This is a genomic window from Enterobacter sp. 04-C-12-SI-ECC, assembly GCF_047530715.1.
Taxonomy (GTDB): domain Bacteria; phylum Pseudomonadota; class Gammaproteobacteria; order Enterobacterales; family Enterobacteriaceae; genus Enterobacter; species Enterobacter bugandensis.
In genome coordinates this window covers 36,324-81,568 of record NZ_JBLKDI010000021.1, presented here as the reverse complement: position 1 = coordinate 81,568, position 45,245 = coordinate 36,324, and the positions used below count along the sequence as shown (strand labels likewise).

Sequence of the window (45,245 nt, the reverse complement as noted above, 5' to 3'; positions counted from 1 at the left end):
TGGGGGTGATCGACCTGAAGAAAAAGTCGATCACCATGGGTAAAGGATGTTAAAAAGTGTTCACCATGTCCCCGAACACCTGTCTACCATGTCCCCGGACTGTACACCCACGGGGAGAGGGCTGGGATAGTGAGCATTTACATTACAGCAGCAAACGCCTGCGCCACGCGCTGGACGTTGCCGGCATTCAGGCCCGCCACGCACATACGGCCGCTGGCGATCAGGTAGACGCCGAACTCGTCACGCAGGCGATCGACCTGTGCCGCGCTCAGTCCGGTATAGCTGAACATCCCGCGCTGCTTGAGCAGATAGTCGAAGTTATGCCCCGGCACCGCCTCTTTCAGCACGTTAACAAGTTCCTGACGCATCGACAGAATGCGCTTGCGCATCGCTTCCACTTCCGCAAGCCAGGTGGCTTTCAGCTGTTCGTCTCCCAGAACGGTCGCCACCACCTGCGCACCAAAGTTCGGCGGGCTGGAGTAAATACGGCGGACCGTCGCTTTCAGTTGGCCGAGAACGCGCCCCGCGGCTTCGGCGTCTTCACACACCACGGACAGACCGCCAACGCGCTCGCCGTAGAGAGAGAAGATTTTTGAGAAGGAGTTGCTGACCAGCGCTGGCAGCCCGGCGCTGGCAACGGCGCGGATGGCGTAAGCATCTTCTTCCATGCCCGCGCCAAAGCCCTGATAGGCGATGTCGAGGAACGGGATCAGGTTACGTGCCTTCAGCACCTCGATCACCGCATCCCACTGGGCATTGGTGAGGTCCGCACCCGTTGGGTTATGGCAGCATGGGTGCAGCAGCACGATGCTGCGCGCCGGCAGGGTGTTCAGTTTTTCCAGCAGCGCTTCGACGCGCACGCCATTGGTTTCGCTGTCGAACCACGGATAGGTCTCGACCTTAAAGCCCGCGCCTTCAAAGATGGCCACGTGGTTTTCCCACGTCGGGTCGCTGACCCACACGCCGGAATCCGGGAAATATTTTTTCAGGAAATCAGCGCCTACCTTCAGCGCACCCGAGCCGCCCAGCGTCTGGATAGTCGCCACGCGCTTTTGCGCGAGCACCGCGTGGTCCGCACCAAACAGCAGCGGCGCAATCGTATTACGGTAGGTGTTTAACCCTTCCATCGGCAAATAAAGCGAAGCACCGTGCGGGGTTGCGTTAAGACGTGCTTCGGCTTCGGCAACGGCTTTCAGTTGAGGAATGATGCCATCCTCGTTGTAATACAGACCGATGCTGAGGTTCACTTTATCGCTGCGAGGATCTTCTTTGAAACGCTCCATCAAGGAGAGAATAGGGTCGCCGGCGTAGGCGTCTACTTTCTGAAACACGCGATGTTCTCCGGATTATTATGAGGCAGGGTTTTCAACAATAAACCGGAAGCGGAATAAGATCGAGGGGATGTTAACAGAAGCGGGATGCATCGCATCCCGTTAAAGCTTAGTCGATGTATTTCATCGCCACCCGCGACGTCAGACGCGTAATAAGTTCGTAAGCACTCACTTTTGTAATCTCAGCAATGCGTTCAACGGGCAGACCTTCACCCCACATCACCGCATCGTCGCCCGCTTTATCCTGCGCGCCGGGCCCAAGATCCACGCAAATCATGTCCATCGCCACGCGGCCGACAATTTTCACTTCACGACCATTGACCAGCACCGGCGTGCCCGTTGGTGCCGCGCGCGGATAGCCGTCGCCGTAGCCCATCGCCACCACGCCAAGCCGCGTGTCGCGCTCGCTGGTCCAGGTACCGCCGTAACCCACCGGCTCGCCCGCTTTGTGCTCCCGCACGGCAATCAGCTTTGATACCAACGACATCACCGGCTTAAAGCCTAAGTCCGGCCCCCAGGGTTTATTCTCAAGCGGGGAAACGCCATACAGGATAATGCCCGGACGCGCCCAGTCGAAGTGGGACTGCGGCCACAGCAGAATGCCGCCGGATGCCGCAATGGAGCGCATTCCCGGCTTGCCTTCGCAGAAGGTGTTGAAGATATCAAGCTGCTGCTCGGTTGCGCCGCATTCGGGCTCATCGGCACGGGCAAAGTGGCTGACGATATTGACCGGCTGACGCACATTTTTGCACTGGCACAAACGCTGATAAAACGCCTCCGCGTTTTCCGGACGCACGCCCAGCCTGTGCATGCCCGTGTCGAGCTTCATCCAGACGGTGACCTGCTCGCTCAGTTCAGCCGTTTCCAGCGCGGCCAGTTGTTCTTCGTTGTGTACCGCCGTGTGCAGCTGCTGGTCTGCAATGGTCGGCAGATCCGAGGCTTCAAAAAAGCCTTCAAGGAGCAGAATCGGTTGCGTAATGCCGCCTGCGCGCAGGCGGAGAGCTTCTTCGAGACGGGCGACGCCAAAGGCGTCGGCATCGGGGAGCGTTCGCGCGGTCTCAAGAAGACCGTGTCCGTAAGCGTTCGCTTTCACGACTGCAACGAGCCTGCTGGCGGGCGCCAGTTCACGCAGACGTTGCAGGTTGTGTCGCAGAGCGCGGCGGTTAATCACAACAGTTGCCGCTTGCATTTGAATTCCTTAGAAATTACTCATCATCATATTGAGGACCGGCATAGTTGTCGAAACGCGACCACTGGCCGTTAAAGGTCAGACGTACCGTACCGATGGGGCCGTTACGTTGCTTACCAATAATAATTTCGGCGATCCCTTTCAGGTCGCTGTTCTCGTGATAGACCTCATCACGGTAGATGAACATGATTAAGTCGGCATCCTGCTCAATGGAGCCGGATTCACGCAAGTCGGAGTTGACCGGGCGTTTGTCTGCACGCTGTTCCAGGGAGCGGTTAAGCTGCGACAGCGCCACTACCGGCACGTGCAGCTCTTTAGCTAACGCCTTGAGCGAGCGGGAAATCTCTGCAATTTCCAGCGTACGGTTGTCGGAGAGCGACGGGACGCGCATCAGTTGAAGGTAGTCGATCATGATAAGGCCGATGCCGCCGTGTTCACGGGCGATGCGGCGCGCGCGGGAGCGCACTTCCGTCGGCGTCAGGCCGGAGGAGTCATCGATATAGATGTTCCGTTTTTCCAGCAAAATGCCCATGGTGCCGGAGATGCGCGCCCAGTCCTCATCGTCGAGCTGGCCGGTACGGATGCGGGTCTGATCCACGCGCGACAGGGATGCCAGAGAACGCATCATGATCTGCTCAGAGGGCATCTCAAGGCTGAAAATAAGTACGGGCTTATCTTGTAGCATCGCCGCATTTTCGACGAGGTTCATCGCAAATGTCGTTTTACCCATCGACGGACGCGCCGCGACGATAATTAAATCCGACGGCTGTAAACCGGCAGTTTTTTTGTTCAGATCGTCATAGCCGGTGTTCACCCCGGTCACACCGTCGTGCGGCTGCTGGAAAAGCTGCTCTATACGCGCAACGGTGGCGTCGAGCACGTCGGCGATGTTTTTCGGGCCTTCGTCTTTGTTGGCGCGGCTTTCGGCGATTTTGAAGACGCGGGACTCGGCAAGGTCGAGCAGGTCTTCGCTGGTGCGGCCCTGCGGGTCGAATCCGGCTTCGGCGATTTCGTTCGCTACCGAGATCATCTCGCGAACGACGGCACGTTCGCGCACGATGTCGGCGTAAGCGCTGATGTTCGCCGCACTTGGCGTATTTTTTGACAGTTCTGCCAGGTAGGCAAAGCCGCCGACGCTGTCCAGCTGCCCCTGACGCTCCAGCGATTCCGCGAGCGTGATCAGGTCAATCGGGCTGCCGGACTCCTGCAGGCGCGCCATTTCGGTAAAGATATGGCGGTGCGGACGGGTGTAGAAATCTTCAGACACTACGCGCTCGGCGACGTCGTCCCAGCGTTCGTTATCCAGCATTAAACCGCCCAACACCGACTGTTCCGCTTCAATCGAGTGCGGCGGGACTTTTAACCCTGCGACCTGGAAATCACGCTCGCGAGGTTCAGTCTGTTTGTTGAAGGGTTTGTTTCCTGCCATAGTGAATGGAGTTACCGAGATAAAGAGTGGGTCGAAAGATTACCATATTTTTCTTACGGAGGGAGCATGGCAACGCGCATTGAGTTCCAGAAACACGGCGGTCCTGAAGTGCTGAAAGCAGTGGAGTTTACCCCCGCTGCGCCTGGCGAGAACGAAATTCAGGTGGAAAACAGAGCTATCGGCATTAACTACATTGATACCTATATTCGCGGCGGTCTCTACCCGCCTCCGTCAATGCCGAGCGGCCTGGGCACTGAAGCGGCCGGCATCGTCAGCAAAGTGGGCAGTGCGGTTAAGCACATCAAAGAAGGCGATCGTGTGGTGTATGCACAGTCTGCCCTGGGCGCCTATAGCTCCGTCCACAACGTCCCGGCGGACAAAGCCGCCCTGCTGCCTAACGCCATCTCCTTTGAGCAGGCGGCGGCCTCCTTCCTGAAAGGCTTAACCGTTTACTACCTGCTGCGTAAAACCTACGAGATTAAACCCGACGAGCAGTTCCTGTTTCATGCCGCGGCGGGCGGCGTCGGGCTCATCGCCTGCCAGTGGGCGAAAGCCTTAGGCGCGAAGCTGATCGGTACCACAGGCAGTGCGCAAAAAGCCCAGCGTGCGCTGGACGCGGGCGCGTGGCAGGTGATCAACTACCGGGAAGAGAGCATCGTCGAGCGGCTAAAAGAGATTACCGGCGGCAAAAAAGTACGCGTCGTGTATGACTCGGTGGGGAAAGACACCTGGGAAGCGTCGCTGGACTGCCTGCAGCGTCGCGGGCTGATGGTGAGCTTTGGTAACGCCTCAGGCGCTGTCACCGGCGTCAATCTCGGCATTCTGAATCAGAAAGGGTCGCTGTACGTGACGCGCCCTTCTTTGCAGGGTTACATCACCAACCGGGAAGAACTGGAGGAAGCCAGCAACGAGCTGTTCTCGCTAATAGCCAGCGGCGTGATTAAGGTAGATGTGGCGGATGCGCAGAAATACCCGCTAACCGATGCGCAGCGCGCGCATGAGGTGCTGGAAAGCCGGGCGACGCAGGGTTCAAGTCTGCTAATTCCCTGACCCCCAAAAAGAAATTGGGCTTCCCGTGGGAAGCCCTTTCTTTTTTTAGTTCGGCTGTATGTAGGGTACAGCTCGATGAATTCTGTAGCGGCAGCCATAGTGACAGATTCGATAAGTAAATCCTATTCTGTTCTAAGCCATGCTGCCGGAAAAGTTACAAGTATGTGACGAACCCCTCAATACCTTAGTAACGGAAGCGGTTATTGCGCTGATAAGTCGGCAGTTTTGGCGCTTTAATCGCCCGTATTACCCACACCACGGCGATAGCCAGCAGCAGCCACGGCAGCAGTTTGATCGTCAGGGCAAATAATCCACCGATAAACATAACTACCGTAGCCACAACGAGCGCGGCCAGAATGCCGAGCAGCGACACGCCCGTGACCATCAGCATGACAAAAAAGCCAATCACAAAAAGTAGTTCAAGCATGGTGCTCTCCCACGAGTTCCCGAATGATGCTGCAATCATTACAAGAATCATGCCAAAGCTAACATATTGTTCTTAAAGAAAAACGCCCCGCTAGGATCCGCAGGGCGTGGTGAATTTGACGATCTTTTAGCGAAATTATCGCTTATCCGCCACCAGCCGCAGCGCATGCTCCAGCACCTCAATATCGGCACCGGCTTTATGCGCGTTCTCACTGAGGTAGCGACGCCACTGGCGCGCGCCCGGAATACCCTGGAACAGGCCAAGCATATGGCGGGTGATGTGGCCAAGATAGGTGCCATTGCTCAACTCGCGCTCAATGTAAGGGTACATGGCACGCACGACGGTAACCGGATCGGTGTCTGCGCCTGCAACGCCAAAGATTTCGCGATCGACCGTCGCCAGAATGCCCGGATTTTGATACGCCTCGCGCCCGACCATCACGCCATCCATATGCTCAAGGTGCGCTTTCGCCTCTTCCAGCGACTTAATACCGCCGTTGATTGACATCGTCAGGTGCGGGAAATCACGTTTCAGCTGGTACACGCGCGGGTAGTCCAGCGGCGGGATCTCACGGTTCTCTTTCGGGCTAAGGCCTGAAAGCCAGGCTTTGCGGGCGTGGATGATAAACATCTCACACTCGCCTTTCCCTGACACCGTATTGATGAAATCGCACAGGAATTCGTAGCTGTCCTGGTCGTCGATGCCGATACGGGTTTTGACCGTCACCGGAATGGAGACCACATCGCGCATCGCTTTGATGCAGTCCGCCACCAGCTGTGCGTTGCCCATCAGACAGGCGCCGAACATGCCGTTTTGCACGCGGTCGGAAGGGCAGCCGACGTTCAGGTTGATCTCGTCGTAGCCGCGTTCTTCCGCCAGCTTTGCACACTGGGCCAGCGCGACCGGATCGCTGCCCCCCAACTGCAGCGCAACCGGATGCTCTTCTTCACTGTATGCCAGGTAGTCGCCCTTACCGTGAATAATTGCGCCCGTGGTCACCATTTCGGTGTACAGCAGCGTATGGCGGGAGAGCTGGCGCAGGAAATAGCGGCAGTGTCTGTCCGTCCAGTCGAGCATTGGCGCAATAGAGAAACGGTGTGCAGGAAAAGCGGTCTGGTGTTCTGACGACATGGCGAAGTTTTAAGCATCTGGTGGAAAAGGGGCGCTACTATAGCACAAAGAAAAGCCGGAGGCGCAGCGCCTCCGGTGTACTTTAGAACGTCATGCTCAGCTGAGCCCCTGCGCCCCAGGTTTCGTCCTCGCCATACAGGCCCATCAGGTCAACATGAACGGTATTGAACGGCGCGAAACCGACACCGCCGGTAAAGACGTTGCTGTCGTTCCCTTTCATATCCGCACGATAACCGGCACGCACAGCCAGCCAGCTCAGCGGAGTCACTTCAGCACCGACCCCAACATATTGCGACGTATCTTCGCTCTTAAAGCCTTTGGTTTCGGTCAGATCGCCATCGGCGGTCAGGGTCACCAGATCGTTGTGCCAGGCAGCGCCCGCGGTCACCAGCGGACGGATCTGGTAGGTGTCTTTATAGCTCACCACTTCCCCCGTACGCCCGTTGCGGATGCGGATATCTTTGGTGTCGATATCGCGCGACATCAGGTTTTGCCCGCTCACGCCGACCGTCCAGTTTTCGCCAAAATCAGCGGCAATACCGGCATCGACGTTAAAGCCGGTATCGTCTGTACGGTAGCGGCTATCGTTCCACTTATTACTGTCGTAATCGTAGATCGAGGTGGTGTAGTTATAGATCCAGCTTTTTTGCAGTTTTGGCGTCACGCCCACGGAAACCGGAACGCCGCCAAGGTCAAACTGGCGGGCAACGGCAATACCGTAGTCGGAAATAATCGCCGCCCGACCGGACGCCGTTGAGTTGAGGTTTTTAGTGATCTGGTCCGTGCCATTCAGCGCAGCGTCCAGGGCAACGCCGGCAGCCACCAGATTGCTTCTTTGAATACCGCGCAGATAATCAATATCCTGCTGGTCGATAGACGAACTTACCCGGCCATGGGCGTACCCTTTCGCCATAAAGGCCACGGAAAGCACATCGTTAGGGATACTCACGGCAAGGCCTGCTCCTGCCGTCGCGCGAGCGGTTTTGCCCTTGAGATAGTCCAGCTCATCGGCCAGATCTTTGGCCGCGCCCTGGAACTGGTTGATGGAGCCTAACGGATTAGTAATAACCTCGATTGGCGTAAGGTTATCAACCACATCCTTATAGTGATTGATTTTGTCGTTGATGGTATCAATCTCATCCTGAAGATTGTCCTCATCCGTTACCTGCACCCCAACGGACGGCAAAATGACCGTCACGTCATCGTCCGGTTTTGCCTTTGCCAGCAGCGCGGGGTTAATTAACGCCCCGCTACCATAATTGCCCGAAGCAACGCCGGTGCCCCCCATCGCGTCGCTACGTGATTCTGTCCAGGTATTGGCTGCTCCCGCCTGATTTGCCATAAACAAGGAGACAGCGATGCTAACCACCGAAAATTTAAAATGTTTTTTCACAGTATGCCCGTCTTATAGTCTGTTATGAAATAACCCCTGTCTGTTATCCCCCAAACAGGCGCGAACTATTGCTGTGAATAAAGATAAAAAGACCCGCTAATTCATTCCCTAAGTAAAACTTCCTTACGGCCTGTTGTAATTTGTGACGGCCCTCAATATTTATAGAAGAGGAAATTATTTTTTCCCAGGTTTTCCATCGTGCGGCCCAAAAAACTGTGGCGGATGGTCTACCCAGCGATCTTCCCGCGTGGCGGCATAAACCGGATTGAGCGGATAGTAGATGCGATTGTGCTTCTTGTTGGCCTCCCCCACCACCAGTAGCCGAACCTCTTCCTCGGTGTTGTTGATAAAGGTGTGGCAGACGCCGGTCCCGGCGGGAAAGCCCACGCTGTCTCCGGGTTCGAGTTTCCACAAATAGCCATTAATCCAGGCTTCAGGATAGCCCTCAAGCACGTAGATAAACTCTTCTTCGTCACTTTCTGCATGGGGATAGGACGTCCGACGCCCCGGCGGTAAACGTTCATGATGAATGCCTATACGCCTGAGGCCCAGGCTGCGCGCCAGCGGCGATCCGATGGAAAAAAGCTCGTTACTGTCGGGGTAGGTGGCGTCATCTGGCCCTTCTACGTCGCGCCAGTGCTTGATACAGTCTGGTTTTTTCATGGTTACATTCCCGGTTTGCGATGCGTCAGGTATAGCACAGCCTGGCGGATATCGGTGTTTTTGCCAGAACATGATAAAGTGAGGGTTTTATTTCCCAGAACATCCGAGGTGCTAAATGGATAAGTCCACAAAAGAGCTGTTAGCGCAGGCCGAAAAGCTGTGCGCGCAACGCAATGTGCGCCTGACCCCGCAGCGCCTTGAAGTCTTGCGCCTGATGAGCCTGCAACAGGGGGCGATCAGCGCCTACGATCTGCTCGACCTGCTCCGCGAAAGCGAGCCGCAGGCTAAACCGCCCACGGTGTATCGCGCGCTGGATTTCCTGCTGGAACAAGGGTTTGTGCATAAAGTTGAATCCACAAACAGCTATGTCCTGTGCCATCTTTTCGATCAGCCAACGCATACATCGGCCATGTTTATCTGCGATCGTTGCGGCGTAGTGAAAGAAGAGGGAGCGGAAGGCGTAGAGGACATTATGCACACGCTGGCGGCAAAAATGGGTTTTGCCCTGCGTCATAACGTGATTGAAGCGCACGGGCTGTGTTCAGCCTGTGTAGAGGTGGAAGCCTGTCGACATCAGGATGCGTGTCAGCACGACCACTCTATTCTGGTGAAGAAAAAGCCGCGCTAAGGGCAAAAAAAAGGCGGCTTAGAGCCGCCTGTGTGGGTCATTCAGCGCTACCAGCGGTAGTCGTTACGGGTTTCCCAGTCTTTGACTTCGTTTTCCGCCTGATCTTTTGCGTAGCCGTAACGTTCCTGAATTTTACCGACAAGCTGATCGCGCTTACCTTCAATGACGGTCATATCGTCATCAGTCAGCTTACCCCACTTTTCTTTCGCTTTACCTTTGAACTGCTTCCAGTTGCCGCCGATTTCGTCTTTATTCATCATCGTGTCCTCTTAGTTAAGCGTCGGGTCGTAACGTCCGTTACGTTCTTTTCTGCTGGACGTGATAATAATTGTAGCTAAGGATTCGGCGGTTGATTTCATATTCGGAATCTTTAACCGTCACGATATATCGTGACGGGAAGGAAGCCAGGTATTATTTTGCCAGTGGCGATGCCAGATAAAGGCAAGCGAGAGGCCGCGCAGCGAGAGAAAGACCGCAAGCGCCAGCCACAAACCGTGATTACCCAGCCACGGAAGCGTCAGCAGCGTCAAACCAAACCCCGCCGCCGCAACCGCCATACTGTTGCGCATTTCCGCTCCGCGCGTCGCACCGATAAACATGCCGTCCAGCAGATAACACCACACCCCCACCACCGGCAAGATCACCTGCCAGACGATGTAGTGGTCCGCCAGTTCACGTAAAGCCGGGATCGAAGTGAGTAATGCAATAATGTTACGGCCAAAACAGGCATAAATCAGTGCAAACGCCAGCGCGACCAGTCCCGCTTGTCGACAGGCTGCCCGCCAGACATCCCTAAGCTGGCCACTTTCCCGCGCGCCGTACGCCTGCCCGGAATGCGCCTCAACGGCGTAGGCGAAGCCGTCCAGCGCGTAGGCGGTAAACGTCAGCAATGTCATCAGGACCGCATTCACCGCGACGATCTCAGGCCCAAGACGGGCACCAAAAACCGTCAATGCGCCAAAACAGAGTTGTAGCAGAAGCGAGCGCAGCATGATGTCACGGTTGAGCGCCAGCAGTTTACGGATATTGCCGCGCCATGCGCTTTTCAGCATTACAAGGGATATCCCGCGCAGGGCCAGCACGCGCCAGACCATCCACAGCCCAATGAGTAAGGTTCCGTATTCGGCAATCGCCGTCGCCAGTGCCGCGCCGCGCACGTCCATATGCAGGCCCATCACCAGCCAGAGATCGAGCACAATGTTGAGAAGGTTTCCCACGACCAGCAAAATCACTGGCGCACGGGCGTATTGCACACCCAGTAACCAACCCAGCAGAACCAGGTTTGCCAGCGAAGCGGGCGCGCTGAGCCAGCGGATTTCCAGGAAGCGACGCGCCTGCTCCAGTACCGCCTCGCTGCCACCAACAACATGGAGCGCAAGGTCTATCAGGGGCGTGCGCAGTAAAACAATGAGTACCCCCGCGCCAAGCGCCAGGATCAGCGGCTGCACCAGCGCACGCGCCAGACGTAACGGATCTTTCGCACCATACGCCTGTGCGGTGAGCCCGGTGGTGCTCATACGCAAAAAGAGCAGCAGCATAAACAGAAAGCTGGTTGCCGTCGCGCCAATCGCCACGCCGCCAAGATAAACAGGGGAATCGAGATGACCAATAACGGCCGTATCGACCAGACCCAGCAAGGGCACGGTGATATTGGAGAAAATCATCGGCAGGGCAAGACGCCACAATGCCTTATCAGATGCCGTCAGCAGTGACATGAGAGATACCGGGAAGGGTAAATGAAGCAGGCTACAGCGGAAGCGTAGCCTGTCAGGAAGAGATTACAGCCATTCGCCGTTACGAATCACGCCAACAGCCAGACCTTCAATAGAGAAGCTCTGTTCGCGGAGGTCGACCACAATCGGGGTGAACTCGTTGTTTTCGGGCAACAACTGAACGGTGTTACCCTGTTTTTTCAGGCGCTTAACGGTCACTTCGTCATCAATGCGCGCAACCACCACCTGGCCGTTTCGCACATCCTGCGTTTTGTGAACGGCCAGAAGGTCGCCATCAAGAATGCCGATGTCTTTCATCGACATCCCGCTAACGCGCAGCAGAAAATCAGCGCTCGGCTTGAACATACCAGGATCGACCTGGTAGTGACCTTCAATATGCTGTTGTGCCAGCAGCGGTTCACCTGCGGCAACGCGGCCTATCAGCGGAATGCCCGTCTCTTCTTCCACCAGCAGGCGGATACCACGCGACGCGCCTGACACAATCTCAATCACACCCTTACGCGCCAGCGCTTTCAGGTGTTCCTCGGCAGCATTCGGAGAACGGAAACCCAGACGCTGCGCGATTTCCGCACGCGTGGGTGGCATACCCGTCTGGCCGATATGATCCCGAATGAGATCAAACACCTCTTGCTGCCTGGTCGTTAATGCTTTCATTCCGCCCCCTGGGTGTATATACAGTTATGCTGTGAGTATATACAGTCAAAGGCGATTTTGGAACCAAAAACTGCACAAAAAACCAGGGACTTAATTATTCCTCGAGCATCATCGAAAATGTGACCAAAGCAGCGTGACCCAGGTAATGGCTGCGGTGATAATCGCCAGCAGGACAGCTGCGGAGCCCATATCTTTCGCGCGGCCAGAGAGCTCGTGAAAATCAGAGCCGATCCGGTCGACCACGGCCTCAATAGCGCTATTGAGAATTTCCACTATCATCACCAGAAGTACGGAACCGATGAGAAGCACGCGGGTAATGGCATCTACATCAAGGAAACAGGCGATGATAACCGCGACGATAGCGGCGACACCTTCCTGGCGAAAAGCAGCTTCATTGACCCACGCGGCACGGAAACCTTTCCATGAATAGCCGGCGGCTTTGATGATACGCGTCAACCCAGTGGTATTATTGGCCATTAAAAGAACCTTTTTTAAAAAAGAGCGTCAGTAACAGGAGCTGCAGCGCGTTTCGCTGCCGCCTGAAGTATGACGGGTAACAACAGAAATTTTGCGCGCTTTCTGTTATCCTTGCGCCGCAATTGCATTATTAACCAGAGGCTTTACATCGTTTATGTCCGGCTGGCCACGAATTTACTACAAATTACTTAATTTACCATTAAGCATACTGGTAAAAAGCAAGTCTATCCCAGCAGAACCCGCGCTGGAACTGGGGCTCGATACGTCGCGCCCTATTATGTACGTTTTGCCTTATAACTCTAAGGCAGACCTGCTAACGCTCCGTGCCCAGTGTCTGGCGCATGATTTACCCGATCCGCTTGAACCACTGGAAGTTGACGGCACTTTGCTGCCGCGCTACGTGTTCATTCACGGCGGGCCGCGCGTGTTTACCTATTACACACCGAAAGAAGAGTCCATCAAGCTGTTCCACGACTATCTCGACCTGCACCGCAGCAATCCTGACCTGGATGTGCAGATGGTGCCGGTATCGGTGATGTTTGGTCGCCGTCCGGGCCGCGAAAAAGGCGAAGAGAACCCGCCGCTGCGCATGCTTAACGGCATCCAGAAATTCTTCGCGGTCTCCTGGCTGGGACGCGACAGCTTTGTGCGCTTCTCCCCTTCCGTCTCCCTTCGCCGAATGGCGGACGAGCACGGCACTGACAAGATCATCGCGCAAAAACTGGCGCGCGTGGCACGTATGCACTTCGCCCGTCAGCGCCTGGCGGCCGTAGGGCCACGTCTTCCGGCGCGTCAGGACCTGTTCAACAAGCTGCTGGCCTCCAAAGCGATCGCCCGCGCCGTTGAAGACGAAGCGCGCAGCAAGAAAATTTCCCATGAGAAAGCCCAGCAGAACGCCATTGCGCTGATGGAAGAGATCGCAGCGAACTTCTCCTACGAGATGATTCGCCTGTCCGATCGTATTCTCGGCTTTACCTGGAACCGCCTGTATCAGGGCATCAACGTGCATAACGCTGAGCGTGTACGTCAGCTGGCGCACGATGGTCATGAGATTGTCTATGTCCCCTGCCACCGCAGCCACATGGACTACCTGCTTCTCTCCTACGTGCTCTATCACCAGGGACTGGTACCGCCGCACATTGCCGCCGGTATTAACCTGAACTTCTGGCCAGCAGGCCCGATTTTCCGCCGCCTGGGTGCGTTCTTTATTCGTCGTACCTTCAAGGGCAACAAGCTCTACTCCACCGTGTTCCGCGAGTATCTCGGCGAGCTGTTCAGCCGCGGCTACTCCGTAGAGTACTTCGTGGAGGGCGGGCGCTCCCGTACCGGTCGTCTGCTCGATCCGAAGACCGGCACGCTGTCGATGACCATTCAGGCGATGCTGCGCGGCGGTACGCGTCCAATCACGCTTGTGCCAATTTACATTGGCTATGAGCATGTGATGGAAGTGGGCACGTACGCCAAAGAACTGCGCGGTGCGACCAAAGAGAAAGAGAGCCTGCCGCAGATGCTGCGCGGCCTGAGCAAGTTACGCAACCTGGGTCAGGGCTACGTAAACTTTGGCGAGCCGATGCCGCTGATGACGTATCTGAACCATCATGTTCCGGATTGGCGCGAGTCTATCGATCCTATCGAAGCGGTGCGTCCGGCCTGGCTGACGCCAACGGTGAACGGTATCGCGTCCGAACTGATGGTGCGCATTAACAACGCCGGTGCGGCCAATGCGATGAACCTGTGCTGTACGGCGCTGCTGGCTTCACGTCAGCGTTCCCTGACCCGTGAACAGCTCACGGAGCAACTGGACTGCTATCTGGACATGATGCGCAACGTGCCGTACTCGGTTGATTCGACAGCCCCTTCTGCTACCGCCAGCGAGCTTATCGATCACGCACTGCAGATGAACAAGTTCGAAGTCGAGAAAGATACGATCGGCGATATCATCATTCTGCCGCGCGAGCAGGCCGTACTGATGACGTACTACCGCAACAACATCGCTCATATGCTGATGCTGCCGTCGCTCATGGCGGCCATTATCACCCAGCATCGCCGTATTTCACGTCAGGAGCTGTTGCGCCACGTTGAGACGCTCTACCCGATGCTTAAAGCGGAGCTGTTCCTGCGCTGGAGCAAGGAAGAGCTGGCCGTTGAGCTGGATAAACTGACGGAAGAGCTGCGCCGTCAGGGGCTGATCACCGTTGCGAACGACGAGCTGCACATCAATCCGTCACGCTCCCGTACCCTGCAACTGCTGGCGGCCGGTGCGCGCGAAACGCTGCAGCGCTACGCCATTACGTTCTGGCTGCTGAGCGCGAACCCGTCCATCAACCGCGGCACGCTGGAGAAAGAGAGCCGGACGCTGGCACAGCGTCTGTCCGTGCTGCACGGCATTAACGCCCCGGAATTCTTCGACAAGGCGGTATTCAGCTCGCTGGTGCTGACGCTGCGTGACGAAGGCTTCATCAGCGATACGGGCGATGCCGAGCCGGAAGAGACGCTGAAGGTTTACCAGATGCTGGCTGAACTGATTACGTCGGATGTGCGCTTGACGATTGAGAGCGCCACGCAGGGCGAGTAACACAATGCCGGGTTATGGCCCGGCCTGATGCCCTGGATAATAAAAAAGGCCCGGTAAGCGCTGACGCTACCGGGCCTTTTTTGCCTTGTTAAATCATTGCATTTAGCTGAGCAGCGTAAAGGCAATCATCCCGACAATGGCCCCGGTGGTGCCGAGGATGGTTTCCATCAGCGTCCAGGTTTTCAGCGTTTGCGCTTCGGTCGCGCCGGTAAACTTACCGAACAGCCAGAAGCCGGCGTCGTTAACGTGCGAGACGACAATCGAACCGCCCGCGATGCAGATAGACAGCGCGGCCATCTGGGCACCGGAGTAGTTCAGCTGTTCAATCACCGGCATCACCAGACCCACGGCGGTTAAACATGCCACGGTGGCGGAACCCTGAATGATACGCACCGCCGCAGCCAGCACGAAGCAGGTTACCGCAATCGGCAGGCCCATTCCGGTCAGTGCTTCACCCAGAGCCGGGCCCACGCCGGAATCCACCAGCACCTGCTTGAACACGCCGCCTGCACCGATAACCAGCAGGATAATCCCCGCAGGCTGCAGCGCCGCACCGCAGATCTCCATCACGCGGTCTTTTGGCATCCCTTGACGCATCGCCAGGCCGTAAATCGCCACCAGGCACGCCACCAGGATCGCCGTGAACGGGTGACCAATGAACTCAAACCATTCGTAGGCGGTAGAACCGACCGGCACAAAGCGCGCGGCGATGGTTTTCAGGCCCACCAGCACCAGCGGCAGCAGGATCAGCGACAGGCTGAAGGCGAAGGATGGCATTTTGCCCTCGCCCAGGTGCGGCTCGGTGATGTCGTCCGGGATGTGCAGCTCAACGTAACGGCTGATGAAATTGCCCCACAGCGGACCGGCGATAATCATCCCCGGGATGGCCGCACACAGGCCAATCAGGATCATCCAGCCAAAGTCGGCGTGCATCTGGGAGGCCAGCAGCATCGGCGCCGGCCCTGGCAGCAGAAACGCCGCAGCCGCCGCCACGCCCGCAAACAGCGGAATGACCAGCTTCACGAGGTTAGTGCCGGTATGGCGCGCCATGGAGAAGGCGACGCTGATGAGCAGCACCACCGCCACTTCGAAGAACAGCGGCAGTGCGCAAATCAGACCGGCCAGGCCAATCGCGTAGTGCGCGCGGCTGTGCCCGAAGGATTTGAGCATTTTGACGGCAATCTGGTCGACCGCGCCCGTCTCATGCAGAATCTTGCCAAACATCGCGCCCAGCGCGACCACAATCGCCAGGAAGCCCAGCGTGCCTCCCATCCCTTTTTCCATCGTCGCGGCGATCTTGTCGAGCGGCATACCGGAAAAGAGACCTGCACCAATAGAAACCACCATCAAAGCAACGAAAGCGTGCATACGCGCCTTCATCACTAAAAACAGCAGCAGCAATACCGAACCCACTGCTGTCAAAACTAGCGTTAATGTACTCAAAACTTACTGCCTTTTGTTAATGACCTCGATGGTGCTGGCTACAACACCTTCCAGCGGCTGATCGATATCAACCACTAAGACGTCTTTTTCATCTTCACCCGGCTCCTGAAGCGCTTCGAACTGCGTCACCAGCATCTGGGTTTTAAAGAAGTGGCCTTTACGCGCTTTCAGACGGCTTTCAATCACCCCAAAATCGCCTTTCAGATAGATGAACGAGAGGTTCGGATTGCCGTCGCGCAGCAGGTCGCGGTAGGTTTTTTTCAGCGCGGAGCAGACGATCAGGGAAACTTTGTTGGTGCGCTGCATCGCGAACGCGGCGTCATTCAGCGCCTGCAACCACGGTTTGCGGTCGTCATCGTTCAGCGGTTCGCCGGAAGCCATTTTCATGATGTTGCTGCGCGGATGGAGGAAGTCACCATCAAGAAACGCAGCCTGAAGTTGATGCGCCACTTCGCTCGCCACGGCAGATTTACCGCTACCGGACACGCCCATCAGGACGTAAACGTGGTGATCGTGATTAGTCGTGCTCAAAGGGTGTCCCTCAGTCAATTGTTACGGGTAACAGTTATCGGTAACATTGTCCTGCTGGGGCAAAAGAGAAGCAATATCCAAACGTGCGCGAAGTGAATAAGTGTGAGCTACTTCAAATTTGTCAGTTCAAATAGATCCACCCGGTGACAAGGTGAAACCTAAATCTAACATTTTAGGGGTAACCGTCTCTCCACGAATGCGCGCCAGCAGGCGTTCTGCGCCAATGCGGCCCATGCGTTCACGCGGTGTCAGAACGCTCGCCAGACGCGGCTCCATCACCTGACCAATATCGTGGCCGTGGAAGCCGGCAATCGCCATATCCTCAGGGATCTTCAACCCCAGACGCTGGCATTCGAACGCTGCACCGACCGCAAGGTCATCGTTGGTACAGAAAATACCGTCCAGTTGCGGATACTCGCGTCGTGCCTGACGCATCAGCTCAATACCCGAGGTGTAAGATGAGGACTGCTCCACCATCACGCTGTACGGGGTTAAATTTGCGTCGAGCATCGCCTGCTCGTATCCCTTCTGTTTGATGATAGTACGTTCATCAAGACGCGCACCCAAGTAGGCAATATGACGATGACCGCGGGCGATGATCGCCGCTGTCATCTGACGAGCCGCTTCAAAGTTATCGAACCCAACGGCGATGTCGAGGCATGGCGACTGGCTGTCCATGAGCTCCACCACCGGAATACCGGCGACTTCAATCATTTTGAGCGTGCGGGCAGTGTGGGTACGCTCGGTTAAAATCAGGCCGTCAATGTTCCAGGAAAGCATCGATTCAAGACGTTCCTCTTCCAGTTCCGGCTTGTACCCATAGTGAGCGAGCATGGTCTGGTAGCCAAACGCATCGGTGACGCTTTCAATGCCGCGCAGAACTTCAGCGAAAACCTGGTTGGTCAGGGAAGGAAGCAGAACGCCCACCGCACGGCTGGTCGCATTGGAGAGAATATCGGGGGCGCGGTTGGGGATATAACCCAGTTCATCAAGGGCGGCGGCAATCTTGCCACGCAACGCCACGGAAACCTGTTCCGGGTTACGTAAAAAACGGCTGACCGTCATTTTGGTCACACCGACGCGATCGGCGACATCCTGAAGTACGGGGCGTTTCTTTTTCATCGTCCTGAGAAATCTTGAAGTGAGAGATTTGCTCAGTTTATCACGGACAAAGCTCAACCTTCCCCGTTTAAAGGGAAGGTTGAGAAATTATTTAGACCGGAGGCAGGTCAAACAGCAGGATTTCGCTTTCGCTGTCGGCGTGCACGGAGAGCGCCTGCTCATCCCAGACGGCCAGACCATCGGCGGTGGTGGCTTTGGTGCCGTTGATAGACACTTCCCCTTTCACCACCTGGATCCAGACGCGGCGGTTGGCGGCAATCTGGTGCACGGACTGCTCGTCTTTCGCCAGCGCCCAGCGGTACAGCTCCATATCCTGATGCACTTTCAGGGAACCTTCACGCGCGTCCGGGGACAGCACCAGCTGTTTGCCCTGTTTCGCGTCGAAGCGGCGCTGCTCGTAGCGTGGCGTGATGCCGGTCTCTTCTGGAATGATCCAGATTTGATACAGGTGCAGTTTTTCCGTTTTGCTCGGGTTGTACTCAGAGTGACGCACCCCGGTACCCGCGCTCATAATCTGGAACTCGCCCGCCGGCACCTGCTCTTTGTTGCCCATGCTGTCCTGGTGCTCAACCGCCCCTTCCAGCACATAAGTCAGGATTTCCATGTCTTTGTGCGGGTGGGTACCGAAGCCCTGGCCTGCATCAATCACGTCGTCGTTAATCACGCGCAGCGCGGAGAAGCCCATGAAGTTCGGGTCGTAGTAGTCGGCAAACGAGAATGAATGCCATGAGTCCAGCCAGCCATGATTTGCGTGACCGCGTTCGTTTGCTTTGCGTAAGTAGATCATTGTTTTCACCCTCAGTTCGTTTCGATGGAGTAAGTGTGGACTCAAACGGTCGGGGATCATAGAGGGTGAAAATTGACTCCTCTGTTCAAAAATTATGAACAAGCCCAGAGGAGCCGTTTTTGCTTATTTCGCGAGGGTTACCGTGGCAGGAGAAGCCTGCTCGAATGCCCGTTCAAGGATTTCCAGGTTGGTCAGAACGTCAGATTCCTTGACGTAATTCGGCGCGCCGTTGATTAGGGTTTCATATAGCGCATCGTAGACGCGGCCATAGTCGCCGGTTTCCGGTTTCAGCTCTTCTTTGACCGTTACGCCCTCATCGTTCACGTACTCCAGCACGCCCACGGAATCGTCCGCCGCAAAGCCCGGTTCGCCCGGCATGATGTTGGCCTTCAGGCTGGTCTCCTGCTGGTCAATGCCGTACTTAATGAACGAACCTTTGGTACCGTGAACGATAAATTTCGGGTAGTCGATTTTCACCAGATGACTGGTTTTAACGATAGCCTTAAGGTCGCCGTAGAACAGCTGCGCCTCGAAGGTGTCGTCCGGGTTGGCTTTATTGCGCAGGCTGCGGATGTCGTAAGCCACGTGGTCCGGGCGGCCAAACAGGGAGATGATCTGGTCCATGGTGTGCACGCCCAGACCATAGAACGAGCCGTCCTGCGGCAGGCCGGGCTGGGTTTCCGCCACCGGGCGGTAGTAATCGAAGTGGCTTTCGATTTCCACAATGTCGCCAAGCTTGCCGCTCTCAATCGCCTTTTTCGCCGTCAGGAAACAGCTGTCAAAGCGACGGTTCTGATACGGGGTAACGGTCAGCCCTTTGCTTTTCGCCAGCGTAAACAGCGCTTTCGCTTCGGCAATGGTCGGGGTGAACGGCTTTTCCACCAGCACGTTCTTGCCCGCTTCGAGCGCGCGTTTCGCATAGTCAAAATGGCTGTCGGCGTGGGTGCAGACAACCACCAGCTTTACCTGCGGGTCATTCAATACTTCATCGAGATCGCTGGTGAAGTGAATGTGGGAGTACTGCGGGGATTGCTCTTCCGGCTTCGCGCGGCGGCGGTAAATATGGGCCACATGCCAGGTGTCTTTACGGTGGAGGACATACGGAAGGTGGTAACGCGTGGTGCTTTTGCCAAATCCAATAAATGCGCAATGTAGTGTCATGGCTCAGTCCTTTTGGAAGGTTACTGAATCTAACCATAACAAAAAAAAAGCCAGCGAGAAGCTGGCTAAAGTAATACTGGAAGCAATGTGAGCAATGTCGTGCTTTCAGGTTCCCGTAGGGGTCCTCCTGAATGCAAAGCAATAATAATCATTCTCATTCGCACTTGTCCAATACTTTTTGCAAAAAATAGCGGTTGACTCAAATTTTAAAGTCATTGATGTTGGAGGGGACTTTTAACCGACTGAGGAACAAGGAATGAGTGAGATAGTGATACGCCACGCTGAACCGAGAGATTACGATGCCATTCGTCAGATCCACGCCCAGCCGGAGGTGTACCACAACACGCTACAGGTTCCTCATCCCTCAGAGCAGATGTGGCATGACCGGCTAACCGATCAGCCCGGCATTAAACAGCTGGTGGCTTGTATCGACGGGTCCGTCGCCGGGCACCTGTGCATTGCCGTCGCACAACGCCCGCGTCGCAGCCACGTTGCCGATTTCGGTATTTGTGTGGGTGCGCAATGGCAAAATCGGGGCGTTGCCAGCGCGCTGATGCGAACCATGATTGATATGTGCGACAACTGGCTGCGCGTCGATCGCATTGAGTTAACGGTATTTGTTGATAACGAACCGGCAATCGCGGTGTACAAAAAGCACGGGTTCGTAATTGAAGGCACCGGCAAGCGCTACGCCCTGCGCAACGGCGAATATGTGGACGCGTACTTCATGGCGAGAATGAAGTGACACACTCCCCTCTCCCCTATGGGGAGAGGGTTAGGGTGAGGGGAATAATCAGTATCCCGCCGTCAAATCATCCACCGAACGCGGATCCGACGCGCCAAACAGCGCCCCATCTGGCCCCACCATAATGCTCTGGGTACTGCCCATCGCCTCTTTCGCCGCTACCTTCTGCCCACGCTGCTCCAGCAGTTTAATCGTATCCGGGCTAAAGCCCTTCTCGACGCGCAGCTCGTCCGGCAGCCACTGGTGGTGGAAACGCGGGGCGTTGGTGGCTTCGGCGACGTTCATCCCAAAGTCGATGCTGTTCACCACCATCTGTAGCACGGTAGTTATGATGCGGCTCCCGCCAGGGCTGCCGGTCACCAGCCAGGTTTTCCCGTCTTTCACCACGATGGTTGGCGACATGGACGACAGCGGACGCTTCTTCGGCCCCACCGCATTCGCATCGCCGCCGACCAGCCCGTAAACGTTCGGCACGCCCGGCTTGGCGGAGAAGTCATCCATCTCGTTGTTCAGCAGAATGCCGCTGTTGCCCGCTACGATCCCGGTACCAAAGGTAGTGTTGAGCGTGTAGGTCACCGCCACCGCATTGCCGTCTTTATCCACCACCGAGAAGTGGGTGGTTTGGTTGCTTTCGTACGGCGCCAGCTTGCCGGGGCGGATCTCGCTCGACGGCTTAGCCTTGTTGATGTCGATCTGATCGGCAATGGATTTGGCGTACGCCTTGTTGGTCAGCGCCTGCCACGGCACCTTCACGAAGTCCGGATCGCCGAGGTATTCCGAGCGGTCGGCGTAGGCGCGTTTTTCCGCCTCCGCCATCACCTGCATGGCATCCGCGCTGCCGAAGCCGAACTTGTGCATATCAAAGTTTTCAAGAATATTGAGGATCTGCACGATGTGAATGCCCCCGGAGGACGGCGGCGGCATGGAGAACACCTCGTAGCCGCGATAGGTGCCGCTAATCGGCTCGCGCTCCACCGCCCTGTATTCCGCCAGGTCCGCTTTGGTGATGAGCCCGCCGTTCTTTTGCATCTCTTCGGCAATCTGATCGGCAATCGCCCCTTTGTAGAAGGCGTCCGGGCCGTGCTCCGCAATCAGCTCCAGGCTTTTGGCGAGGTTCTTCTGCACCAGCTTGTCGCCCTTCTTCAGCGGCTCACCGTCTTTCCAGAAGATCGCCTTGCTGTTTTCGTGATTGGGAATGACTTCACTGCCGTAGGTCTTGAGGTCGTCCGCCAGGGCGTCATTGACCACAAAGCCCTCCCGCGCCAGCCTGATGGCAGGCTGCACCACCTTGTTCAGCGGCATCGTGCCGTATTTTTCCAGCGCCAGCGAGAAGCCCGCAACGGTGCCCGGCGTGCCGGAGGCGAGGTGCGAGGTCAGAGATTTTTTACTGTCCGGGTTCCCCTGGTCGTCGAGGAACATATCGCGGGACGCCTGAGAAGGCGCCATTTCGCGGAAGTCGATGGCCGTAGTTTTGCCGTCTTTGGTGCGCAGCATCATAAAGCCGCCGCCGCCCAGATTCCCCGCCTGCGGATGCGTTACCGCCAGCGCGTACCCGACCGCGACCGCCGCATCCACCGCGTTACCGCCCTGCTTAAGAATATCAACGCCCACTTGGGTCGCCAGCGCGTCAACCGAGGCCACCATGCCGTGCGTGGCCCGCACGGGGTGAAAAACATCCTCCTCCACGCCGTAAGAGACGGGAGGAGCGGCGGGCGGGTTGGCCGCCACGGTAAATGTGCCGCCTGCCATCAGCGCGGCGATGGCGACCCAGCGCAAGAAGGTTGGTTTCATCATTATTGTTCTCCAGGTGAAGGGATCCATATTCCCCGCTTAAGCCTGGTTCACAACTCCTAAAAAATCATCGTCATGGTGAAATCAGGGTAAACTTAAGAGAGGCCTCAAGAGGAGGAAATGACAATGAAACGCTTGATGATTATCGCGGCGCTGATCCCGTTTGCCGCGCTCGCACAGCCACTCAACACCATGAATAACCCGAACCAGCAGGGTTACGTTATCCCGAGCCAGCAGCGCATGCAGACCGAGATGATGAGCCAGCAACAGCAGCAGAAAGGGATGCTCAATCAGCAGCTGAGAACGCAGACCCAGATGCAGCAGCAGAGCCTGCAAAACCAGATGAACGCCAACACCCAGCGCGTGCAGCAGGGACAGGTGCGCGAGCAGCCGCTGCCAAATAAAAACGGCGGGATGTTAGGGGGCGGGATGTCGCAAAGCAGCGGTCAGCAGCATATGCTGCCGACCCAGCAGAACGGCAGTATGCTCAATAAATAAATTTCGGGCCGATCTGGTCAATCGCATCGGTACAGATACTGTCCACGCCCCAGCGCAGCAGCTCGGCTGCGCGCTGGGGTTTGTTGACGGTGTAAACCAGAATATGGAGACCCGCGTCTTTCAGCATTTTCACCCGCGCCTCATCCAACAGCTTGTGGTTCAGATGGATAGAGACGCAGCCTAAGCGGCCCGTCAGTTCACGCCAGTCCTCACGCCACTCGTCCAGCAGCAGCCCGCGCGGCAGCTCAGGTACGGCCGTCTGCGCTGCCTCCAGCGCATCAACCTCAAACGACGACAGCAGCGGCGCGGTCATGCCTTCCCACAGCTCACGCGCGGCCAGCGCAATCACTTTGCCCGTCAGCGGCCCGGTGCCGGTAGTCGGCTTAATTTCAATGTTGGCCATCATGCCGTGCTGGCGACAGCGATCGGCCACTTCCGCCAGCAGCGGCAGCGGTTCGCCTTTGAACTCCCCGCTGAACCAGCTTCCGGCGTCCACCTTCAGCAGATCGCGCCACGGCAGTTCACCCGCCACGCCCCAGCCGTTGCTGGTGCGTTCAAGATTGTCGTCATGCAGCAGGAAAATTTCGCCGTCCTTCGACAGCTTGGCGTCGAACTCGATCATCGTGTGGCCGTAGCGCGCGCCGACATCGATCGCCGCCAGGGTGTTTTCCGGGGCCAGCTTACCGCCGCCACGGTGGGCGACGATGTGGGGGTAAGGCCAGTTGCTCATACTCGTTGTCCTGTTTCACCGTCAAAAAGGTGCAGATGGTTTTCCGGCAGGTGGAGCCACAGCGTGCTGCCCGCTTTCGGGCGCTCCTGATGCGCCAGGCGCACCACCATTTTTTGCTCGCCCCAGCGCCCGTGCGCCAGGTTATCTGCACCCAACATCTCCAGCGTGTCCATGACCAGCGGCACGCCGCCGTCCGCCTGAGAGGTTAAACCAATATGCTCGGGGCGGATACCGAGCGTCATCTTACGCCCGGCGTAGCCTCGATAGTACCAGTTGATCGGCAATGCCATCCCGCTTTCCAGCTCAAAGTGCGAGCCCGCGCTGCTGATGCGCCCCTCCAGCAGGTTCATCGCCGGGCTGCCGATAAAGCTCGCCACAAAGCGGGTGGCGGGTTTCTCATAGACCTCCACCGGGGTGCCAATCTGCTCGGCAACGCCTTTGTTCATTACCATCACGCGCTGGGCGAGGGTCATGGCTTCGACCTGATCGTGGGTAACGTACAGTGACGTGGTTTTCAGACGACGGTGCAGCTGCTGCAGCTCAAGGCGCATCTGCACGCGCAGCTTGGCATCGAGGTTAGACAGCGGCTCGTCGAACAGGAATACCGCCGGGTCGCGCACGATAGCGCGCCCCATTGCCACGCGCTGGCGCTGGCCGCCGGAGAGCTCGCGCGGGCGGCGCTTCAGCAGGCCGTCGAGTTCCAGAATGCGGGCGGCTTCTTTCACGCGCTCCTCGATATGGCCTTTGCCCATGCCGCGGATTTTCAGCCCCCAGGCCATGTTCTCTTCCACGCTCATGTGCGGATAGAGGGCGTAGTTCTGGAACACCATCGCGATGCCCCTGTCTTTCGGCTCCATCTCGGTGACGCGCTGGCGGTCAATCCAGATGTCCCCGGATGTGACGCGCTCCAGCCCCGCCACCATGCGCAGCAGCGTGGACTTCCCGCAGCCGGACGGGCCAACCATCACGATAAATTCGCCGTCCGCCACGTCAAGCGTCAGCGGCTGAATGACCTGGGTTTTACCGTCCCAGCTTTTGGTAACTGCCTGAAGTTTTAAACCTGCCATCTTATTTCTCGCTATCGACCAGGCCGCGGACAAACGCGCGCTGCATGGCTAAAACAATGACTACGGGTGGGATTAGGGTGAGCAGCATCGCCGCCATCACCTGGTTCCAGAGGGTGGTGCCTTCACCGGTGGCAATCATGCCTTTGATGCCCGCCACGGCGGTGCCGAGGTTGACGTCCTGAATAATCAGCAGCGGCCACAGGTACTGGTTCCAGCCGTAGATAAAGGTGATCACAAACAGCGCCGCAAGGTTGGTTTTCGACAGAGGCAGCACGATGTCGCGGAAGAAGCGCATCGGGGAGGCGCCGTCGATGCGCGCGGCCTCAATCAGTTCGTCCGGCAGGGTCATAAAGAACTGGCGGAACAGGAAGGTGGCGGTCGCTGAGGCCATCAACGGCAGGGTTAAGCCCGCGTAGCTGTCCAGCATCTTCAGGTTGGCGATCACCTCCACCGTCGGGAAGATACGCACCTCCACCGGCAGCATCAGGGTGATGAAAATCATCCAGAAGAACAGATTACGCAGCGGAAAGCGAAACCAGACGATGGCGAAGGCCGACAGCATCGACACCGTGATTTTGCCCACCGTAATGCCGAACGCCATGATGAAGCTGTTGAGCATCATCAGCCAGAACGGCGCGCTGTTGGCGCCCACGCCCTGGGTCCAGATGGTTTTCATGTTCTCGAAAAGATGCCCGCCCGGGATCAGCGTCATCGGCGTGTCGAACACCGCTTTGGTGTCCAGCGTGGCGGCGACAAAGGCCACGTACAGCGGGAACAGGATGACGATAATCCCTAAAATCAGCATGGTATGGCTGAAAATCGTCAGCCCGCGACGGTTCTCAATCATTGGTAGCGCACCTTACTTTCAACATAGCGGAACTGCACCACCGTGAGGATGATGACGAGGAACATCAGCACCACCGACTGCGCGGCGGAGGCAGAGAGATCGAGTCCGGCAAAACCTTCGCGGTAGATCTTATAAATAAGCGTCGTTGTCGCCTGCACCGGGCCGCCCGCGGTGGCGGCGTCGATCACCGGGAAGGTGTCGAAGAAGGCGTACACGAGGTTAACCACCAGCAGGAAGAAGCTCACCGGGGCAATCAGCGGCAGGGACAGCCTGAAGAAGCGACGAATCGGCCCTGCGCCGTCAATCGCGGCGGCCTCCACCAGTGAACGCGGGATGGACTGCAGCGCGGCAAAGAAGAACAGGAAGTTATAGCTGATCTGCTTCCACACCGAGGCGAACACCACCAGGAACATGGCCTGACCGCTGTTCTGGGCGTGGTTCCAATCGTAGCCGAACTCTGCCAGGAAGTGAGTAATCAGCCCGCGTCCGGGGTTAAACAGGAAGATCCACAGCACAGCGGCAACGGCGGGGGCCACGGCGTAAGGCAGCAGCATCAGGGTCTGATACAGGCGGCTGCCGCGCACCACGTAATCCACCAGCGCGGCGAAAAACAGCGAGGCAACAAGGCCGCTCACGGTCACCAGCGCGCTGAATTTCATCGTCGTCCAGAAGGAGTCCAGGTAGTAGCTGTCATGGAATAGCGCGGTAAAGTTGTCCAGCCCGACGAACTGGCTGGAGAGCCCGAACGGATCGACGCTTTGTACCGAGTACCACAGCGCTTCGCCCGCAGGCCAGATAAAGAAGATAACGGTGATGACCAGCTGAGGCGCGACCAACAGGTACGGCAGCCAGCGGGAGCGAAACACCGGACGGGATGAGGACATGGAGATTGGGTTCCTGAACAATGCCGGGTGGCGGCTGCGCCTTACCCGGCCTGGATGGGGCACGTCGTAGGCCCGGTAAGCGCAGCGCCACCGGGCGAATCACAGATTACGATTTGGTCGACTGCTCAAAGCGGCGCAGCAGCTGATTCCCGCGCTCTACTGCGGAATCCAGCGCCTGCTGTGGCGTTTTCTTCCCGGTCCACACGCTTTCCAGCTCTTCATCCACGATGGTGCGGATCTGCGGCATATTGCCCAGACGCAGGCCTTTAGTGAACGGCAATGGCGGCTTGTTCAGCATCTGACGCGTCGCGATGTCCGCGCCCGGGTTTTTGCTGTAGAAGCCCTGCTCGCGGGTCAGGTCATACGCGGCTTTGGTGATCGGCAGGTAGCCGGTCTTCTGGTGCCATTCAGCAGCGTTTTCCGGCTTGGCCAGGAAATCCAGGAACTCGGCGACGCCTTTGTAGGTGCCCTTGTCTTTACCCTGCATCACCCACAGGCTCGCCCCGCCGATGATGGCGTTCTGCGGCGCGCCTTTTACGTCAGCGTCGTACGGCATCATGCCCACGCCGTAGTTGAATTTGGCGTAGTGACGAATATCCGCCAGCGAGCCGGACGAGGCGGTGGTAATGGCGCAGTCGCCGTTGTAGAACTTCTCGGTGGATTCGTCTTTACGCCCGAAGTAGCTGAAGTCGCCCTTCTTGTTGAGTTCTTCCAGCAGCGCAATGTGCTTCACCTGCTCCGGCTTGTTGAACTCCAGTACCGCATCGGTGCCGTCGAAGCCGTTGTTTTTGGTCGCCACCGGCAGGCCGTGCCAGGCGCTGAAGTTTTCAATCTGGATCCAGCCCTGCCAGCCGCTGGCGTAGCCGCACTTCATCCCCGCCGCTTTCAGCTTCGCGGTGTATTCGGCCAGGTCCTGCCAGGTTTTTGGCGGCTGCTCCGGGTCTAAACCGGCTTTCCTGAAGGCGTCTTTGTTGTAGTACAGCACCGGCGTGGAGCTGTTAAACGGCTGAGACAGCAGATGCCCGGTTTTGGAATCGGTGTAGTAACCCGCTACGGTCGGCACGAACCGGGATTCATCGAAGTTGATACCCGCCTCTTTGAATACTTCATACACCGGCTTGATGGCTTTGGAGGCCATCATGGTGGCGGTGCCCACTTCATAAACCTGTAACAGCGCAGGCGCGTTGCCGGTACGGAAGGCGGCGATGCCCGCGCTCAGGCTCTGCTCGTAGTTACCTTTGTACACCGGCACAATTTTGTAATCCGGGTGGGTGTCGTTGAAACGCTGCGCCAGGGAGTCAACCTCTTTACCCAACTCCCCTTCCATGGAATGCCAGAACGGAATGGTGGTCATAGCCATTGCGTTCGTCGCAAAAGCCAGACCCAGTGCCAGACCCAAAGCTGTGTGTCGTAACGATGTCATTGTCATCTCTCTTATTGTGCCGGATGCGCGATATCACGCGTTTTATGCTCGCGAGGTAACATGACATGCTCGAATGACAGAAAAATAACTGTTTGTTTACAGATAAGTGACAGTAAAGGGTCAGGGGGATGATGGTTGTGTGAAGGGGGTTTATGTGAAAAAGCCGGGTGGCGGCTACGCCTTACCCGGCCTACTCGATCCCTGTAGGCCCGGTAAGCGCAGCGCCACCGGGCGATACAGACGGCTCAGCCGCCCAGGTAAGCGCTCCGCACCGCTTCGTTCGCCAGCAGCGCGTCGCCGGTGTCTTCCAGCACCACGCGGCCGTTCTCCAGCACGTAGCCACGGTCAGCGAGCTTCAGCGCCTGGTTGGCGTTCTGCTCGACGAGGAAGATGGTCATCCCCTCTTTACGCAACTGTTCGATGGTGTCGAAGATCTGCTGGATGATGATCGGCGCAAGACCGAGCGACGGCTCATCCAGCAGCAGCAGACGCGGCTGACTCATCAGCGCGCGGCCAATCGCCAGCATCTGCTGTTCACCGCCGGACATGGTGCCCGCACGCTGAATGCGGCGCTCCCACAGGCGCGGGAAGAGTTCGTACACCCACTTGATGCGGGTCTGGTATTCATCGCGGTGAGCGAAGAACCCGCCCATCGCCAGGTTCTCTTCCACCGTCATGCGGGAGAAGACGCGACGCCCTTCCGGGACAATCGCCACCGCCTCACGCATGATTCTGGCCGTCTGCCAGTCGGTAATGTCCTTACCATCGAACACAATCCGCCCGCTGGTGGCGCGCGGGTCGCCGCACAGGGTGCCGAGCAGCGTGGTTTTACCCGCGCCGTTGGCGCCAATCAGGGTGACGATTTCACCCTGATTGATGTGCAGGCTGACGTCGTGCAGCGCCTGGATCTTGCCGTAGTGCGCATTGACCTTGTCGAACGTTAACATCGCTTTTTCCATCTTATGCCTCACCAAGGTATGCGCGGATCACGTCCGGGTTGTTGCGGATCTCTTCCGGCGTGCCGTTTGCCAGCGGCGTGCCCTGGTTTACCACGTAGATACGGTCCGAAATGCCCATCACCAGCTTCATGTCGTGCTCAATCAGCAGGATGGTGGTGTCGTGATGATCGCGCAGCTCGGCAATCAGCTCGTCCAACTCTTTGGTCTCTTTCGGGTTGAGGCCCGCCGCCGGTTCGTCGAGCATCAGGATCTCCGGCTGCGTCACCATGCAGCGCACAATCTCCAGTCGACGCTGGTCGCCATAGGCAAGGTTGCTCGCCTGACGGTTGGCGTGCTGGAGCAGGCCAATGCGCTCGAGCCAGGTGGCGGCGCGATCGAGCGCCTCCTCCTGCGCGCGGCGGAAGGCCGGGGTTTTCAGCAGGCCGGAGAACAGGCCGGTTTTCAGCTGCTGATGCTGTGCCACCAGCAGGTTCTCAATCACCGTCATCTCGCGGAACAGGCGCACGTGCTGGAAGGTACGCACCACGCCCATGCGGGCAATCTGCTGGCCCGGCAGCCCTTCAAGGTGCTGGTCGCGCAGCATGATGGTGCCGCCCGTCGGCTTGTAGAAACCGGTCAGGCAGTTAAAGACCGTGGTTTTCCCCGCGCCGTTCGGGCCAATCAGGGAGACGATCTCTTTTTTATGCAGGTCCAGGTTCACGTTGTTGACCGCCAGCAGGCCGCCAAAACGCATCATCAGACCGTTTACGGATAATAATGGCTGACTCATGCCTGCTCTCCTTTCGCTTCCACATTCTTAAGCTTCAGCTGTGGACGCGTCATCGGCAGCAGACCCTGCGGACGCCAGATCATCATCAGCACCATCAAACCACCCAGCATCAGCATGCTGTATTCGTTAAAGTCGCGCATCAGCTCGCGGGAGACCACCAGCAGGATGGCCGCGAGGATAACGGCGAACTGCGAGCCCATCCCGCCGAGTACCACAATCGCCAGCACAAAGGCCGATTCGGCAAAGGTGAACGACTCGGGGCTGACGAAGCCCTGACGCGCGGCGAACAGCGTGCCGGCGAAACCGGCAAACGCGGCGCTGATGGTGAACGCGGTCAGCTTGATGCGGGTCGGGTTCAGGCCCAGAGAGCGGCAGGCGATCTCATCTTCGCGCAGCGCTTCCCACGCTCGGCCCAGCGGCATGCGCAGCAGGCGGTTGATCACGAACAGGGTGATGACCACCAGCAGCAGCGCCACCAGATAGAGCCAGATCACGCGGTCGGACGGGTCATATTTGATGCCAAAGAAGTTGCTGAAGGTATCCCAGCCGCCTTCGCGGGCGGTACGGCTGAACTCCAGGCCAAAGAAGGTCGGTTTTGGGATCTGGCTGATGCCGTTCGGGCCGCCGGTCACTTCGGTGTTGTTGAGCAGCAGGATACGGACGATTTCACCGAAGCCTAAGGTCACAATCGCCAGGTAGTCACCGCGCAGGCGCAGCACCGGGAAGCCGAGCAGGAAGCCTGCGGCGGCAGAGACCAGCCCCGCCAGCGGCAGGCAGGTCCAGAAGCCGAGGCCGTAATAGTGGTTCAGCAGCGCGAAGGTATACGCGCCGATAGCGTAGAAACCGCCGTAGCCCAGCACCAGCAGGCCAGAGAGACCGACCACCACGTTCAGACCGAGGCCGAGGATCACATAAATCATGGTCAGGGTGGCGATGTCCACCGTGCCGCGCGACACCATAAACGGCCACGCCACGGCAGCCACCAGCAGCGCCACGAGGAACAGCTTCTGCTTAACGGTAGACCCGTCGATGGCCGGCAGGACGAATTTCGGTCCGGAGACATTTTTCAGCGTCTTCTGGAACAGCGGGCGCAGCAGCTGGAACAGGAACACCACGGCGGTGCCGATAAAGACCCACTGCCAGCGAATATCAGCTGCAGTATCGACAACGAGTTTGGTGCCATTCAGCTCAAGCTGGACGCCCATAAAGACGCTGGCCAGCACGAAGAACATGGCGGCAGAGAGCAGCGCCATAGCAAAATGCATCGGTTTCATACTTTCTCTACCTCCGGACGGCCCAGAATACCGGTAGGCATCACCAGCAGAACCAGAATCAGCAGGGCAAACGACACCACGTCTTTATATTCGGTGCTCAGATACGCCGAGGAGAGCGCTTCCGCCACGCCCAGGATCAGGCCGCCGATCATCGCGCCAGGGATACTGCCGATGCCGCCCAGTACCGCCGCGGTGAAGGCTTTCATCCCGGCCATAAAGCCGATGTACGGGTTAATTACGCCGTAAAACTGGCCGAGCAGCACGCCAGCCACCGCCGCCATCGCCGCGCCAATCACGAAGGTCAGGGCAATTACGCGGTCGGTGTTGATGCCGAGCAGGCTCGCCATCTTCAGGTCTTCCGCGCACGCGCGGCAGGCGCGTCCCATGCGGGAGTAGCGGATGAACAGGGTCAGAGCGAGCATGGCGACAAAAGTCACGACCCAGATCACCAGCTGCATCGTGGTAATAGAGGCAGAGAAGTTTTCGCTGGCCCCCACAATCCACTGGCCGTTAAACAGGCTTGGCAGCGCCACGTCGCGCGAACCTTCAGTCAGGCTGACGTAGTTTTGCAGGAAGATCGACATCCCGATCGCGGAAATCAGCGCAATAAGACGCTTGGAGCTGCGCACCGGCCGGTAGGCCACGCGCTCGATGCTCCAGCCGTAGGCGCTGGCGATCACGATCGCACCGACAAACCCGGCGGCGACCAGCAGCCAGCTGCTGTCGATGCCCATCATCATCAGCGCGGCGATAATCATAAAGGAGACGTAGCTACCGATCATGTACACCTCGCCGTGGGCGAAGTTGATCATGCCGATAATGCCGTAAACCATCGTATAGCCGATGGCGATCAGCGCGTAGGTGCTTCCCAGCGTGACGCCGTTAAACATCTGCTGCAAAAAGTAGAGAAACTGCTCGGACATATGCAAACCTTTTTATACCCGCCCGGTGAGCCGGGCGGTGGGATAATTATTTGGCGACCGAGGACGAACCGTCGGCGTGCCACTTAAAGACACCAAACTCAAATCCCTTCAGATCGCCTTTCTCATCCCAGTTCAGCGGCCCAATCACGGTGTTCGCCCCGTGTGCTTTTAAATCTTTCACCAGATCCAGTGGCTCTTTGCTGCCGGTACGCTCCAATGCGGTTGCCAGAGACTGCACTGCCGCGTAGGTGATCCAGACGTATGGACCACTCGGATCTTTCTTCTGCGCCTTGAGCGCATCCACGATAGCCTTGTTGGCCGGATCCTGGTCATAGCGTTTTGGCATCGTCACCAGCATGCCTTCGGCAGAATCCCCTGCGATGTTCGACAGTGAGGCGTTGCCCACGCCCTCTGGCCCCATAAACTGGGTTTTCAGACCGGTGGCGCGCGCCTGGCGCAGCATCTGGCCCATCTCCGGGTAGTAGCCACCGTAGTAGACGAAGTCGATGTTCTCTTTTTGCAGACGGGCGATCAGCGCGGAGAAGTCTTTTTCGCCTGCGGTAATGCCGTCGAAGAAGACGATGTTCGCGCCGCCTTTTTTCAGGCCGTCCTGCACGGAGCGCGCCAGGCCTTCGCCGTACTGCTGCTTGTCATGAATGATGGCGATACGCTGTGGCTTAACGGTCTCGAGGATGTATTTGGCCGCGGTTGGCCCCTGGGAGGAGTCCAGACCGGCGGTACGCATGATGTGCTGGTAACCGCGCTGGGTCAGCTCAGGGTTGGTGGCGCCCGGAGTGATCATCAGAATACCTTCGTCTTCGTAGATATCGGACGCGGGCTGGGTGGAGGATGAGCACAGGTGGCCGATGACGTACTGAATCCCGTCGTTGACGATTTTGTTGGCGACCGCGACGGCCTGTTTCGGATCGCAGGCGTCGTCATACTCCACGCCCACCAGCTTGTCGCCCTTGATGCCGCCTTTGGCGTTGATGTCTTTGATGGCCTGACGCGCGCCGTTAAACTCCATGTCACCCCACTGGGCAACAGGGCCGGACATCGCACCGACTACCGCAACTTTAATCTCTTCCGCCATGGCCGCATGCGAGATCGCCAGTGCAACCATTCCCGCGATAAATGTCTTCGCGTTCCTTTTCATCTCAGAATCCCCATTCGTGATGTCGTGTTTATATTTTGTTTTATTATGGTTAAAAAGCATTCTGTACTTTTAATGAACAACACTATTTTTACCAGTGCCTTTAATGGTTTAGCGCAGTTTTTTGTCAAAAACCAGACTAAAATCTCTATTTTTCAGGCGATTAAGGAAAGATAATATTCTGAAATCAGGCAGAGATAAACAAATAAAAGTGCAGTTTGCAGCATAAAATAACGGTACAAAGCGCCGAATAAATCGCTGCCATTCAGGTTAAAATTCTGCTTATTTTTCGATCCATGTGTTTTCACACTGCCCATTGCATTGCTAAAAAACTAATCACCTGGTTAATGAGAATAAAAAGAGGAAGCCGCTGAGTGAATAAATTGAGTACACTGCCTCTACTCAATTTGCTTTGGACAAGCTGCTAATGAAACTGACTATCGTGCGTCTGGTGACCTTTAGCGACCAGGATCATATCGACCTGGGCAAGATCTGGCCGGAATATTCCCCTTCGTCGCTGCATGTCGACGAGAACCATCGCATTTATGCCGCGCGCTTCAACGAGCGCCTGCTGGCCGCGGTTCGCGTGACCCTGAGCGGCACGGAGGGAGCGCTGGACTCGCTGCGCGTGCGTGACGTGACCCGTCGTCGCGGTGTGGGACAGTATTTAATTGAAGAAGTGATCCGCGAAAACCCGAACGTAAACTCATGGTGGATGGCCGACGTGGGCGTGGAAGACCGCGGCGTGATGGCAGCGTTTATGCAGGCGTTAGGGTTTACGGCGCAGGAGAGCGGGTGGGAGAAGCGTTTGGGATGAATTGTGCGGTGCGGCATGATGCCCTCACCCCGGCCCTCTCCCACGGGGAGAGGGAGAAAACATTAAAAAAGGCAACTTAAGTTGCCTTTTTGCTTTTATTTGGCGTCTGTCGCCGTTCCGTTAGCATGCCAGTCAAACACGCCGAACTCAAAGCCCTTCAGATCGCCCTTTGCGTCCCAGGAGAGAGGCCCCATCACGGTCTCGACCGTGTTCGCTTTCAGCCAGGTGGCAATCTCAGCCGGATCGGCTGACTGGTTCAGACCCGCCTGCAGAGACTGCAGCGCTGCGTAGGTTGTCCAGACGAACGCGCCGCTTGGATCCTGCTTCTTCGCCTTGATGGCATCTACGATAGGTTTGTTCGCTGGCACCTGGTCGTAGTTCTTCGGCTTGGTCACCAGCAGACCTTCGGCAGATTCACCCGCGATGTTAGACAGGGAAACGTTCGCCACGCCTTCCGGGCCCATGAACTGGGTTTTCAGACCCGCCGCGCGCGCCTGGCGCAGGATCTGGCCCATTTCCGGGTGGTAGCCGCCGTAGTAAACGAAATCGATATTCTCTTTCTTCAGACGCGCCACCAGGGTGGAGAAGTCTTTCTCGCCAGCGGTGATCCCATCAAAGAAGACCACGTTGGCATTGCCTTTTTTCAGACCGTCCTGCACCGCACGGGCCAGACCTTCACCATACTGCTGTTTGTCGTGAACAATCGCGATACGCTGCGGCTTCACTTTTTCCAGAATGTACTTAGCCGCCGTTGGGCCCTGATCGGAGTCCAGACCGGTGGTACGCAGGGTCAGCTTGTAGCCGCGCGCGGTCAGCTCCGGTGCGGTCGCAGCCGGGGTGATCATCAGAATACCTTCGTCTTCGTAGATGTCAGACGCGGGCTGAGTAGAAGAGGAGCACAGGTGACCGATAACGTATTTGATGCCGTCGTTGACCACTTTGTTCGCCACCGCGACCGCTTGCTTCGGGTCACAGGCATCGTCGTATTTTACGATCTGCAGTTTTTCGCCCTTGATGCCGCCCTTAGCATTAATGTCTGCAACCGCCTGTTCTGCGCCCGTAAATTCCTGGTCGCCGTACTGTGCTACCGGACCGGACATTGCACCCACCACGGCCACTTTAATATCTGCCTGCGCCATGGTGCTGAATGCCAACGCGATACATCCTGCCAGTAACGCTTTACCCTTCATGTTCATCCTGAGATTCCCCATTATTATGGTTATTACGATTGTTGTGATGTTGTTGTGCAGCGCTTTATTTCAGTTATTGGTGTGCTGTTCGCGCTTTTTCAGCATACTCTGCTAAAACATACCCCATTTTTATGATTTTGGAATAGCTAATTTGAAATGAATATATGATAAGCCCGACAGGATTTACCGCCGGGCTGGTGGCTTTAACGTGTCAGCGACGCGGAGATAATGTCCAGCGCTTTACGGAACTGCGCTTCGGGGATGGTAAGCGGATAAAGGAAGCGGATCACGTTGCCGTAAACGCCGCAGCTCAGGAGCAGCAGCCCTTCGTTCAACGCGCGCTCCTGCACCTGCCGGGTGAATTCCGGCGACGGTTGCCCGGATTGCGGATCGTTAAACTCCACCGCGACCATCGAGCCCTGGGCACGGATGTCGGCGATGAACGGGCAGTTTTCCTTCGCTTTGTTGAGCACTTCTACCAGATGATGGCCGAGATGCGCCGAGCGCGTGCAGAGATCTTCCTCGTCAATCACGTCCAGCACCGCGTGGGCCGCGGCAATCGCCAGCGGGTTACCTGCGTAGGTACCGCCCAGACCACCAGGTGCAGGCGCGTCCATCACCTCGGCGCGGCCCGATACTGCTGAGAGCGGCATCCCGCCCGCGAGGCTTTTTGCCATGGTGATCAGGTCCGGCTTCACGCAGTGGTGTTCCATCGAGAACAGCTTGCCGGTGCGGGCGAAGCCGCTTTGCACCTCGTCGGCAATCAGCAAAATTCCGTGGGTATCGCACAGGGCGCGCAGCGCCTGCATAAAATCAGCGGGCGCAATGTTGAACCCGCCCTCCCCCTGAACCGGTTCGAGAATAATGGCCGCCACCTGGTCTGGGGCGATATCCGCCTTAAAGATGCGCTCCAGGCTTTTTAATGCTTCCGCCGTGCTGATGCCGTGCAGATCGTCAGGGAATTGAGCGTGGTATACCGAACCGGGGAACGGGCCGAAACCCAGCTTGTACGGCGCGACCTTACCGGTCAGCGCCATGGTCATAAAGGTGCGCCCGTGGAACGCGCCGCCGAAGGTGATAAGGCCGGGGCGTCTGGTATACGCGCGGGCAATTTTGACCGCGTTTTCGACCGCTTCAGCACCCGTCGAGAAGAAGGCGGTTTTGGCCGGGCCGTTAATCGGCACGCGCTGGTTGATGCGCTCGGCAAGCGCCACATAGCCCTCATACGGCACAATCTGGTAGGCCGTGTGGGTAAAAGCGTGGAGTTGTTTTTCGATAGCGGAGATAACTTTGGGATGGCGATGGCCAGTATTCAGCACCGCGATCCCGGCGGCGAAGTCGATGTACTCATTGCCTTCCACGTCCCACACCGTGGCGTTTTCGGCTTTATCAGCATAGAAGTTACACATCACGCCGATGCCGCGCGGCGTCGCCTGTAAACGCCGGTCGTTCAGTTCGTTATTTTTCACCCTGTCCCCCTGAGAAAATCGCCTGCTTAGCGCATCAGTAAGTGTTTGCCAGGGGGGAGAAATTCGCCAGAGCGGGCGCTAAAAAAACAGAACCCCCAAATTGGCATTCGAGGGTTTTTATCCTTCATATTTCAAGCCGCAGGTGCGTTGGCTGCTCTCGTTCACCCGAATCACTTACTGATGTAAGCTCATCGGGATTCACTCGTTTGCCGCCTTCCCGCAGCCTGAACTATTTCGGCTAAAGGTGTACTTCGCGAAAATTACGCTTCGATAGCGGCGCGAAGTTTTTTCATGGCGTTCTTTTCAAGCTGACGGACACGTTCCGCAGAAACGCCGTAGCGGTCAGCCAACTCCTGCAGCGTGGACTTGTTGTCTTCGTCCAGCCAGCGGGCGCGGATAATGTCCTGGCTACGCTCGTCGAGGCCTTCCATCGCATGGGTCAGCTTGTTCGCAGCCTGATCTTCCCAGTTGTCCTCTTCAATGCCGTCGGCAAAGTTAGAGGTTTTATCCTGCAGATACAGAACCGGTGCCATCGGCTGGCTGTCAGATGCGTCGTCGTCGGAGGACATATCAAAGGTCATGTCCTGCGCGGCCATACGGGATTCCATCTCACGGACGTCTTTGCTGGATACACCCAGCTCGCGCGCCACCATTTCCACTTCATCCTGATTGAACCAGCCCAGACGCTGCTTGGTTTTACGCAGGTTGAAGAACAGCTTACGTTGCGCTTTTGTCGTGGCGACTTTCACGATACGCCAGTTGCGCAGCACGTATTCATGAATTTCTGCTTTGATCCAGTGTACGGCGAAGGAGACCAGTCGCACGCCCACTTCCGGGTTAAAGCGACGTACAGCCTTCATCAGGCCGATGTTACCTTCCTGAATCAAGTCCGCCTGCGGCAGGCCATAGCCCGCATAGTTACGAGCAATGTGAACAACAAAGCGCAGGTGAGACAGGATCAGCTTTTTCGCTGCTTCCAGATCGCCCTGGTAATGCAGCTTTTCAGCAAGCTCCTTTTCTTCCTCGGCCGTTAACATCGGCCAGGTGTTCGCAGCCCGGATGTAAGATTCCAGGTTACCAACAGGGGCTAAAGCTAAAGTTTGCATTTCTTTGGTCATTCATTCCTCTCAATGTTTCTTCTGGTCCAGGCTGTCCCCGTCAGGCAACAACCATGCCAAAGCGTTTGAGCAACGAGATTAGCATTCACTCTTTTATCAGACAGTGATTTTATCCACAAGTTCCAGGTGCAACGGTGAATAAATTACGCACAAAATGTGACATGGAGATGATAACAGGGGAAGAGACAACAGGGACGCTTTCCCTGCAGAGCGAACATCTCGGTGCAGGGAAAGATTATATCACGCTTTTATTAGTCGGGAGTAAAGTGGCGTAAATGTTGAACCGTTGCCAGCCATGCGGCAATCCAGCCGATCATGGAGCACACCAGCAGCAACAGAAGGCACTCATCGAAGCCTAAGCCACTGATATCAAACTTAGTTCCGAAAACCTGCGCCACTTCGGTGACGGCAGACGAAAGCCGCATCACCAAAATTTCTGACAATATTAGTGAAAGAAATGCGCCGGAGAAACCGAGCAGTGCGCCACCGTAGAGGAACGGACGCAGGATGAAACCATCCGTTGCGCCAATCAGTTTTTGCACGTTGATGGTATCGCGACGCGCAAAGATGCTCAGACGCACGCTGTTACCGATGACGAGGAACACCGCTGCCACCATCAGCACGCCGATCATCGCCGACACGCGCCCCACCAGCCCGGTCAGCGCCGCAAGACGGGCAAACCAGCTGTCGTCCATGCGCACTTCATCAATCCCGTTGATGCGTGTGATGCGGTCGCGCAGGGTATTCAGCGAATCGGTACCCTGGAAATCCAGCTTCGGGATCACCACCGCAACGGCGGGCAGCGGGTTCTCTTCCAGCATGTCCAGCGCGCCGCCAAAGCCTGACCAGTTACGGAACTCGCCCAACGCTTCTTCACGGGAGAGATAATTCACCTTCTCCACGCCCTGCTCGGCCTGGATTTGCCCGACCACCTGCGCCGCCGCGTTATCGTCGAGCGCTTTATCCAGATAAACGGTGATCTGCGGTGACGGGTAATACTGCGACGCCGCCTGGTTGACGTTCTTATAGACCATGTAGCAGACGCTTGGCAGCGTCAGGGAGATGGCGATCACCATCACCGTCAGGAACGTCGCCAGCGGTTTGCTTTTCAGGTCCTGCAGCGCGCCGTGGAAGGCGTAGCGCACCTGTTCGTTAAACACGTTGGTCTTGCGGGAGGCCGGTTTCGGCGCCGCTTTCTGGCGCTTAGGCGCATTACGACTGCCGTCACCGCCGCCCTGCGGCTTACGGAAACGGTCGAACCGGTTCCCGAACTGCCGAATCTGGTTCATTGCATCACGCTTGTTCACCGTGGCCTCCGTGCAAATGCCCGTCGCTCAGGGTCAGCATGCGGTACGAACGACGGGAAATCAGCCCCATGTCGTGCGTCGCCATCAGTACCGTTACCCCTACGCGGTTGAATTCCTCAAACAGACGCAAAATCCCTTCGGACAGGGCATCGTCCAGGTTACCGGTCGGTTCATCCGCCAGCAGTACGGCAGGCTTGTTCACCACCGCGCGGGCGATGCCCACGCGCTGCTGTTCACCGCCGGAAAGCTGGATCGGGAAGTTCTTCGCTTTGTCCAGCAGCCCGACCTTGTCCAGCGCCGCAGAGACGCGACGGCGGATATCGTCATAGCTGGCGCCGGCAATAATCAGCGGGATCGCCACGTTATCGAAAACGGTGCGATCCATCAGCAGGTGGTGATCCTGGAAAATCATGCCGATCTGACGACGCAGAAACGGCACTTCACGGTTTTTCAGACGGCTAATTTCGTGGCCGCTGAACCAGATTTTCCCGGCGCTTGGCCGTTCGATCCCACAGATAAGCTTGAGCAGGGTACTTTTCCCCGCGCCGGAATGGCCGGTCAGGAATGCCATCTCGCCTGGCTGCAGGTGGAACGTTACCCCCTGCAGCGCTTGTCTCCCACCGAGATAGGCCTTGCTGACGTGTTCAAAGCGAATCATTGTTAGTCCTCTCGGGCAAATAATGCCTCAATAAAGTCGTCCGCCTTAAACGGACGCAAATCCTCAATACGCTCGCCCACACCGATGTAGCGGATAGGAATGCCGAACTGGTCGGCCACGGAGAAGATCACCCCGCCTTTCGCGGTGCCGTCCAGTTTGGTCAGCGTGATCCCCGTCAGCCCTACCGCTTCATGGAACAGCTTCGCCTGGCTAATGGCGTTCTGCCCGGTGCTGGCGTCGATAGTCAGCATAATTTCATGCGGTGCATCTTCGTCCAGCTTCTTCATGACGCGGACGATTTTCTTCAGCTCTTCCATCAGGTGCGATTTGTTTTGCAAACGCCCTGCGGTGTCAGCAATCAGCACGTCCACGTTGCGCGACTTCGCCGCCTGGATGGCATCGAAAATCACGGATGCGGAATCCGCGCCGGTGTGCTGGGCAATCACCGGAATGTTGTTGCGCTGGCCCCACACCTGGAGCTGCTCAACCGCTGCCGCACGGAAGGTATCGCCCGCCGCCAGCATCACCGATTTGCCCTGCTGCTCAAACTGGCGCGCCAGCTTGCCGATGGTGGTGGTTTTACCCACGCCGTTAACGCCAACCATCAGAATAACAAATGGCGTTTTGCCTTCAATATTAAGCGGTTCGTCAACTTTTGCGAGAATTTCACCCATCTCGTCTTTCAGCAGGCCGTACAGCGCCTCGGCGTCGCGCAGCTGTTTGCGGCTCGCCCCTTCGGTCAGGTTGGCGATGATCTTACGGGTAGTTTCCACGCCCACGTCCGCAATCAGCAGCTGCTCTTCCAGCTCTTCAAACAGATCGTCGTCGATCTTCTTGCCGCGGAAAAGACTGATAAATCCGGAACCTAAGTTTTCTTTGGTTTTGAGCAGGCTGCGCTTCAGGCGCGCGAAGAAACCTTCTTTGGTCGGTTTTTCCTGCTCCTGAACGATCTCTTCTTCGGCCTGCTCTTCCACCGGCACGACGATTACCGCTTCTTCAGCCGCTTCCGCCGCCAGCGCCTGAGCTTCCAGCTCTTCGTCGGTCAGCTCTGGCTCAAGTGCCGCCTCTTCTTCCACCGCCTCAACGATTTCAACGGTTTCCGCTTCGGCCTGCCACTCTTCGGCAGAAACCTCTTCAGCTTTAACCTCTTCGGGCAGCGGCAGCGCTTCGTGTTCGATAGCGGCCTGCGGCGCTTCGGTAAGGGTTTCTACGATAACCGGCTCTGGCTTCTCGCTCTCCTGAACCTGCTCAGTGACCTCAACCACCTCTTCAGCAAAGGATTCAATCTCTTCTTTGCTGTGCGCTGGTTCTTCCGCTTCGACAATCGCAGCGGTTTCGACAGGCGTTTCAGGCTGTGACTGCTCTTCTACAACCTGTTGCTCTTCGGTTTTCTGTTCTGTTTCTTGCTCTTTTTCACCGAAACCCAACCAGGAAAAGAAGCCACGTTTTTTTTGTTTTGCCATCTGCGACTACACTCCTCGCGGCGCTATATACAGGGAAGCTAAAAAAATGATGAAATAGTCTAACACTTTACTTAATTGACATCACCGCCCGCAATCGCAGGGCTATGGTTAACAGAGCTTTCCAGAGATGAAGAAACCCACCCGCGCCCCGGCCGGTCAAATTCGCATTATCGGCGGTCAGTGGCGAGGCCGGAAATTACCGGTGCCGGACAGCCCCGGTTTACGCCCTACAACCGACCGCGTTCGCGAGACGCTGTTTAACTGGCTTGCCCCATCAATGGTAGACGCCCACTGCCTGGACTGCTTCGCCGGAAGCGGTGCCTTAGGGCTAGAGGCGCTATCGCGCTACGCCGCCAGCGCCACGCTGCTGGAGATGGAGCGCGGCGTTGCGCAGACGCTGCAGCAAAATCTGGCGACGCTGAAGGCGACAAATGCGAAAGTGGTCAACACCAATACGCTGAGCTTTCTCGCGCAGCAGGGTACGCCGCATAATGTGGTCTTTGTCGACCCGCCGTTCCGCAAGGGGTTGCTGGAAGAGACGTTATCCCTGCTGGAGCACAATGGCTGGCTGGCGGATGACGCGCTGATTTATGTAGAAAGCGAAGTGGAAAACGGCCTGCCACCCGTTCCCGTTCACTGGGATCTGCACCGCGAAAAGGTCGCAGGCCAGGTGGCTTATCGTCTGTATCACCGTCAGGCACAAGGAGGATCCGATGCCGGTACTGATTAACCTGGGACGCTTGCTGATGCTGGGCGTCTGGGCATTTTTGATTTTGAATCTGGTGCACCCGTTCCCGCGCCCGTTGAACATCTTTGTTAACGTGGCGCTGATTTTCACCTCGTTCATGCACGCCCTGCAGATGGTGATGCTGAAAAACGGCCTGCCGAAAGATGGCCCGCCGATGACCGGCTGGCAGCAGCTGCGGGTGTTTATTTTCGGCGTGTTTGAACTGCTGGTGTGGATGAAGAAGTTTAAGGAGCAGGTGAAGAAGTAAGGTGCGGTGTGATGCCCTCACCCTAACCCTCTCCCACGGGGAGAGGGGACCGATCGCGCATTATTCAGCCCTAAAACCTACAAAACGCGACCCTTTATAGCTCAGCGTGCCTTTCTCTCCCACCGTCAGCTGATGGTATTGCTGCGCCTCCAGGCGGAAGGTCATCTCCAGACCACCGGTTTCCGGCTTAAAGCTGGCTTCATAGCGCATGCCGGTGCCCGCAGGCGTCACCTGCTGCTGGCGAGAGCGGCGGTCATTAAGCGGTTTCTCGCGTTTGTTCGCCACCACTACGCGCTTTTGCATCAGCGGCGCGGCGTCGTTGTCCGCCTTTTCGCGGCGCTGCTGCACGAACCGAAACGAGGCGGCAATGACGATAATCGCCACCACGATAATGAAAAACAGCGGCATCTTGCTCATTGAAACATCCCATCAGATTATGCGGAATTCAGGATACCTCGCCTGCCCCGGCATTGCCAAACGCCCGCTCGCGTCACTACACTGGATCAGAAACTGATTATTCAGCCTCAACAGTTACAGGGAGTTAATATGCTTTGGTCATTTATCGCTGTCTGTTTTTCCGCATGGCTTTATGTCGATGCGTCCTATCGCGGTCCAGCCTGGCAGCGCTGGTTGTTTAAACCCGTCACGCTGCTGTTGCTTCTGCTGCTCGCCTGGCAGGCTCCGATGTTTAACGCCATCAGCTATCTGGTGCTCGCCGGGCTGTGTGCCTCCCTGATTGGTGATGCCTTAACCCTGCTGCCGCGTCAGCGCCTGCTGTATGCCGTGGGGGCATTTTTCCTCTCCCATCTGCTGTATACCATCTACTTTGCCAGCCAGATGACGCTATCCTTCTTCTGGCCGCTGCCGCTGGTGCTGCTGGTGATTGGCGCGCTGCTGATTGCGGTGATCTGGTCGCGTCTGGAAGAGATGCGTCTGCCGGTATGCACGTTTATCGCCATGACGCTGGTGATGGTGTGGCTGGCCGGTGAACTGTGGTTCTTCCGCCCGACATCTCAGGCGATGTCCGCGTTCTTCGGCGCGGCGCTGCTGTTAATCGGCAATATCGTCTGGCTGTGCAGCCACTATCGCCGCCGCTTCCGCGCGGACAACGCGATTTCGTCCGCCTGCTACTTTGCCGGGCACTTCCTGATCGTGCGTTCATTGTATATCTAAATAACGCTTGACTCTGGAGTCGACTCCAGAGTGTATGCTGCGGTTAATGAGAAAATTATCATTACCGGAGACTGCCATGTCGACTCCAGAAATTCCAAAAAAAGTCCCACAATTCTCGGCGCTTAAGCTCAGCCCGGTTCCGCCGAAAGACGACTGCTGCTGCGAGGGCGCGTGCGAAACGCAGGTCGACGCGCTGCCTGAAGGCGGCAAACGCTACAGCTGGGTCATCAACGGCATGGACTGCGCGGCCTGCGCCCGCAAAGTGGAAAACGCGGTGAGGCAGGTACCTGGCGTGAACCACGTTCAGGTCCTGTTCGCCACCGAAAAGCTGCTCGTCAGCGCCGAAAAAGACGTCAGCAAGCAGGTTGAAGCCGCCGTCAGCAAGGCGGGCTATACCCTGCGCAGCGAAACGGCACCTGCCGAAAAAACCTCTCCGCTAAAAGAAAACCTGCCGCTTATTACCCTCATCATCATGATGGCCCTGAGCTGGGGTCTGGAGCAGATTAACCACCCGTTCGGCAACCTGGCGTTTATTGCCACTACCCTGGTCGGGCTGTTCCCGATTGCCCGTCAGGCACTGCGCCTGATGAGAAGCGGCAGCTGGTTTGCCATCGAAACGTTGATGAGCGTGGCGGCCATCGGCGCGCTGTTCATTGGCGCAACGGCGGAAGCGGCGATGGTGCTGCTGCTGTTCTTAATCGGCGAACGCCTTGAAGGCTGGGCGGCGAGTCGGGCGCGTAAGGGGGTGAGCGCGCTGATGGCGCTGAAGCCAGAAACCGCCACACGCGTGATAGACGGTACTCGTGAAACGGTCACCATTAACGCCCTGCGCCCGGGCGACGTGATTGAAGTCGCTGCGGGCGGGCGTCTGCCTGCCGATGGGGCTCTCGTTACCGCCACCGCGAGCTTTGACGAAAGCGCCCTGACCGGGGAATCCATTCCGGTAGAGCGTGCGGCAGGCGAAAAAGTCCCTGCCGGTGCCACCAGCGTCGACCGCCTGGTGCAGCTCAAAGTCCTGTCCGAGCCGGGCGACAGCGCCATCGACCGTATCCTGAAGCTGATTGAAGAAGCCGAGGAGCGCCGCGCGCCGGTCGAACGCTTTATTGACCGCTTCAGCCGAATTTACACCCCCGCCATCATGCTGGTCGCCCTGATGGTTACCGTGATTCCACCGCTGTTCTTCGGCGCGCCGTGGGAGGGCTGGATTTATAAAGGGCTGACCCTGCTGCTGATCGGCTGCCCGTGCGCGCTGGTGATCTCTACGCCCGCGGCGATTACCTCGGGTCTGGCGGCGGCGGCACGTCGCGGGGCGCTGATTAAGGGCGGCGCGGCCCTGGAACAGCTGAGCCAGGTTCAGCACATCGCCTTCGATAAAACCGGCACGCTGACGGTTGGTAAGCCGCAGGTCACCGGCGTCTATCCGCAGGACATCAGTGAAGACGAACTGCTGATCATGGCCGCCGCCGTTGAGCAGGGCTCCACTCACCCGCTGGCGCAGGCGATAGTGCGTGAAGCGCAAAGGCGCGGGCTGGCTATTCCTTCGGCAACCGCCCAACGGGCGCTGGTCGGGTCAGGGATTGAGGCCGTCGTCGACGGCAAAAAGGTGCTGATTGTCGCGGCGGGCGCGTCCTCCCGTCCACAGGTTGAAGCGTTAGAGCAGGCCGGGCAGACGGTCGTTGCCGTGATGCAGGACGGCGTGTCGAAAGGCATGCTGGCACTGCGCGACACTCTGCGCGATGACGCCAAAGACGCCGTGGCGGCGCTGCATCAGCTGGGCGTACAGGGCGTGATCCTCACCGGCGATAACCCGCGCGCGGCGGCTGCGATTGCCGACGAGCTGGGGCTGGCGTTTAAGGCCGGATTACTGCCTGCGGACAAGGTCAGCGCGGTAACCGAACTGAACAGCCGCGCGCCGCTGGCGATGGTCGGTGACGGAATTAACGATGCCCCGGCGATGAAGGCCGCCACCCTCGGCATTGCGATGGGCAGCGGCACCGACGTAGCGCTGGAGACGGCGGATGCGGCGCTGACGCATAACCGTCTGACCGGGCTGGCGCAGATGATCGCTCTTGCGCGGGCGACGCGCGCCAATATTCGCCAGAACATCGGCATTGCGCTGGGTCTGAAGGGGATATTTCTCGTCACCACGCTGCTCGGCATGACCGGACTGTGGCTGGCGGTGCTGGCGGACACCGGGGCGACGGTGCTGGTCACGGCGAACGCGTTGAGATTATTACGGCGGAAATAAAAACGCCCGGTGGCGCTAGC

Annotated in this window: 44 protein-coding genes and 1 pseudogene; 10 read left to right on the top strand and 35 right to left on the bottom strand. The window is 57.4% G+C overall.

Annotated elements, in window-relative coordinates:
- Nucleotides 1-137 precede the first annotated feature (137 nt).
- The 3 genes from tyrB to dnaB all read right to left on the bottom strand — a co-directional run bounded on the left by tyrB (nt 138) and on the right by dnaB (nt 3,949).
- Complete coding sequence (tyrB, locus tag ACMWL8_RS21275; RefSeq protein WP_045260940.1) at nt 138-1,331, bottom strand: aromatic amino acid transaminase; 1,194 nt, start codon at nt 1,329-1,331, stop codon at nt 138-140.
- Nucleotides 1,332-1,440: 109 nt separating this feature from the next.
- The gene (gene alr / locus ACMWL8_RS21270; protein WP_045260941.1) at nt 1,441-2,520 is read right to left on the bottom strand and encodes an alanine racemase; all 1,080 of its coding nucleotides are present in this window, start codon (nt 2,518-2,520) and stop codon (nt 1,441-1,443) included.
- A gap of 16 nt (nt 2,521-2,536) precedes the next feature.
- Entirely contained in the window at nt 2,537-3,949 is a 1,413-nt protein-coding gene (gene dnaB, locus ACMWL8_RS21265; protein ID WP_008503375.1) for a replicative DNA helicase, read from the bottom strand.
- 66 nt (nt 3,950-4,015) lie between these two features.
- On the opposite strand from dnaB, the gene ACMWL8_RS21260 reads away from it, so the two are divergent.
- On the top strand, nt 4,016-4,999 hold the full coding sequence (locus tag ACMWL8_RS21260; RefSeq protein WP_045260942.1) for a quinone oxidoreductase: 984 nt from the start codon (nt 4,016-4,018) through the stop codon (nt 4,997-4,999).
- A 184-nt stretch (nt 5,000-5,183) separates the two neighbouring features.
- On the opposite strand, the gene pspG is transcribed toward ACMWL8_RS21260, so the two are convergent.
- The 4 genes from pspG to ACMWL8_RS21240 all read right to left on the bottom strand — a co-directional run bounded on the left by pspG (nt 5,184) and on the right by ACMWL8_RS21240 (nt 8,613).
- Nucleotides 5,184-5,426, bottom strand: coding sequence for an envelope stress response protein PspG (pspG, locus tag ACMWL8_RS21255; RefSeq protein WP_028015168.1), 243 nt, complete (start codon nt 5,424-5,426; stop codon nt 5,184-5,186).
- A 135-nt stretch (nt 5,427-5,561) separates the two neighbouring features.
- A complete protein-coding gene (gene dusA, locus ACMWL8_RS21250; RefSeq protein WP_045260943.1) occupies nt 5,562-6,557 on the bottom strand; it encodes a tRNA dihydrouridine(20/20a) synthase DusA in 996 nt (331 codons plus the stop codon).
- A gap of 82 nt (nt 6,558-6,639) precedes the next feature.
- Nucleotides 6,640-7,899 (bottom strand): conjugal transfer protein TraF, encoded by a 1,260-nt coding sequence (gene traF / locus ACMWL8_RS21245; protein ID WP_153657273.1) that lies wholly within the window; start codon nt 7,897-7,899, stop codon nt 6,640-6,642.
- A 225-nt stretch (nt 7,900-8,124) separates the two neighbouring features.
- Entirely contained in the window at nt 8,125-8,613 is a 489-nt protein-coding gene (locus ACMWL8_RS21240) for a cupin domain-containing protein (protein ID WP_045260944.1), read from the bottom strand.
- A 115-nt stretch (nt 8,614-8,728) separates the two neighbouring features.
- Here ACMWL8_RS21240 and zur point away from each other — a divergent pair, with 115 nt between their 5' ends.
- Nucleotides 8,729-9,241: a zinc uptake transcriptional repressor Zur gene (gene zur / locus ACMWL8_RS21235; RefSeq protein WP_025757832.1), complete on the top strand. Its 513-nt coding sequence runs from the start codon at nt 8,729-8,731 to the stop codon at nt 9,239-9,241.
- A 47-nt stretch (nt 9,242-9,288) separates the two neighbouring features.
- Here the strand turns inward: zur and ACMWL8_RS21230 are convergent, their stop codons facing one another.
- The 5 genes and pseudogenes from ACMWL8_RS21230 to ACMWL8_RS21210 form a co-directional block, all read right to left on the bottom strand.
- Complete coding sequence (locus ACMWL8_RS21230) at nt 9,289-9,498, bottom strand: CsbD family protein (RefSeq protein WP_024906712.1); 210 nt, start codon at nt 9,496-9,498, stop codon at nt 9,289-9,291.
- 49 nt (nt 9,499-9,547) lie between these two features.
- Nucleotides 9,548-9,622: pseudogene (locus ACMWL8_RS21225) on the bottom strand (hypothetical protein); the annotation flags it as partial.
- Nucleotides 9,619-10,956 carry an MATE family efflux transporter DinF gene (gene dinF / locus ACMWL8_RS21220; RefSeq protein WP_045260945.1) on the bottom strand — a complete coding sequence of 446 codons (1,338 nt, stop codon included), beginning with the start codon at nt 10,954-10,956 and terminating at the stop codon, nt 9,619-9,621. The pseudogene ACMWL8_RS21225 and the gene dinF, both read right to left, overlap by 4 nt.
- A 63-nt stretch (nt 10,957-11,019) precedes the next feature.
- Nucleotides 11,020-11,628, bottom strand: a complete 609-nt coding sequence (lexA, locus tag ACMWL8_RS21215; RefSeq protein WP_028015162.1) for a transcriptional repressor LexA — start codon at nt 11,626-11,628, stop codon at nt 11,020-11,022.
- 108 nt (nt 11,629-11,736) lie between these two features.
- A complete protein-coding gene (locus tag ACMWL8_RS21210; protein WP_014830281.1) occupies nt 11,737-12,105 on the bottom strand; it encodes a diacylglycerol kinase in 369 nt (122 codons plus the stop codon).
- Nucleotides 12,106-12,259: 154 nt separating this feature from the next.
- Here ACMWL8_RS21210 and plsB point away from each other — a divergent pair, with 154 nt between their 5' ends.
- A complete protein-coding gene (plsB, locus tag ACMWL8_RS21205; RefSeq protein ID WP_028015161.1) occupies nt 12,260-14,680 on the top strand; it encodes a glycerol-3-phosphate 1-O-acyltransferase PlsB in 2,421 nt (806 codons plus the stop codon).
- Nucleotides 14,681-14,782: 102 nt separating this feature from the next.
- Here plsB and gntU read toward each other — a convergent pair whose 3' ends face one another.
- The 5 genes from gntU to ACMWL8_RS21180 all read right to left on the bottom strand — a co-directional run bounded on the left by gntU (nt 14,783) and on the right by ACMWL8_RS21180 (nt 19,724).
- On the bottom strand, nt 14,783-16,123 hold the full coding sequence (gene gntU / locus ACMWL8_RS21200) for a gluconate transporter (RefSeq protein ID WP_045260946.1): 1,341 nt from the start codon (nt 16,121-16,123) through the stop codon (nt 14,783-14,785).
- A gap of 3 nt (nt 16,124-16,126) precedes the next feature.
- Entirely contained in the window at nt 16,127-16,654 is a 528-nt protein-coding gene (gene gntK / locus ACMWL8_RS21195; protein WP_045260947.1) for a gluconokinase, read from the bottom strand.
- Between the two features lie 126 nt (nt 16,655-16,780).
- On the bottom strand, nt 16,781-17,776 hold the full coding sequence (gntR, locus tag ACMWL8_RS21190) for a gluconate operon transcriptional repressor GntR (RefSeq protein ID WP_014882133.1): 996 nt from the start codon (nt 17,774-17,776) through the stop codon (nt 16,781-16,783).
- Nucleotides 17,777-17,867: 91 nt separating this feature from the next.
- Nucleotides 17,868-18,563 carry a pirin family protein gene (locus ACMWL8_RS21185; RefSeq protein ID WP_003861565.1) on the bottom strand — a complete coding sequence of 232 codons (696 nt, stop codon included), beginning with the start codon at nt 18,561-18,563 and terminating at the stop codon, nt 17,868-17,870.
- Nucleotides 18,564-18,686: 123 nt separating this feature from the next.
- On the bottom strand, nt 18,687-19,724 hold the full coding sequence (locus ACMWL8_RS21180; RefSeq protein ID WP_045260948.1) for an oxidoreductase: 1,038 nt from the start codon (nt 19,722-19,724) through the stop codon (nt 18,687-18,689).
- Nucleotides 19,725-19,980: 256 nt separating this feature from the next.
- Here ACMWL8_RS21180 and yhhY point away from each other — a divergent pair, with 256 nt between their 5' ends.
- Nucleotides 19,981-20,469 (top strand): N-acetyltransferase, encoded by a 489-nt coding sequence (gene yhhY, locus ACMWL8_RS21175; protein ID WP_045260949.1) that lies wholly within the window; start codon nt 19,981-19,983, stop codon nt 20,467-20,469.
- A 48-nt stretch (nt 20,470-20,517) separates the two neighbouring features.
- Here yhhY and ggt read toward each other — a convergent pair whose 3' ends face one another.
- Nucleotides 20,518-22,263 carry a gamma-glutamyltransferase gene (gene ggt / locus ACMWL8_RS21170; protein ID WP_241276735.1) on the bottom strand — a complete coding sequence of 582 codons (1,746 nt, stop codon included), beginning with the start codon at nt 22,261-22,263 and terminating at the stop codon, nt 20,518-20,520.
- Nucleotides 22,264-22,386: 123 nt separating this feature from the next.
- Here ggt and ACMWL8_RS21165 point away from each other — a divergent pair, with 123 nt between their 5' ends.
- Entirely contained in the window at nt 22,387-22,758 is a 372-nt protein-coding gene (locus ACMWL8_RS21165) for a DUF2756 family protein (RefSeq protein WP_045260950.1), read from the top strand.
- Here the strand turns inward: ACMWL8_RS21165 and ugpQ are convergent.
- From ugpQ to livK, 10 genes are all read right to left on the bottom strand, one after another.
- A complete protein-coding gene (ugpQ, locus tag ACMWL8_RS21160) occupies nt 22,748-23,488 on the bottom strand; it encodes a glycerophosphodiester phosphodiesterase (protein ID WP_045260951.1) in 741 nt (246 codons plus the stop codon). The genes ACMWL8_RS21165 and ugpQ overlap by 11 nt on opposite strands.
- On the bottom strand, nt 23,485-24,555 hold the full coding sequence (locus ACMWL8_RS21155; protein ID WP_045260952.1) for a sn-glycerol-3-phosphate import ATP-binding protein UgpC: 1,071 nt from the start codon (nt 24,553-24,555) through the stop codon (nt 23,485-23,487). The genes ugpQ and ACMWL8_RS21155 overlap by 4 nt, the downstream gene beginning before the upstream one ends.
- A 1-nt stretch (nt 24,556) precedes the next feature.
- On the bottom strand, nt 24,557-25,402 hold the full coding sequence (ugpE, locus tag ACMWL8_RS21150) for a sn-glycerol-3-phosphate ABC transporter permease UgpE (protein ID WP_028015153.1): 846 nt from the start codon (nt 25,400-25,402) through the stop codon (nt 24,557-24,559).
- On the bottom strand, nt 25,399-26,286 hold the full coding sequence (gene ugpA, locus ACMWL8_RS21145; protein ID WP_023618241.1) for a sn-glycerol-3-phosphate ABC transporter permease UgpA: 888 nt from the start codon (nt 26,284-26,286) through the stop codon (nt 25,399-25,401). The genes ugpE and ugpA overlap by 4 nt, the downstream gene beginning before the upstream one ends.
- A 106-nt stretch (nt 26,287-26,392) precedes the next feature.
- On the bottom strand, nt 26,393-27,709 hold the full coding sequence (gene ugpB, locus ACMWL8_RS21140) for a sn-glycerol-3-phosphate ABC transporter substrate-binding protein UgpB (protein WP_045260953.1): 1,317 nt from the start codon (nt 27,707-27,709) through the stop codon (nt 26,393-26,395).
- Nucleotides 27,710-27,954: 245 nt separating this feature from the next.
- Complete coding sequence (gene livF, locus ACMWL8_RS21135; protein ID WP_008500102.1) at nt 27,955-28,668, bottom strand: high-affinity branched-chain amino acid ABC transporter ATP-binding protein LivF; 714 nt, start codon at nt 28,666-28,668, stop codon at nt 27,955-27,957.
- A 1-nt stretch (nt 28,669) separates the two neighbouring features.
- The gene (gene livG / locus ACMWL8_RS21130) at nt 28,670-29,437 is read right to left on the bottom strand and encodes a high-affinity branched-chain amino acid ABC transporter ATP-binding protein LivG (protein WP_045260954.1); all 768 of its coding nucleotides are present in this window, start codon (nt 29,435-29,437) and stop codon (nt 28,670-28,672) included.
- On the bottom strand, nt 29,434-30,711 hold the full coding sequence (livM, locus tag ACMWL8_RS21125; RefSeq protein ID WP_041911555.1) for a branched chain amino acid ABC transporter permease LivM: 1,278 nt from the start codon (nt 30,709-30,711) through the stop codon (nt 29,434-29,436). Before livM ends, livG begins: the two co-directional genes overlap by 4 nt.
- Nucleotides 30,708-31,634, bottom strand: coding sequence for a high-affinity branched-chain amino acid ABC transporter permease LivH (gene livH, locus ACMWL8_RS21120; protein WP_028015147.1), 927 nt, complete (start codon nt 31,632-31,634; stop codon nt 30,708-30,710). Before livH ends, livM begins: the two co-directional genes overlap by 4 nt.
- Nucleotides 31,635-31,680: 46 nt before the next feature.
- On the bottom strand, nt 31,681-32,790 hold the full coding sequence (gene livK / locus ACMWL8_RS21115; protein ID WP_028015146.1) for a high-affinity branched-chain amino acid ABC transporter substrate-binding protein LivK: 1,110 nt from the start codon (nt 32,788-32,790) through the stop codon (nt 31,681-31,683).
- A 424-nt stretch (nt 32,791-33,214) separates the two neighbouring features.
- Between livK and panM the strand changes: the two genes are divergently transcribed.
- Nucleotides 33,215-33,604 carry an aspartate 1-decarboxylase autocleavage activator PanM gene (panM, locus tag ACMWL8_RS21110; protein WP_028015145.1) on the top strand — a complete coding sequence of 130 codons (390 nt, stop codon included), beginning with the start codon at nt 33,215-33,217 and terminating at the stop codon, nt 33,602-33,604.
- 95 nt (nt 33,605-33,699) lie between these two features.
- On the opposite strand, the gene livJ is transcribed toward panM, so the two are convergent.
- The 6 genes from livJ to ftsY form a co-directional block, all read right to left on the bottom strand.
- Nucleotides 33,700-34,800, bottom strand: coding sequence for a branched chain amino acid ABC transporter substrate-binding protein LivJ (gene livJ, locus ACMWL8_RS21105; protein WP_072201786.1), 1,101 nt, complete (start codon nt 34,798-34,800; stop codon nt 33,700-33,702).
- A 197-nt stretch (nt 34,801-34,997) separates the two neighbouring features.
- Nucleotides 34,998-36,263, bottom strand: a complete 1,266-nt coding sequence (locus tag ACMWL8_RS21100; protein ID WP_045260955.1) for a 4-aminobutyrate--2-oxoglutarate transaminase — start codon at nt 36,261-36,263, stop codon at nt 34,998-35,000.
- 260 nt (nt 36,264-36,523) lie between these two features.
- On the bottom strand, nt 36,524-37,381 hold the full coding sequence (gene rpoH / locus ACMWL8_RS21095; RefSeq protein WP_028015143.1) for an RNA polymerase sigma factor RpoH: 858 nt from the start codon (nt 37,379-37,381) through the stop codon (nt 36,524-36,526).
- A 251-nt stretch (nt 37,382-37,632) separates the two neighbouring features.
- Nucleotides 37,633-38,688, bottom strand: coding sequence for a permease-like cell division protein FtsX (ftsX, locus tag ACMWL8_RS21090; protein ID WP_045260956.1), 1,056 nt, complete (start codon nt 38,686-38,688; stop codon nt 37,633-37,635).
- Entirely contained in the window at nt 38,675-39,346 is a 672-nt protein-coding gene (gene ftsE, locus ACMWL8_RS21085) for a cell division ATP-binding protein FtsE (RefSeq protein ID WP_003861525.1), read from the bottom strand. Before ftsE ends, ftsX begins: the two co-directional genes overlap by 14 nt.
- Before the next feature lie 2 nt (nt 39,347-39,348).
- The gene (ftsY, locus tag ACMWL8_RS21080; protein ID WP_041911558.1) at nt 39,349-40,809 is read right to left on the bottom strand and encodes a signal recognition particle-docking protein FtsY; all 1,461 of its coding nucleotides are present in this window, start codon (nt 40,807-40,809) and stop codon (nt 39,349-39,351) included.
- Nucleotides 40,810-40,936: 127 nt separating this feature from the next.
- Here ftsY and rsmD point away from each other — a divergent pair, with 127 nt between their 5' ends.
- Together rsmD and ACMWL8_RS21070 are read left to right on the top strand one after the other, a co-directional pair.
- A complete protein-coding gene (gene rsmD, locus ACMWL8_RS21075) occupies nt 40,937-41,539 on the top strand; it encodes a 16S rRNA (guanine(966)-N(2))-methyltransferase (protein ID WP_028015140.1) in 603 nt (200 codons plus the stop codon).
- Nucleotides 41,523-41,804, top strand: coding sequence for a DUF1145 family protein (locus ACMWL8_RS21070; protein ID WP_045260957.1), 282 nt, complete (start codon nt 41,523-41,525; stop codon nt 41,802-41,804). Before rsmD ends, ACMWL8_RS21070 begins: the two co-directional genes overlap by 17 nt.
- Before the next feature lie 60 nt (nt 41,805-41,864).
- Here the strand turns inward: ACMWL8_RS21070 and ACMWL8_RS21065 are convergent, their stop codons facing one another.
- Nucleotides 41,865-42,221, bottom strand: a complete 357-nt coding sequence (locus tag ACMWL8_RS21065; RefSeq protein WP_028015139.1) for a DUF2500 domain-containing protein — start codon at nt 42,219-42,221, stop codon at nt 41,865-41,867.
- 129 nt (nt 42,222-42,350) lie between these two features.
- Here ACMWL8_RS21065 and ACMWL8_RS21060 point away from each other — a divergent pair, with 129 nt between their 5' ends.
- Nucleotides 42,351-42,977: a lysoplasmalogenase gene (locus ACMWL8_RS21060; protein ID WP_045260958.1), complete on the top strand. Its 627-nt coding sequence runs from the start codon at nt 42,351-42,353 to the stop codon at nt 42,975-42,977.
- A gap of 76 nt (nt 42,978-43,053) precedes the next feature.
- The gene (zntA, locus tag ACMWL8_RS21055) at nt 43,054-45,225 is read left to right on the top strand and encodes a Zn(II)/Cd(II)/Pb(II) translocating P-type ATPase ZntA (protein ID WP_045260959.1); all 2,172 of its coding nucleotides are present in this window, start codon (nt 43,054-43,056) and stop codon (nt 45,223-45,225) included.
- Nucleotides 45,226-45,245 lie beyond the last annotated feature (20 nt).

What these genes read in the sequence shown, in the direction of transcription:
- dnaB (WP_008503375.1), bottom strand. Translation starts at nt 3,949, where the DNA reads ATGGCAGGAAACAAACCCTTCAACAAACAGACTGAACCTCGCGAGCGT.
- traF (WP_153657273.1), bottom strand. Translation starts at nt 7,899, where the DNA reads ATGGCAAATCAGGCGGGAGCAGCCAATACCTGGACAGAATCACGTAGC.
- ggt (WP_241276735.1), bottom strand. Translation starts at nt 22,263, where the DNA reads ATGATGAAACCAACCTTCTTGCGCTGGGTCGCCATCGCCGCGCTGATG.
- panM (WP_028015145.1), top strand. Translation starts at nt 33,215, where the DNA reads ATGAAACTGACTATCGTGCGTCTGGTGACCTTTAGCGACCAGGATCAT.
- rsmD (WP_028015140.1), top strand. Translation starts at nt 40,937, where the DNA reads ATGAAGAAACCCACCCGCGCCCCGGCCGGTCAAATTCGCATTATCGGC.
- yhhY (WP_045260949.1), top strand. Translation starts at nt 19,981, where the DNA reads ATGAGTGAGATAGTGATACGCCACGCTGAACCGAGAGATTACGATGCC.
- ACMWL8_RS21065 (WP_028015139.1), bottom strand. Translation starts at nt 42,221, where the DNA reads ATGAGCAAGATGCCGCTGTTTTTCATTATCGTGGTGGCGATTATCGTC.
- ftsY (WP_041911558.1), bottom strand. Translation starts at nt 40,809, where the DNA reads ATGGCAAAACAAAAAAAACGTGGCTTCTTTTCCTGGTTGGGTTTCGGT.
- ACMWL8_RS21180 (WP_045260948.1), bottom strand. Translation starts at nt 19,724, where the DNA reads ATGACACTACATTGCGCATTTATTGGATTTGGCAAAAGCACCACGCGT.
- livG (WP_045260954.1), bottom strand. Translation starts at nt 29,437, where the DNA reads ATGAGTCAGCCATTATTATCCGTAAACGGTCTGATGATGCGTTTTGGC.
- ugpA (WP_023618241.1), bottom strand. Translation starts at nt 26,286, where the DNA reads ATGTCCTCATCCCGTCCGGTGTTTCGCTCCCGCTGGCTGCCGTACCTG.
- plsB (WP_028015161.1), top strand. Translation starts at nt 12,260, where the DNA reads ATGTCCGGCTGGCCACGAATTTACTACAAATTACTTAATTTACCATTA.
- livF (WP_008500102.1), bottom strand. Translation starts at nt 28,668, where the DNA reads ATGGAAAAAGCGATGTTAACGTTCGACAAGGTCAATGCGCACTACGGC.
- dinF (WP_045260945.1), bottom strand. Translation starts at nt 10,956, where the DNA reads ATGTCACTGCTGACGGCATCTGATAAGGCATTGTGGCGTCTTGCCCTG.
- ftsE (WP_003861525.1), bottom strand. Translation starts at nt 39,346, where the DNA reads ATGATTCGCTTTGAACACGTCAGCAAGGCCTATCTCGGTGGGAGACAA.
- ACMWL8_RS21210 (WP_014830281.1), bottom strand. Translation starts at nt 12,105, where the DNA reads ATGGCCAATAATACCACTGGGTTGACGCGTATCATCAAAGCCGCCGGC.
- zur (WP_025757832.1), top strand. Translation starts at nt 8,729, where the DNA reads ATGGATAAGTCCACAAAAGAGCTGTTAGCGCAGGCCGAAAAGCTGTGC.
- ACMWL8_RS21060 (WP_045260958.1), top strand. Translation starts at nt 42,351, where the DNA reads ATGCTTTGGTCATTTATCGCTGTCTGTTTTTCCGCATGGCTTTATGTC.
- ACMWL8_RS21260 (WP_045260942.1), top strand. Translation starts at nt 4,016, where the DNA reads ATGGCAACGCGCATTGAGTTCCAGAAACACGGCGGTCCTGAAGTGCTG.
- ugpB (WP_045260953.1), bottom strand. Translation starts at nt 27,709, where the DNA reads ATGACATCGTTACGACACACAGCTTTGGGTCTGGCACTGGGTCTGGCT.
- rpoH (WP_028015143.1), bottom strand. Translation starts at nt 37,381, where the DNA reads ATGACCAAAGAAATGCAAACTTTAGCTTTAGCCCCTGTTGGTAACCTG.
- zntA (WP_045260959.1), top strand. Translation starts at nt 43,054, where the DNA reads ATGTCGACTCCAGAAATTCCAAAAAAAGTCCCACAATTCTCGGCGCTT.
- livK (WP_028015146.1), bottom strand. Translation starts at nt 32,790, where the DNA reads ATGAAAAGGAACGCGAAGACATTTATCGCGGGAATGGTTGCACTGGCG.
- pspG (WP_028015168.1), bottom strand. Translation starts at nt 5,426, where the DNA reads ATGCTTGAACTACTTTTTGTGATTGGCTTTTTTGTCATGCTGATGGTC.
- ACMWL8_RS21240 (WP_045260944.1), bottom strand. Translation starts at nt 8,613, where the DNA reads ATGAAAAAACCAGACTGTATCAAGCACTGGCGCGACGTAGAAGGGCCA.
- livJ (WP_072201786.1), bottom strand. Translation starts at nt 34,800, where the DNA reads ATGAACATGAAGGGTAAAGCGTTACTGGCAGGATGTATCGCGTTGGCA.
- ACMWL8_RS21165 (WP_045260950.1), top strand. Translation starts at nt 22,387, where the DNA reads ATGAAACGCTTGATGATTATCGCGGCGCTGATCCCGTTTGCCGCGCTC.
- ugpQ (WP_045260951.1), bottom strand. Translation starts at nt 23,488, where the DNA reads ATGAGCAACTGGCCTTACCCCCACATCGTCGCCCACCGTGGCGGCGGT.
- livH (WP_028015147.1), bottom strand. Translation starts at nt 31,634, where the DNA reads ATGTCCGAGCAGTTTCTCTACTTTTTGCAGCAGATGTTTAACGGCGTC.
- gntR (WP_014882133.1), bottom strand. Translation starts at nt 17,776, where the DNA reads ATGAAAAAGAAACGCCCCGTACTTCAGGATGTCGCCGATCGCGTCGGT.
- ACMWL8_RS21070 (WP_045260957.1), top strand. Translation starts at nt 41,523, where the DNA reads ATGCCGGTACTGATTAACCTGGGACGCTTGCTGATGCTGGGCGTCTGG.
- alr (WP_045260941.1), bottom strand. Translation starts at nt 2,520, where the DNA reads ATGCAAGCGGCAACTGTTGTGATTAACCGCCGCGCTCTGCGACACAAC.
- livM (WP_041911555.1), bottom strand. Translation starts at nt 30,711, where the DNA reads ATGAAACCGATGCATTTTGCTATGGCGCTGCTCTCTGCCGCCATGTTC.
- ugpE (WP_028015153.1), bottom strand. Translation starts at nt 25,402, where the DNA reads ATGATTGAGAACCGTCGCGGGCTGACGATTTTCAGCCATACCATGCTG.
- lexA (WP_028015162.1), bottom strand. Translation starts at nt 11,628, where the DNA reads ATGAAAGCATTAACGACCAGGCAGCAAGAGGTGTTTGATCTCATTCGG.
- ACMWL8_RS21230 (WP_024906712.1), bottom strand. Translation starts at nt 9,498, where the DNA reads ATGAATAAAGACGAAATCGGCGGCAACTGGAAGCAGTTCAAAGGTAAA.
- ACMWL8_RS21155 (WP_045260952.1), bottom strand. Translation starts at nt 24,555, where the DNA reads ATGGCAGGTTTAAAACTTCAGGCAGTTACCAAAAGCTGGGACGGTAAA.
- dusA (WP_045260943.1), bottom strand. Translation starts at nt 6,557, where the DNA reads ATGTCGTCAGAACACCAGACCGCTTTTCCTGCACACCGTTTCTCTATT.
- ACMWL8_RS21185 (WP_003861565.1), bottom strand. Translation starts at nt 18,563, where the DNA reads ATGATCTACTTACGCAAAGCAAACGAACGCGGTCACGCAAATCATGGC.